Genomic DNA, 57,671 nt, shown 5'->3' with positions numbered 1-57,671 from the left:
CTATGAAATTAAGAAGCAGGAAAGTGAACGATGTGCACTTACGAATTTATATAATTTCCGTTATTTTGAAAACATTATCCTAGAAAGATATGAAAATGGGAAACAATCAGATGAATTTGCTATTATTTTATTAGATTTAGATCATTTTAAGAAAATAAATGACACGTATGGTCATCAAAGTGGGAATGAAGTTCTATGCCAAGTGGCAGATGTATTGCATGACACAGTTGGTGATACTGGAACGTTAGCACGATACGGTGGAGAAGAATTCGTAGTTTTATTAGAAGGTTCCAATGCAAGATTTGCAGAGGAAATGGCTGAAGCGTTCCGAAAAGAAATCGAAAGTCACCTCTTTAGTGTTTCCAATGACTTAGGAGGGAATGAACGGAAATCCGTCCGAATTACTGCTAGTATTGGGGTTGCAAGGAAAACAGAAGAGGAAGAAGGGGCAATGTCCGTTCTTCGAAATGCGGACAGAGCCATGTATACAGGCGCAAAGAAAAAAGGTAGGAATCGAGTGTCGCATTTTTAATATTACCTTTTGAATAATCCCATGTATAAAGTGAGCATTTCGAGTAGTTTCGCAATTTTCTTCAAAAATCAAATTACTATTTATAACAACACTATCCTTTAACACAGCCTTGAACTTAGTAAAAATAGCCCCCAACATCATTAAGTGATGTTGGGGGCTATTAGATTATTGTTCTTTGATAGGATCTCGATCTATACCATTAGAAGGTCCGATTCCTGGCAAAGGTGGAAAATCTTCTTTGTTTTCTGGAAAAGTTATTTCAACACCTCCATCTGCTTCAAATGTATTAGCAATGACTGCTCCAACAGTTTCGGCACCTCCAGTAAATTTAACATGGGCATCTGGTGCATATATGATGCCAGAATTGGTATATACACCACCACTGACGGTAACATTGCTACCACCTGTTACAATATGACCTTGAAAACCGCCGCCACCAGATAAACTAACATCAGCGACTTCAGCAATTAAGGATCCAAAAATCTTTTGATTGCTTCCAACTGAAATATTATTAACGTTTTCTTCTAAATAAATATTTAACTTATCAATTTGTCCATTATTATTAATGCTTCCAGATCCTAGGGTGATAGAATCTTTAACTATAATATTTAGTGTACCAGTTCCTTCAAGTTTTATATGACCATTGTATAAATTCAAATGGTTAACGATAAGGTCTTTTTCACTATCTCCTACATTAATGGTTAACGTATAATTGCTATCTATTATAATTTCATTAAAGGAAAGGGGCTTATTATATTCATGTAACTTTAACTCAAATTTTGGATGTGCATCACGAACAACGTAATTATTAATCCGTAAATTGTTGTTTAAAATTACATCGAATTTATTTCCACCCTCGGTTTGTATTTGTTTCTTTTGTAGTTCAATGGTTTCACGATCTTTGGATGTTTTTTGGAGTTCGATCATCTCGTATTTTTGTTGTGAATCACGTTTATCTAAACTTTCTTTAAAGTGATTTATATGTTGAAGCATCTGTTCACTATTATTGTTTGGAAATCTCACTACATCCTCTAGTTCAACATTTGTATCGAAAGTAAATTTTCCGTTTAACGTTGCTCCACCATCGGGGTATGAATCAAAAATAATATGATAAAACTTACCATCCACTTTTAACCCTGTCCCTAGTAAGTTGGATCCGACGGTGCCATTTATGGTAGCTCCACCAGTAAGAGAAATGTGCCCGTTAGTAAATACAGCCATATTATCAAGGATTTCTATGTTATTGTTTGCAGATGTACTTATACTAAAATTTGTTTGCACTGTTCTCGAACGGTTTCCAATAGTTCCTGTTGATATAATCGTATAGTTCCCATCTTCACCTAATGTCTTTACTTCAGCAGTAGGGATAGATCCTTGATTTGGAGAAAATTCATAATTCTCTGTGGAAATTATAATATCATCATAATTAGATACGTCTGTATTTTTTAATCTATTCTCTAGCTCTGCCAGTCGCTTTGTAATTCCACTTTCTGCAATATAATAAACAGCCTGATAATCACGTTCACCTGAGCTCATTTTGACGTTTGTTGCTGTAACACCTATAATACTTACACCCATTATGGATAATACCACTATCACTAATAAGACAATAACAAGGCTATACCCACTTTCGTTCTTCAATTGTTCGGTTACTATCTTTGGAGAATTCACACATAGTCACCTACTCTCTTAAAAAAATGGTTGTAGTATGGCTAACTGTTTCATCAGGCATACTTTTTATTGTAATATCAACTCTTCCATTTTGTGGATTAATAATTTGGAAGATGATTCCATCTATAAGTGGTTGTCCATTAACAGTAATTCTTTGATTCTCATGTTCTGATCTATATTCATCTTCATCAATTTTTAATGTAGTGTCATCTACCACTTCTACAACATCTGAATCCGCACTTCGAATAGCCTTTGTAATTATGTTCATTCCGAGCCGAACATTATCTTGTTGTTTTACATGTTCTGTCTGGGAAGTTAATTGATTTTGTCCAAATAGATAGATGGATGTTGCCAACAAAAGTACGATGGATGCTATGGCAACAGAAATTAATAATTCTACTAATGTTACCCCTTTTTGATTTTTAATCTTTTTCATTATTTTCATCATCCCATCGATATTGGAAAATCGACTCCATCTGCGCTTCAACTCTTCCGTTATTATTTTTAACTTGGACGACCACATTACGTAAGTTATCCATAACCACACCGTCATTATTTACTGTCTCATATAAGGTGATTAATACTCGATTCCCTTCTTCATCAAGATATTCAACAAAACAGTTTGAGCAAACTTTATCAGGGCTTTTAGCTAAATCAAAATACTCTTCCATTTTGGGTAATCCTTCTGTTTGACTTAGATGATATATTTCCTCCATATAAGTCTGTGCAACATATGTCGCATCTATAATATCTTCAGAAGTACTTACGCTTCGTGCAGATTGAATAAAAACGGAGGTCAGTGGGATAATCACAATGGCAAGAATTGTTATAGAAACTAAAATTTCCACTAACGTTCTGCCGTCATTTGATACCAACAATTTCAAATATTTTCCCAATATAATTTCACCGCCTATTTACAAATGTTATTAATCAAGATATAAAGGGAATAGTACATAAAGCTCACATTTTGTTCATTATATTGAACAAATAAAAGGTAAAAAGTCCTAATAATTATAAAAAAATGTATTCATTTAGTTCTATTATACATTATAATGTAATCATTAGTATACGACAGTATATGGTGTTTTTTTACACGTTTTTAACTTATTTTTCATTTCCAAATTACATAAGATAGTCCTAGTTTACTAAATAACTGGCATTTTGTTAACTATATAGAACAAACTCGGTAAATGGAGGTGGGATCATGGCAATTGAACGAAAACGATTAGGGGATCTTTTAGTTGAAACAGGTTTGATAACAGAAGATCAATTGCAAGAAGCCTTAAACCTAAAAACAGGAAATCAAAAATTAGGGGATGTGTTATTACAGCAAGGGTATATTACGGAGCAGCAGCTTATTGAGGTGCTAGAATATCAGCTTGGTGTCCCTCATGTGAGCTTGTATCGCTACCCTATAGATCCTAAAATGACGAATATAGTTCCTAAAGAGATGGCAACAAGAAACAATGTTATGCCACTAAAATTAGAAGGGGATAAGCTCTACGTTGCTATGGCAGACCCTATGGACTATTTCGCAATAGATGATGTTCGTTTGTATACAGGATTTCAGATTGAAGTAGCCATAGCTACAAAGGACGATATCATTAAAGCTATTCATAAATATTATGAGCTAGAGGATGCAGTAGAGGAATTGTTTGAAGAGCATCCGAAGCAAGAGGAACAGGAAATCGAATCTATTAGTGGAGTAGATTCACCTATGGTTAAGCTCGTAAACCAGCTTTTATTACGAGCAGTCCAGGAAAGGGCCAGTGATATCCACTTAGATCCACAGGAAAATAAAGTGATAGTCCGCTACCGAGTAGATGGGGTTTTAAGGACGGAACGAAATCTACCGAAGCATATGCAAAACATGCTTGTAGCTAGAGTAAAGATCATGGCTAATTTAGATATTACAGAATCAAGAATTCCACAGGATGGAAGAATAAAGGTAAATATTGATTTTCATCCTATTGATTTACGTATATCCACCTTGCCTACTGTTTATGGAGAAAAAGTGGTTATGCGTATTTTAGATATGGGGAACTCACTCAATAACTTAGATAAGCTAGGGTTTAGTCCAAAACATTACGATCAGCTTACATCTATGCTTAAGGAGCCAACAGGTATTATTTTAATAACAGGACCAACAGGATCTGGTAAATCATCAACCCTTTACGCATCATTAAACCGATTGAATTCGGAGGAAGTAAATATTATTACAGTAGAGGATCCAGTTGAATACCAGCTTGAAGGAATTAATCAAATTCAAGTAAACACAAAGGTTGGAATGACTTTTGCAAACGGTCTACGATCTATTTTAAGACAAGACCCTGATATTATTATGGTCGGAGAGATTCGAGACTCTGAAACGGCAGAAATTGCAGTGAGAGCATCCTTAACTGGTCACCTTGTCTTGAGCACTATTCATACAAATGATGCAATAAGTACAATAGATCGTTTAATTGATATGAAAATCGAACCTTTCTTACTAGCTGCCTCCCTATCAGGAATCATTTCACAAAGGTTAGTGAGAAAAATATGTCGTGATTGTAGAAAAGAGCAAGAGCTAACGGTAAGAGAACGGGAGATTTTTACCCGCAGAGGATTAGAAGTTGAAAAGGTTTATAAAGGGGATGGATGTCCAACGTGTAACATGACGGGCTATCGTGATCGTATTGCTATTCATGAAGTACTTGTATTAGATGAAACTGTAAAAAAGATGATTATGAATGATAAATCCATCCATGCCATTCGTGAATATATGACAAAACAAGGGATGACCTTTTTAGTGGACGATGGTCTATTGAAAGTGAAGCAAGGTTTAACCACAACGGAAGAAGTATTACGAGTAGCAATGGACAAGTAGGTAGGTGATGGTATGACATTAACGATTAATCAACTATTAACAGAGGCCATGCGTCTTGAAGCCTCTGACATACATTTAACGATAGGAAAAGCACCAGTTTTACGTATTCATGGCGAATTACGTAGCTTGAATAGTCCTCCACTTACTCCAGATGATACGAAACGTATGGTGGAGGAGGTTTTACCAGAAAGTTTAAAGGAGCATTTGGAAGAAATGGGCGAGGCTGACTTTTCCTATGGTATTCCAGGAGTATCTAGATTTCGATTAAATGCCTATTATCAACGATCGCATTTGAGCATGGCCGTTCGTGTCATACCGATGACAATTCCAACATTAGAGGATTTACATATGCCTGGAAAGCTACGGCAAATAGCGGAACTAAATCAAGGTTTAGTGTTAGTAACTGGACCAACAGGTAGCGGGAAATCTACTACATTAGCTGCCATGATTCAACATATGAACCATCATGTGAAAAAACATATTATTACGTTAGAGGATCCCATTGAATATTTGCATAGGCATCATCATTCCATCATTGATCAACGGGAGATTGGTTCAGACACAAATAGCTTTTCTTCTGGTTTACGGGCTGCTTTACGACAGGATCCAGATGTTATTTTAGTAGGGGAAATGAGAGATTTAGATACCATATCTACAGCCATCACTGCAGCAGAGACAGGACATCTAGTATTGGGAACACTCCATACATCTAGTGCCACTGCTACCATTGATCGTATTATTGACGTGTTTGAGCCCAGTCAACAGGGGCAAATTCGAATACAGCTTGCTTCCGTTTTAGCAGCAGTAGTTTCCCAACGGTTAGTTCCAACGGTTGACAGAAGAGGAAGAAAAGCTGCAACAGAAATTTTAGTAAATAATTATGCAGTAGCGAATCTCATTCGAAATGAGAAAATTCATCAGATTGAAAGTATAATGCAAACGAGTCGTTCGGAAGGGATGCATACCTTAGAGATGAATATTCGTGAATTATTAAGTCAAAAGGAAATTGATTTCGACGAAGCGAAGCCTTTTCTTCGAGAAAGGGGGATGTAATGCCACAATATCAATATAAAGGTAGATTGAAGAATGGAATGAGAAAGGAAGGAAACATTTCAGGGAAGTCAAAAAAGCATGCTATTCAAAAGCTTCGAGAGCAAGGGATTGCTTCCGCTTCCTTAGATGAGGTACAGCCTACCTTTTTTAATCAAGAAATATATATAGGAAACCCTGTAAAGCTTCAAGATTTCGTTTTATTTTTAAGACAATTTGCAACCCTATTGAAGTCTGGTGTATCTATCGTAGATTCAACGAACATTTTAGCAAAGCAAACAGAAAGTAAAGCTTTAAGCGGGGCACTAGAAAATATAGAAGAGGAATTACTATCAGGTAGACCCTTCTCTGAAGCAGCTTCAGAACAGAAGAAAATTTTCCCGCCTATTTTCGTCAATATGGTACGAGCTGGGGAAGCTAGTGGTGCCTTAGACGAATCATTGGACCAATTAGCATTACAGTTTGAAAAACAACACGAGACGAAGCAAAAGGTGAAATCAGCACTAGCTTATCCTATTATTGTTTCCATTGTTGCAGTTGCAGTAGTTATTTTCTTGTTAACCTCAGTCGTTCCGATGTTTGCATCGATGTTATCAGACTTAGGTGGACAACTACCATTCATAACGCTATTTGTATTACAGGCAAGTGAAATCATCTCTACATTATGGTGGCTTATTATTCTTTTAATCCTACTTATTGTTGCAGCTATATGGATTATTCGCCAAAAGCCAGATACAAAGTACTATCTAGATTATTTTTTATTAAAACTACCGATCTTTGGAACTTTACTACAAAAAGCAGCCATAGCAAGGATGAGTAGGACACTTAGCTCATTATTCAAAAGCTCTGTTCCTATTTTACAATCACTACAAATTGTGGAACGAGTTATAGACAATGAGGTGATCAGTAGAACATTACGAAAATCGAGAGATGCTCTTGAAGGTGGACAACGTCTAACAGAACCGATGAGAGACAATTGGGTATTCCCTCCTCTTGTTGTACAGATGATTAGTATTGGGGAAGAAACAGGTTCGTTAGATGAAATGCTGGGGAAAGTTGCAGATTTTTATGAAAAAGAAGTGGAATATGCGACAGATCGTTTAAAGTCACTAATTGAACCATTACTTATCGTCATTTTAGCTGCAGTTGTTGGAGTAATTGTTATTTCCATCATCGTTCCAATGTTTCAAATTTATTCAGAAATCTAAAATTGTGTTGCAGTGAAGGATGATCAATATTTGGGCACTTTGATCATGTGGAGCAAGTAGTGCAACCGGCCATAAAAAAATAGATATAAAGGGAGAGAGAAACATGCTAAAAAGAATGGTAAAAAATCAAAAAGGTTTAACGCTAATTGAATTACTAGTAGTTGTCGTAATTTTAGGAATCATTGCAGCAATTGCGATTCCGAGTATTGGTGGGTTGATTAATAATGCTAAGGTAGATGCTCACCTTGCGAATGCTCAGCAGATGATTAATTCTGCAAGATTATATGTAGCAAGTGAAGCTGATTTTGATATTTCAGAAAATATAGAGCTGCAACAATTAATTGACAGAGGTTATATGGAGGAAGTTGAGGATCCTTTTGGTAATGGTCCTTATGATGAAGATGATGACGCTTTTGTTACAGTTACCCAACAAGAAAACGGAACTTATACTTATACAGTAACTCTTGATTCAAGCAATGAAGAATATAGAATACCAGGACTTTCTCAAAATGAATTAAATCGTAGTTATTTCCAAAATGATAATGATTAATTTATAGAAGTATTACTTTTAAGCAATCCGTATTCCCCCTCCTTTTTTTGCAAACGATAGGTTTAGGTATTGATGTCATCAAGGAATAAAACCTAACAAAAAGCAAAAAAGGAGAGAAAACAAAATGCTACAGAAATTAAGAGATAACGAAAAAGGTTTAACTCTCATTGAGTTACTCGTGGTTGTCGTTATTTTAGGAATCATTGCAGCCATTGCCATACCAAGTATTGGTGGATTGATTAATAATGCAAGAGCAGATGCTCATTTAGCAAATGCCCAACAAATGATTAGCTCTACAAGGTTATATGTGGCAAGTGAAGCGGATTTTAATTTAGTTGACGATGATGAAATACCATTAGCTGAGTTAATTAGTAGAGGGTACATGGAGCCAGTAGAAGATCCATTTGGTGATGGTCCATACACTGGTGACGCATACGTTACAGTGAGTCAAGAACCAAATGGAACATATACGTACTTAGTAACCCTACATTCATCGAATGCTACTTATAACATTAACGGTGAATCACAATCAGATCTCAATAGAGATTTATTCTAAATTAATTAAAACTACCCTGAAAGGAGCCCTAATATGGATATCATTTTACATGCGTACTTATTTGTACTTGGTGCCGTTTTAGGCTCCTTCTATAATGTGGTTGGATTAAGGGTTGCAAAAGGAGAGTCCTTCGTACGTCCCCGTTCCCATTGTCCAAACTGCAAGCATGTGCTTTCATGGCTTGAGCTTATTCCTGTTTTATCATACATATTTCAAAAAGGAAAATGCAAAAAATGCAAAAAAAGAATTTCGCCTATTTATCCAATTTTTGAAGGCCTTACTGCAGTTCTTTTTACGATTTCACCGTTAATGGTGGGATGGTCAAAGGAATTGCTCATTGCATTAGCACTTATTTCTTTACTTATGATTATTACAGTATCCGACTTAAAAACGATGCTTATCCCTAATAAAATTGTTGCTTTTTTTTTCGTACTATTTATTGTGTTAAGATTCATTGAACCCCTTTCACCTTGGTGGGATAGTATCGTTGGATCAGTTGTAGGATTTACGATTCTTTTACTATTAGCCATTGTTAGTAAAGGTGGAATGGGTGGTGGAGATATTAAGTTATTTGCCGTATTAGGTATTGTCCTTGGCCTGCAAGGGACTCTCCTAACTCTTTTCTTTGCTAGTTTACTAGGGGCGATAATTGGAGGCATTGGATTAATTATAAAGAAAACAAAAAAAGGAGTGCCAATACCCTTTGGACCATTTATTGCTGCAGGTTGTTTAATCAGTTATTTTTATTCAGCAACTATCATGGATTGGTACATACATCTGCTATAACAAGGAGGGGAAGATTGTGTTTACATTAAAAAGAAAGCATATGAAAGGACTACAAATCAAAGATCACGTTATTCGTTACGTCGGGACGAAGGACCCTTCCTTATCAACGATAGAAAGCTTCGGAGAAAAATATCTTCCTAAAGGTGTTATTGAAAAGGGGAAGATTGTTGATGAACCGATGTTTGATAGTATTTTGGAGGAATGTGTTTTAAGATGGGGCTTAAAAAATAAAGAGGTATTATTTTTTGTTCCTGATTCCTCCGTCTTTTTTCGGAAAATATCTATTTCAAGTGACCTTCCGATAGAGGAAATTCGAGGCTATTTGAATTTTGAAATTGGTTCTACCATCCATCTTCCTTTTGACGATGCTTATTTTGATTTTTATGTGTTGAATGAAGAGGAGGAAAACAGTACTGGAAAAAGAGATATTCTTTTTTTTGCAGCACCAGAGCAGCTAGTTAAATTGTACTCCCAGAAGCTAGAGGAATTTAAATTGAAGCCTATTGTGGCAGATATTTCTCCACTCTCCTTTTACCGATTATTCACTCATGTAAGCGAAGCTGAAGAAAAGGAGCATTATTTGTTTATAGAATGGGACTTAACTTCCATAAACTTGAGTATTTTTCATGAAGACAAGCCTGTCTTTATGCGCCATTTACCTTATGGAATGGATGAAGAGGATTGGAATATTCGCATGGATGAAGGGATGGCAATGTTAGTTTGTCGAAATGATACAAAAGTTGAAGGGGAAATTAACGATCAGCTACTGGAAATAGAACGGGTAATGAACTTTTATAAATACACCATGAATCAAGGGGAACAAGAAATTACGAACATAATTCTAGCGGGGGATCATCCAAAAATAAAACTCATTCGAAATAAGATTAGTGAGAATTCCATTCCATTCAAGGCATTTAACGAAGTAAACCTAGGGGTACATTACCACTTTTACCTTCCACTTAGCCTTTGTTTAAAAGAGGTGTAAGCAATGAATGTAGAAATAAATTTATTACCAAAAAAACCGAAAAAAAATTATGCTTTAGTCGTTTCCTTAGCTTCTTTACTATTAGCTGTTGCTGTACTTCTTGTTTTAGGAACATTTTATTATCAGTCCATTCAACGTGATTTAGCTAGGGTGGAAAGTGAAATTGAAACTGTAAGACAATTACAAGAAATAAATAGTGGACAGGAAATTGTAACAAATGAAGCAGCTATACTTGATGAAACGATTCAGTGGTTAGAAATGGATTCCGTCTCCTCTTCCTTTGTCTTGGAAGCATTTACAAGTCAGCTACCAGAACGGGGATTTTTCTTAAATTATGATTACTCAACTGGTGGATCTGTAAGCTTGAGAATTCAATTTGATACTCAACGAGAGGCCGCATCCTATCTTCACCATCTAAATCAGATGAATATGGTGGAGAATGCAGTTTTACGTGATTTACGTTTAGAGGAAACTGTTATCCAAGTGGAAGATGAGGACGAGGAAGATGAAGAGGAAACAGTTAGACGATACACTGCTAATTACACAATACAGCTAGATTTTTCTCAGGTAGACAGAGATGAGGAGGAAGTATAGGCATGAATGAAAGCCAAAAGGGAATTCAACGTTTAATCATCATCTTGGCCATTGTCATTGTTATCCTTGTGGTTGCTGCTTACTTCATGCTCATAGCACCTATACAAAATGATGTTGCGGATGCGTATGACCAACTCCAGGTAGAAGAAGAAATATTAGCTGCAATTCAACGGCCAACATCAGATACGAAAGTTTACGATGAGGACAAAGTAATGGATATGCTAACAACATTACCAACAGAGTCTCACTTAGAGCATTGGCTAATAGATCTTGATGGAACGGAATATCGAACAAATACAACTATATATAATTATAGCTTTTCAAGTCCATCTATCGTTGTTACTTCTCCAGCAACTTCAGGAGATGGACAAACAAATGATAACAATCAGTCACATGAAGTGGACCAGATTAGTATAAATTTAACTGTAGAAGCGGAAAGATATCGTGATCTCTTTCAATTTTTAGAAGAAATTGAAAGCTTAGATAGGAAAACAACGATCCAATCCTTATCCTTTGCAGGGGAACGAGAGGCTCGTAATAATAGCCCCTTAACCTTTCACGTAACTGTTAGTACGTATTACTTTTCTCAATTAGCAGAGGGTTTACAAAGCTATACAGAATCACTAGCTTCAACTCATTTCAATTCACCTAGTGACAAGTCAACACCTATTAATGAATAAAATGTAGAAAAAACTCCTTTTTTCCTTTGAGAAAGAGGAGTTTTTTCTATTAAACAGGGAATAAATATATTGTCTTTCTTTCTTTTAATTTTTGGAATATATTACAGTTAGATTAAGGTAATAGAATAAAACTATTTTTTCTATTAGTTAAAAATTCGTTCTATCATTTTCATTTTATTAATAGAATAGAAGTAAGAATGGAAGAAAGAAAGGAGACATCACATAGTGGACAGAAAAAAGAACGTTTCAATTCGCTTAAATGGGAAAGAACAGTCGTACTATGAGAGAAAAAATAAAAATGAAATAAAAAATAAGACGAATAAAAAAGTTCCTTCCTCTGATGAAATAGCAGCTGCAGTGGAAGCTAATAATATTGAGGATACATTATCTTTTCATGAAATGAAAAAAAATGATGATGAACAAGCATCTAAAAATATATTGGATTTAGAAAAAATGAGACAAGAAAAAGAGGATCGTTCAGGTCCCTTTTGGGATGATGGAGTACGGGATAAAGGTCCTAAGCTTCCTCCCTTTCATCGAAAGAAGAAGCGACCTTCAAAGTTTTCATTTAAGGTTTTTTCACATTCCCTTTTCTTGTCCATTGTATCAGCAATCTTAGTCGGTGCAGCATTTGGTCTCTTTTTACTTCATATTTTTACAACAGGAGATACTGTATCGATCGTTAATGGAAATAATTCTTCCAATCAAGTAGGGGGAGTTGTGAATGAAGAGGAAGATAGTGATGAATATGTTATTCCATCTTTAAACCTACACGTTATTCAAGGTGGGGCATTTTCTACAACTGAAAAAGGAGATGAAATTGTTTCTTCCTTTCATAGTAATGGGTACCCAGCCTTATTAACAGAAAAAAATGAATCGAATGAATTAATGTATTTATTTATTGGCATAAGTAGCCACCGTGATAATGCCGAAAAAATTGCTTCATATTATGAAGAAGAAGATTACGGTACGTATGTTAAAGCTTACGATGTTTTTGGCTACGGAGAAACTATTCCTGAAGAGTGGTTTACCTTTCTAGACAATGGTGTTAAATGGATGGAGGAAGCAGCTTATCTGTCATCTAATGATGTGTTAGAAGTACAGTCAACAGAAGGAGATAGGGAATCGATAGTGGCTACCGCTATTGATTGGAGATCTTCGTTAGAACAGATGGAAACAAGTGAAAACGATGAGTTATATGCGATGGGACAGACATGGATAGAACAAGGGCTTGAGGTATTGAATCATTTTGAATCTTACTCTACAGAAGAGGCATGGAGCATCCAGGATCGTTTATTAAATATGATGATGATGTATGAAGGAATAGTGGAATTTCTTCTAGCAAACAGTTAAAAATAAAGAAAGGTATTTGATGCAAGGTTTCACAATTATTTTCAGGGGAGACTTTATGTTTTGTCTTGGTTTGTTAAAACTACTTTAAGATATAATCTATGATCAGAAAGGAAATCAAAAATGACAGATAAAAGGAAGTATATTCGCACAGAAAGAGACTTAATGGGAGAAAAGGAGATTGAAGGGGACGCATACTATGGCATTCATTCGATTAGAGCAAAAGAAAATTTTCCAATTACAGGATATCCTCCACACGAGGAACTAATACGAGCACTAGGATATGTAAAAAAGGCAGCTGCAAAAGCAAATAGGGATGTAGGTGTTTTAAATAAGAAGATTGCCGATGCCATTATGAAGGCGGCAGATGAAATGATTGAAGGAAAGTTTAACGATCATTTTATTGTGGACAGCATACAAGGTGGTGCTGGTACCTCTATAAATATGAACGCAAATGAGGTAATTGCTAATAGAGCCATTGAATTATTAGGTGGGAAAAAGGGAGAGTACATAATGGTTAGTCCTAATACCCATGTAAATATGGCTCAATCCACAAATGACGTGTTCCCAACTGCAATTAATATTGCTTGTCTTAATCTGTCTCAAGGTTTAATTAAATCATTAACTGCAATAATAGAATCCATGCGAAAAAAAGAAAAGGAATTTGATAATGTTTTAAAAATGGGACGAACTCACTTACAGGATGCAGTCCCTATTCGTTTAGGTCAAGAGTTCGGTTCCTATCGCCGTTTGCTCACGAGAGATTTAGGTCGTGTAAAGCAATCTGTTGATTTACTGTATGAAGTAAATATGGGAGCAACAGCTGTTGGGACAGGCCTAAATGCAATGCCAGAATATATTAAAAAGGTAACGGAACATTTAGCTGAGATGACTGGTATGCCATTTCATCGTGCAGAAGATTTGGTTGATGCTACTCAAAATACAGATGCTTATACACAACTATCTAGTGCATTAAAAATATTAGCAATCAATCTCTCTAAAATTGCGAATGATCTTAGGCTAATGAGTTCTGGACCTCGAACAGGATTAAATGAAATAAACTTACCTCCACGTCAAGCAGGATCATCCATTATGCCTGGAAAAGTAAATCCTGTTATGTGTGAAGTAATTAACCAGATATCCTTTCAAGTCATTGGTAATGATCATACTATTAGTCTTGCCTCTGAAGCGGGGCAATTAGAGCTAAATGTAATGGAACCAGTACTAGTATTTAATTTATTACAGTCCTTTACGATTCTTCAAAATGGTATCAGAGTTTTCCGGGAGTTTACGGTGGAAGGAATTACAGCTAATGTAGAACGTTGTAAAGAGCTCGTGGAACAGAGTGTTGGGATTATAACAGCAATTAATCCTCACGTAGGCTATGAAACTGCAGCTAGAATTGCAAAAGAAGCAATTACGACAAATAGACCAGTAAGAGAGATTTGTCTTGAACAAGGTCTTTTAAGTGAAGAGGAGCTAGATCGAATACTAGATCCTATAGAAATGACGAATCCTGGTATTGCTGCACCTGAGCTTATATTTGGGGAAGATCCTGAAAAATAATGATATAAAAAATAGGAAAGCATTATACTAGCAGGTATATTACAAATTTGTGATAAATAAGAAGAACTATTGTTCCCTTTGCTGAGATTTTGTATAATAATTACAACCTTGGCAAAATGGAACAAATTTTGTTAAGGGAGTGTCCGCATGAAACCTTTCATTTTAGCCTCTCAATCTCCGAGAAGAAAACAATTATTAGAACAAGTTCATATTCCATTTTTCGTAGAAGAAAGTCGTGTTGTTGAACAATTTAATATGGAAGAATCACCAGAGGAGGTAGTCGTTTCTTTAGCCAGCCAAAAGGCAGAGGAGGTTTTTTCTCGTTTTCCTGATCATGTTGTCCTTGGTGCAGATACGATCGTTGTTGTGGATCAAGATGTATTAGGAAAGCCTCATGATGAAAAAGAAGCGAAGGAAATGCTACGACGTTTATCTGGACGAACACATCACGTTATGACCGGAGTCTCCATTATTAGTAATGAAAAGAAACTAAGCTTTTGTGAAATAGCCCAAGTAACTTTTTTTGAGTTAACAGAAGAGGAGATTTCAGCATATGTTCATACGGGAGACCCTTTCGACAAAGCAGGAGGGTACGGTATACAAACAAACGGGGCCACATTAGTACATTCCATTCGAGGTGATTATTTTACGATTGTGGGGTTACCAATTGCAAGGGTTGTTCGTGCATTAAAAAAAGAATTCCAAATAATAAGTGACCTCAACTAGTGAGACAGTCTTTTTCTTCCTTGCTTATGTATCTGTTCCGTTAGGTAGGTCAAAAAGGAAGGGGAAATGATTTACATTGGCAATGATGATTAGAGACGTACCTAAAAGTGAACGTCCACGGGAAAGGATGGTAAGAGAAGGCTCACAAGCTTTATCTAATCAAGAACTGATCGCACTTCTTTTAGGCTCTGGAACGAAATCTGAATCAGTCATTCAGCTTTCTGCACGTGTTATTCAGCATTTCGATGGCTTGAAGTTATTAAAAGAAGCTTCAATCAAAGAACTACAGGATATTAAGGGGATTGGTGAGGCAAAAGCTGTTCAGTTGAAGGCAGCAATGGAATTAGGAAAACGAATTCAACAGTTTTCCATAGAAGATCGCTACACGATTCGTTCCCCTGAGGATGCAGCTAATTATATGATGGAAGAAATGCGTCATCTTACACAAGAGCATTTTGTATGTCTATATTTAAATACAAAAAATCACGTAATGCATAAACAAACGGTCTTTATTGGAAGCTTAAATGCCTCCATCGTTCATCCCAGGGAGGTTTTCAAAGAAGCATTTCGTTATTCTGCTGCTTCGATTGTTTGTCTACATAATCACCCTTCCGGAGATGTTTCGCCAAGTCAGGAGGACATTGAAGTGACGAAAAGGCTTGTGCAATCAGGAAGGATGCTAGGGATCGATATCTTGGATCATATTATTATAGGTGAGCAGCGTTACTGCTCTTTAAAGGAAAAAGGATATATATAAAACAAACGACATCCTAATAGGGAATCTTTGTGTCTATACTATATAAAATGAAATGCATAAAATAATGAAAAAAGTGCTTCTTATTCAAGAAGTACTTTCTTTTTTGGGAGATAGAAAGGCTGATATGACACCTAATTTCGCCACAATCTCTGAAATATATTTTATTAATAAACAAGTTTTTTCTAACGTATACATGCTCCTATCATTGTGGTAGGATAAAGTAAGGATTTTTAGTATAATGTTATAGAAGTTTAAGAATCCAATTAAAGGGGCTTCAGAACCCTTTAAGAAGGCAGTATAATTTGAAAGGTTTTTTAGACTTTGAACGGCGATGATATATGCCTTTGTCCCACAGGACGTGGGCAGTTTTTAGGTTTTATTTGTGACCATTGCCTTTTTCTACTATAAGTTTTTTAAGAGTTAGTATGAAAATGCTACTCTTTCGAAAAAATATTGAGTATAATTAACGATATGAGTTTTGTTCATAATGAAGGGAGATTACATAGATGTTTGGTGGTTTTTCAAGAGATTTAGGGATTGATTTAGGTACAGCTAATACACTTGTTTATGTGAAAGGAAAAGGTGTTATTTTACGTGAACCATCAGTTGTAGCTATCCGTTCTGATTTAGGTTCTATTGAAGCTGTAGGTAACGATGCGAAAAACATGATCGGTCGTACTCCAGGAAATATTGTTGCTATTCGTCCTATGAAGGACGGGGTAATTGCTGATTTTGATACAACTGCTACAATGATGAAATATTTTATAAAACAAGCACTACGAAATAGAGGTATTTTTACACGAAAGCCCAACGTGATGGTTTGTGTTCCATCTGGAATTACTGCTGTTGAAAAACGGGCAGTTGAGGATGCAACAAAACAAGCTGGTGCACGTGAAGCATATACAATCGAGGAACCATTTGCAGCTGCAATTGGTGCAGACCTTCCAGTATGGGAACCTACAGGTAGTATGATCGTTGATATTGGTGGAGGAACGACTGAAGTTGCTATTATTTCTCTTGGTGGGATCGTTACTAGTGAGTCTGTCCGTGTTGCTGGTGATGAAATGGATGAAGCGATCGCCCAATATGTAAAGAAGAAATATAATCTAATGATCGGAGAACGTACAGCCGAAGCAATAAAGTTTGAGATCGGTTCTGCAGGAAAACCAGATACATCAGATGAAATGGATATTCGAGGACGAGATCTTGTAAGTGGGTTACCGAAAACCATAACAATTTCTGCCGATGAAATTGCTGATGCCCTTGAAGATACAGTTTCTATGATTATTCAATCTGTGAAGGATACGCTAGAGCAATCACCGCCAGAGCTTGCAGCAGATATTATGGATCGAGGGATTGTCCTTACGGGTGGTGGAGCACTTCTTCGCAATTTAGATAAAGTGTTATCTGATGAGACGAACATGCCGGTTTTAGTTTCAGAAAACCCTTTAGATTGTGTAGCAATTGGTACAGGGAAAGCATTAGAGAATTTACACCTTTTTAGATCAAAGGCTGGTATTACTGTACGTTCCAATAGAAAAGGATAAGTAGGTGTCGCATATGCAGTCATTTTTTTCTAATAAGCGACTCATCATTTTACTTGTATGTATAATCATACTAGTTGCACTTATTGGCTATTCCATGAATGAACGTCGTACTTTGTCGTGGCCGGAGCAATTTATTACTGATAGCGTCGGCTGGGTTCAGTCTGCCTTTTCAAGACCCGCTCATTTAGTAGCGGGTTTCTTTGAGAATATTAATGATTTACAAAACCTTTATGAAGAAAATCAAATCCTCAAGTCTCATCTCGACGAGTATGCTACTCTTCAAGTTGAGTTAAATGAACTGAGAAGACATAATGAAGAACTAACGAATTCCCTTGATATCAAGGAAAGTCTAAATCGTTATTCTATTCGTTCTGCTCTAGTGATTCACCGTTCACCAGATAGGTGGAATGAGTTTATCGGTATCAACAAAGGTGCGCAGCATGGGATTGAGGTCAATATGGCCGTCATGACTTCGAAAGGGCTCATTGGAAAAATTCAAAATGTTTCTCAATTTACATCGACTGTTCAGCTATTAAGTGACCAAGATCGTTCTAATCGTATATCTGCTTTCGTAGATAGTGATGATTCGATTTATGGGTTTATTGAAGGAATAGATGACGAAACAGGCAACCTGCAATTTACTATGATTAATATTGATGCGGAGATTGAGGTTGGACAAAGTGTTGTTACTTCTGGTTTAGGAGGGATTTTTCCAAGTGAATTACTTATAGGAGAGATTGTCTCCTTTGAAGCAGATGAATTTGGATTATCACAAACGGCATTAGTAAAACCTACTGCTGATTTTAATCAACTAGATTATGTACTGGTAATTGAAAGAGGTGCAACCTCACTAGAACCACAAATTGACCCAGATATCGAGGGCGTTGAGATTGAAGAAGATGAGTTAGATGAAGAAGAAGCAACAAATGATGAGGGTGAGGAGTCATGATACGATACGTACTATTCCTTATCCTTTTTCTCCTTTTTATATTGGAAGGATCAGTATTTCAAATTTTTGCCCCAGATCAGTTTGGAGTACCATATTTGTTTACTCCAAGATGGGTATTTTTAATCATTATTTTTGCAGGTATTTTTCGTGGTCGAATGGTAGGAACTGTTTATGGTATTATATTTGGTGTTATGTATGATGTCATTTATATGTCAGTTCTTGGAGTGTATGCTTTTGGGATGGGGTTTATTGCTTATTTATTATCTATTTCCATTCCTATTTTTCAACGAAACTTAATTATTGCGATTATTACTGCAGTACTTGCGGTTATTACACTTGATTATTATGTATATGGGATGATGCTTTTACTAGGAATAACTACTGTGGAACACGCTGAATTTTTCAATGTACGTTTTTTACCTAGTTTATTATTAAACGTTGCTTTTATCTCAGTATTCGCATATCCGTTAAGAAAAGGTTTTTATTATTTAAGACAAAAACAAGAAGAAGAAAAGAAACTTTAAAAACTGATGTAATTATCGAACTATCTTGTATTATCCTCTCTTAAATGAGTGAAAAAAATGACATTACCCTAATTTAAGAATTGAGGTGAGGGGAATTGATGACACCAAAACAACTAAAAAAACAAAATATACTAATAAAAGGGACAAAAGATGGGTTAACATTTTTTCTTAATGACCAATGTTCATTTGATTCCCTAATTACAGAATTACAATTAAAGCTTTCAGAACGACCACAATCCATAGAAAGTGAAGATGCCTTTGTTCGTGTGAAATTAGTTACAGGAATGAGGTATTTAAGTACCCAACAAATTGAATTGTTGAGTAAAACACTATCTGATTATATTCAAGGTGTTATAGAGACCATTGATTCGGATGTTATTACGAAAGCTGAGGCAGAAGATCTGCGAAAAAACCAAGATGTTAATCGTTTAAACAAAATTATCCGTTCAGGTCAGGTTGTTGAAATGAAAGGGGATTTATTATTAATTGGTGATGTAAATCCTGGGGGAACAGTTAAGGCAACGGGTAATATTTTTGTTATGGGTAAATTATTAGGGATTGCACATGCAGGATATGAGGGTAATCGTGATGCTGTCATATGTGCTTCTGCAATGCTTCCTTCTCAATTAAGAATTGCAGATACCTTTAGAAGGAATCCTGATTCAACTACTACGGAAATACCTAAAATGATGGAATGTGCTTTTATTGATGAATCAGGTGAAATCGTTGTGGATCGTGTACAACGGCTGAATGGGGAACGGCCTGATCTGTCAACGTCTTTCTAAATAATAAAATTTACTTTAATGTTCTAATTCATGGTAGAATATTTAAATAGGAAACTAATAATATATACATTTACAATTGATACATTTTCGTAATAAATGAAAAAGTAGTTTTTTAGAAAGGGGAGAGGATTGTGGGAGAAGCAATCGTTATAACATCAGGGAAGGGCGGCGTAGGTAAAACAACTACTACTGCAAATGTTGGTACATCTCTTGCTTTATCTGGAAAAAAGGTATGTTTAATTGATACAGATATAGGTCTTCGAAATCTAGATGTAGTAATGGGTTTGGAAAACAGAATTATTTATGATCTTGTTGATGTTGTTGAGGAACGTTGCCGCTTACATCAAGCATTAGTTACGGATAAACGATTTGAGTGCTTGACTCTCCTACCTGCAGCACAAACGAAGGATAAAAGTGCAGTTCAGCCAAGTCAAATGAAAAAATTAGTTAGTGAGCTTAAAAAGGATTATGACTATGTTTTGATTGATTGTCCTGCCGGAATTGAACAAGGCTTTAAAAATGCAGTTGCTGGTGCAGATAAGGCTATTGTTGTTACAACTCCTGAAGTATCTTCTGTTCGAGATGCAGACCGTATTATTGGACTATTAGAAAAAGAGGAAGCCATTGATCCACCGAGGCTAGTTATTAATCGCATACGACCTCATATGAGTAAAAGCGGAGATTCATTAGACATAGAGGAAGTAGTAACAATACTTTCTATTGAACTTTTAGGTATTGTTGTAGATGAGGATGATGTAATTAGGGCTTCAAATAGTGGAGAACCAATTGCAATGAACCCAAAATTTAAGGCATCTATAGCATATCGTAATATTGCTCGTCGAATATGTGGTGAGAATGTCCCGTTAATGTCATTGGAAAACCAAAAAGGTATGATGACACGAATGAAGAAATTTTTAGGGATTCGAGTATAAATACGTGCCCTAAACAGAATAAAATAAGCTTATTATAAACCGTTAGATTACATTGTATCTAATGGTTTTATTTTTTGTTCTACCCTAAAAATAGACTGGTTGAGTAGTGAAGGGTGATGACTCCAGTGGGATCAGCACTAGCCGAAAATCACCTAAAAGCTTACTGTGTAAGTTTTAGGTAGTTGAGGCCGTGCCCCACAGAAAGCTGTCACCTGTAACGGATGAACCAACTTGATGAGTATTTTCATCCCCCATGGTGGAAGTTTTCTTGCATGGGTGGTCTACCCTGAAAATAAGTATCGGTTCAGTAATGAAAGGCGACGACTCCTGCGACGAGCATATGCTTCACGAATAAACTTCGGGTTGTCTCGACGCATATAACAACAGATCAACACTTACAGAGGCAGAGACAGGACCATGTACTTTAGCAGTATACAAAATGTCTAGTGTGGAGGCTGAGGATGCCTGTGGTGAACGCTATCACCAGTAACGGACGAACACCTCTTAGAAAGGAGCCGAAACGAGGTGAAAATTCAAATAGAAATTTAATAAAAGCACCGAATAATATTTTTCTACAAATGTTTTCATAATTGATTTTTAGAAGGGGAAAGCTACATAAGGACTAAATATATACTGTGTGTGGTCAGTAAAATGATCTCTCTAGGAGGTATTATTCTTGTTTTTAGATTTTATAAGAAATAATGTAGTGACATCGTGGATTTTAACAATTATAAGAATTTACATTGGCTGGTTATGGTTAAGTGCAGGCTTCGGTAAAGTAACGGAAGGATTTAATGCAGCTGGTTATTTAACTGGTGTAGTAAATAATGAAATGGTGATGGAGCAATATCCAACATACCACGCATTTATTGAAAATTTTGCCCTTCCTAATGCCGGTGTCTTTAGTTTCTTAGTAGCATGGGGAGAAGTATTAGTCGGTTTGGGCCTAATTTTAGGTGTATTGACAACAGCAGCAGCCTTTTTTGGAATTGTAATGAATTTTGCATTTATGTTTGCTGGTACCATTTCAACAAACCCTTGGATGATTCTCTTTACAATATTCATATTAGTGGCAGGGTATAATGCTGGAAGAATTGGTGGCGATCGCTGGATAATCCCTTATATACGAGAGAGGCTTTTTAATAATCGGTTTACTCCTGAAAATTCTTTATAGCTATTTTGCGGAAACGTTCTCGTAATTAGGGAACGTTTTTTTCTTATTTATTTACGACATTCTCATCCATTTTGTAACTAAATTTATAAATGTGGACAACTTCCTAGCATATATAGAAGGGACAAGTCATACATATGTTACTAAGAATCTTAGGGGACAAGGGATGGGAACGTTTATGAAAAACAGAGTAAACAAATTAAAAAGAAAAATTGATGCCAAAAGGAAAAGAAGAAAACATTCCCCACATTACCAAGTACTTCGAGAACGGGACCGTAGGGGAGAAATGATTCCTTTCTCTGTAAAGCACGATGAAGAACGAGAGGATACATTATACTCCTATGATAATAGAAATGCTTATTCTAGTACAAAAGGGGAATCTTTTTTTCGGAAAGATCGTTTTATGATGCAAGTTTTGGCCAGCGTTTGTTTGTTTTTTATTATCGGTATTATCGTCCAGTCTCAAACTCCAGTTTTAGAAGGGGCAAGAGGCTATGTAGAAAAATCCTTCCAAGAGGAATTTCAGTTTAGTACTGTAGCTAATTGGTACGAAAATGCCTTTGGGCATCCACTTGCACTTGTACCGCCTAACTTGGACACTGTTGCCCCTGGAGATATTGAAAACGATATTAATGAAAATAATTATGCTTTACCAGCAACAGGAACTGTTAGGGAGTCATTTCAACAGAATGGTAGAGGGATTTATGTGGAGACAGTATCTAATGAAAGAGTAGAGGCTGTCCGTAGCGGTGTTGTGCGATATGTGGGGGAAGATGAAGCGAATGAATGGGGAAAAGTGATTATTGTCCGCCACTATGATGATACTGAAGCTTGGTATGGAATGCTTGATGATATTTCTGTAAAAGTACACGACCATGTTGATAGTGGTGACTTGCTTGGAAGAGTGACTTCTCATGAGGAAAATGAAGAGGTTGGCATCTATTACTTTGCTCTAAGGGAAGGAAATAGATTTGTGGACCCGTCCGAAGTGATCTCATTTGATTAGCTTATTTCGAAAAATAAAAATACACCCTATTTTTTGGGCGATTCTAGGAGTAGGTGGATTAACTGGACTTTTCAAAGAAGTGGTCATGTTATTCTTTATTGTATTCGTCCATGAACTAGGGCATAGTATTATGGCTTACCATTATCGTTGGAGAATTAAAAAAATTCTCCTCCTTCCTTTTGGTGGGATGGCAGAAACAGAGGAATATGGTAATCGACCAGTAAAAGAGGAAGTTTTGGTAATAATATGTGGTCCTTTACAACACATCTGGTTAATCATTGTAAGTTATTTTTTAATTAATACACCTTTGTGGAGTGAAGCGGATCATCAACAGTTCGTTTTTTATAATTTAACAATACTTATATTTAATTTACTCCCCATTTTACCGCTAGATGGAGGAAAGCTTCTCTTCTCATTATTTTCGTATTTTAGCCCCTTTCATAAGGCATATCGAATAAGCTTTCATTCATCAATATTATTATTGGTTGTATTAACAGCTTTTTCATTGATATATATCCCATTTCACTTAAATTTAATTGTAATTGTAATATTTTTATGGGTTCATCATTATCTAGAATATAAGCAACGTCACTTTATGTTTATTCGATTTTTATTGGAAAGAAGAAAAGTACCACCACCTCCATTAGAGAAGAGGCTAAAGGTACTCCCCACTTTAACCGTGGCAGATGCCATGAAGGAAGTGAATAGACAGAAATATCATTTATTTATAATTGGAAATAATGGAGTAATTTTAGAAGAAAAAGAAGTTTTAGAAGCATTTTTTAATGAAAAAAAACGATTTTTACCTCTACTAAAATTATTATAGATAGATGATTGGAATGGTGCCTGGTACCTTGCCAATCATCTCTTTTTCTTTATATAATAGTCCATAATGATATAAGAAGATTGGGGCTTTTAGTATTGCGAAAAGTAATTTTAAATATGGTAGCAGACGAAAAAAGAGGCGCTGTTTTAGATAATAACGAAATAGTTGAATGGCTTTTTGAACAAGAGGATGATCGAACAAGAATTGGTAATATATTTTTAGGGAAAGTGATGGATATTGTTCCAGGTATGGAAGCTGCTTTTGTCGATATTGGAGTGGGGAAAAATGGTTTTTTATTTCGAAATGATCTATTAGCTTTCCAGCCATATAAAGAAAAAAAATTAGAATCACCTCCTTCAATAAGAAAACTAATAACAAAAGGCCAATCAATTATTGTACAGATAACGAAAGAGGCTGTTGGAACAAAAGGAGTACGTCTTACGGAGGTATGTTCATTACCTGGGAAATACTTAGTGTACTTACCATTTGGAAGTTATGTGGCCGTTTCTAAAAAGATGAGTTCGGAGGAAGTGAGAGAGGAGTGGCGACGTCGAAGTGGTGACTGGTTATCAGAAAAAGAGGGTATTATTATCCGGACAATAGGAGAGCAACAGAATGAAACAGAAGTTTATGGGGAACTTGAACGCCTTCGTGAGGAATACAATAAAATTAGTGAAGATGCAAAGATGATACAGCCTCCTAAACTCCTTTATAATCAGTCCTCTTTGGTTCATAGGGTTGTTAGAGATTATGTGACATCTGGCCATACGGAGGTATATGTGGATGAGAGGGAGAGTTATAGACAATTAATTAAATGGGTTGAGGATGATAGTAAAAAAAACGTTAAGCTCTATCAAGAAAAGGAAGATATCTTTCATGCATTTGATTTAGAAAAGAACCTCGAAAAGACTCTTCGGAGACATGTTTGGTTAAAAAATGGCGGATTTTTAGTAATAGAACGGACAGAGGCATTGACAGTAATTGATGTAAATACAGGGAAGTTCGTTGGTAAAACGAATCTTAGAGAAACAGTATTAAAAACAAATATAGAGGCAGCTCATATTGTTGCAGAACAATTACGACTTCGGGATATTGGGGGTATCATTCTTATTGATTTTATTGATATGAAGGTGGAAGAGGATCGAGAACAGGTACTAACTACATTAAAAAAATCTTTCAAGAAGGATCGTTCCTTAACAAACATAGCTGGTTTCACACAATTTGGTTTAGTTGAAATGACACGAAAGAAGGCAAGAAGCTCCATAGATAGTATATTACTTGATGATTGTCCGAATTGCTTAGGAACAGGGAAAATACAAAGCGTTTCATCTTCCATCTCATCTATTTCTCGAGATTTATATACTTTAAGGCATAGTGAATGTGAAGCAATTCTTCTAGATGTAGAAGAATCCATACTTGATGAATTGTTATTAAATAATAAGGAAAAAATAAGATCTATGGAAGATTCAATTAATAAGAAGCTTTTTCTTCTTCCATTAACAATGGAGGATGCGAAGTCTACCTCTTCAAAGCATGTTATTCGTTTAATGGGTGGGAAATTAGAGATTAAAGAAATTTGGAAATCTAGATATAATAACAAATAGGTGAAAACAGTTGTTTTTACCTATAAAGCTCATTGACATTATCCTTTCAATTATGATATGATTTCCTTTGTTAGTTGTTTGGGATATCTCCAAAGAGCTACAACCGCACAGATCAGGTATTAAGCATTTTTATTGTTAAATGCACCTGTAATGGCGAGTCTGAGTATTAAAGGAGGTGCCGTTCGTGTACGCAATTATTGAAACTGGTGGAAAACAAGTAAAAGTAACTGAAGGACAAGAAGTTTACATTGAAAAGCTTGATGTAGCAGAAGGTGACGCAGTTACATTTGATCGTGTAATCTTTGTCGGTGGAGAAGAAACAAAAGTTGGAGCTCCATACGTAGAAGGTGCGACTGTTTCTGGTAAAGTAGATAAACAAGGTCGAGCTAAAAAGCTTACTGTTTTTAAATACAAAGCTAAGAAAAACTACCGTCGTAAGCAAGGTCATCGTCAGCCATACACAAAAGTGACGATTGAAAAAATTAATGCATAAGGTGTTCCTATGATAAATGTGGTTTTTGAACGGAATAATGACAACACCATTCATACTTTTACGATGGAAGGACATGCTGAATTTGGACCTCACGGAAAGGATTTAGTTTGTGCAGGAGCATCAGCTGTAGCCTTTGGTGCAGTTAATGGGATTGCAGAAATTTGCCATGTCCGATTAAACGTTGAGATGAAAGGTGAAGGAGGCTTTCTCCGCTGTCGTGTTCCTGAAAAAATTGAACCGAACACTTATGAGAAAGTACAACTATTACTCGAAGGATTGTTCTATTCATTGAAAACAATGGAGGAGCAATACGGACAGTTTATTCGAATTAAATCGTAAAATCAGGAGGTGAAGACCATGTTTTTAAAATTGGACCTTCAATTTTTCGCCCAAAAGAAGGGTGTAGGTAGTACAAAGAACGGTCGTGACTCTATTGCTAAGCGTCTTGGTACGAAGCGCGGAGATGGCCAAGAAGTAACAGGTGGATCAATCTTAGTTCGTCAACGTGGAACTAAAATCTATCCAGGTGTTAACGTAGGTAAAGGTGGAGACGATACATTGTTTGCAAAGATCGATGGCGTTGTTAAATTCGAACGCGTTGGACGTGACCGTAAGCAAGTTAGCGTGTATCCAGTAGCACAAGAAGCTTAATTTAATGCTTATTAAAAACTCTAATGAATGTATTTCATTAGAGTTTTTTCACATTTTATTCTAGTCTAAGGAAAGTTATCTACCTAAAAGGACCGTTCACAAAAAAGTACCAGACATGGTCTAGTACTTTTTTGTGAACAAAGCATTTCCCTTATTTACTATTCTTCTAATACTTTGACACTAGTAGCTGTTGCCTGCCCTGGATAACTTTCATTCATTGCTCGAAAGGAGACGCGCACAAGCTGTCCTACTTCATATTGATCACTATCTGTAACAGAAAACCAAGTAGCACTTCCAACACTTGTCTCTGGATGTAAAATATCTTCTTCCGTCATCTCGACAGCTTCTTCCTGAGAAATTCCACTGACAACCAAGATTCTTTCATTAATTTCTACAATATATCCTTCTTGCTGATCACCAATAATCCCCATGCAACCACCGAGTATAAATATTAGAAAGATAGAAAATAGTGATATGATAAATTTCATGACAATCATCTCCTTATAGTTTACGTTTATGGATCTATTGGTTATGTTTTATTTAAGTATTTATAGTGAAAAATAAAAAGAAATGAAGGTCCATTTTTCATATTATTGCTTTTGTGATATTTTATATTAGACTTCCCATGCTAAGCATTTTTGTCTATACTTCGTTGAACTTTTATACCGCGTATTTTCAGGGTAGAGATGTAGTAGTATGAATCAGCAATCGTTGACCATCTATTTATTTAAGGATAACATAATTCGAGTTGATGGAGTAAGGTTGATAATTACATAAATTCAAAAGGGGGATGAAAATGAAGCTTACTATTATAGGTTATTGGGGTGCATATCCTGGTAAAAATGAAGGAACCTCAGCCTATTTACTTGAAGGTGAAAATACAAAAATTCTTCTAGACTGCGGAAGTGGTGCAGTAGCAAGACTTCAAAACCATATTAATCTGGCAACACTTGATGCTGTAGTACTTTCTCATTACCATCATGATCATGTTGCGGATATAGGTGTACTACAATATAGTCGTGTTGTGGATATGAATTTAAAGGGGACAACAGAACCACTACATATTTATGCTCATAAAGATGACTTGATGGAGTTTAATCGACTGGGGAAAAAACCATATGCTGAAGTATTTTCTTATAATAGTAATGGTCCACTTTCCATAGGTCCATTCACATTTAGCTTTCAAAAAACCAATCATCCTGTACCGTGTTATGCTATGAAAATAACAGATGGAAGTAAGTCTTTCGTGTATACAGCAGACACCACGTATGATGAAGCATTAATACCTTTCATCCAAGGTAGCGACCTCTTAATAACCGAAACGAGCTTCTATGAGGATCAAGAAGCAAAGACCTACGGACATATGAATAGTAAAGAAGCAGGGACCTTAGCTGAAAAAAGTGATGTACAGCATTTAATTCTCTCTCACTTACCTCATTTTGGATCTCATAATCAGCTAGTAGAAGAAGCAAAGAAGTATTTTTCAGGAAACATTCAATTAGCAGCATCTGATTTAGTATGGCCTAAGGAAAACTAAAACAACTATAGCATATCATTATCATATCCTCTAAGTTCACAAAAAAGTACGGGACCTGGTTCCGTACTTTTTTGTGAACTTTTTCTTAGCTTCGTATTTGTTGCATCTGTTATATAGAAAAAATCTCAATTGATAGAAATTTACATACTATTTACAAACCTTTACATTCAGTTTATTTCTAGTTTACAAACTTCTACTATACTAGCAATTGTAGTCGAGATACATAGACACAAAGATTTTAAAAGAAACCGAGGAGGAAATATTAGTGAAAAAATTTAGTTTATCAATTATCTTAGCAGGTCTTATGGCATTAACAGTAGCATGTGGTGTAGGAGAAGAAGCAAGCGGGGATAACGGGTCAAACAATAATAACAACAATAACAACAATTCAGAGGAAAATAACAATAATAATGATGACAACAATGATGTAGTAGACGAATTCCCTGAAGGTTATTTAGAAATTCGTGGGTCTGATACAATGGTGAACTTAGGTCAAGCATTTGCTGAAGAATACATGGATTACAACTTAAACGGAGATTTATCTGTTACTGGTGGTGGATCTGGTACTGGAATTGCTGCAATGATTAATAATGAAGTAGATATTGCACAATCTTCTCGAGCAATGGCAGATCAAGAAATTGAAGATGCACAAGCAAATGGAGCAGAACCAATTGAATTCGTTGTAGGTCAAGACGGTCTTGCGGTTGCCATTAATAATGACAATTCAATTGAAGAGTTAACGATCCAACAAATTAAAGATATATTCACAGGTGTTATCACTGATTGGTCTGAAGTAGGTTGGGATGAAGGTGGAGAAATAACTGTTTACTCCCGTCAATCTAACTCTGGGACTTATGTTTACTTCAATACATTCGTAATGGATGGAGAAGACTTTGCAGACGGAGCTATGTTTATGCCTGGGTCTTCTGCAATTCGTGAAGCTGTGGAACAGGAAGTAAATGCAATAGGTTACATTGGAATTGGGTACATTGATGGCATTGACGCTGTAAATGTAGCGTTAGACGAGAACAGCGAGTATGTTACATCATTTGAAGAATCAAATGTTGATGAGGGGATTTATCCAATTGCTCGTCCACTATACTTCTACGTGAATGGTACACCAGAAGGGATTATGCTTGATTACTTGAAGTGGGTACTTCAATCAGAAACTGCTGATGCAGTAAGATATGACACAGGTTTTTATCAAATTGGTTCAGACTATCAAGCAGCGAACAAAGCTGCATTTGAAGAGTTAGGACTTGATTGGTAATCAAGATAGGTGAAGGGAATTATCCAGATGGATAATTCCCACTTCTTTAAAAGAAATTATGACTATTTGTTCATATCTTTAAAAATATCTCAAAAAGTAGATTTGTCAGGAGGTAACAACATGGAGCTTGATGCTCAAAATCGGTCTGAATCAGAAAAAATATCAGGCTTAAAGCAAGTAACAAAAGAGAAATTAACACAAAAATCTTTCAAAGCTAACCTACTTGATTTTTTAATAGAAAAAGCATTTTTCGTTTTCGGTTCTATTGCAGTCTTTGTATTATTATTAATTTTATATTTCCTGATTAGAGAAGGGTCTGATGCTTTAAGAGAAGTTGGAATAGTAGAATTCTTAACCGGAACACGCTGGTATCCTTCTTCACCACAGGGTGCAGGGTATGGAGCACTTCCGTTTATCATAAGCTCCTTTATGGTGACAACAGGAGCACTAATCATAGCAATTCCATGGGGCATTTTTACTGCCATTTTCATTGCTGAGATTGCTCCCAAGCGTGTGAGAGAAATTTTAAAACCAGTTGTTGAAGTACTTGCAATCTTCCCATCAGTTATTCTTGGGTTTATTGCTCTCGTTATTTTATCACCAATAGTCGCGAACCTTTTTGGACTATCAAATGGACTAAATGCTTTTACTGCGTCAGTAATCTTATCGGTGATGGCATTACCTACAATTATTAGCATCGCAGAGGATTCTATTAAAAGTGTACCGAAGGACTATCGTGAAGCTGCTTACGCCCTAGGAGCTACCCGTTGGGAAACGATCAAGACAATTACAGTACCTGCTGCAAAATCAGGGATAATGGCAGGTATTATGCTGGGATTTGGACGTGCTGTTGGTGAAACAATGACCGTGTTAATGGCAGCTGGAAATGCATTAAATATGCCTGTAAGAGAGTTTTTCGGAGTAACATTACCTAATTACTTTTCCTCAGTTCGAACTTTAACGGCAAATATTGCAATCGAAGGTTCAGATGTACCATGGGGAAGTCTTCATTATAGTGCACTGTTTGTTATTGCATTAATTTTGTTTGTCATAACATTTGTTGTTAATTTAACCGCCGATATACTTATTTCAAGGCAAAGGAGGAAACTAAATAATGAGTAAACATACGACAGAAAAAATTTGGTTTACCATTTCTGGTGCCTTTGCATTTATGACGATTGCAGCACTATTATTCCTCTTGTTCTCCATTGTGAGAGAAGGAGCTCACATGCTTAGCTGGTCCTTTATCACAGAACCTCCAAGACGTAATATGACAGAAGGTGGTATTTGGCCAGCTTTAGTAGGGACTTTTTACGTAGCATCGTTAACAATACTTATTTCTGTTCCAGTTGGTATAGGTGCAGCTATTTATTTAAATGAATATGCAAAGCAAGGTCCTATTGTAAGAATTATACGAATGAGTATCCGTAATTTAGCTGGGGTACCGTCCATTGTTTATGGGTTATTCGGATTAGCGATTTTTGCATCAACTTTACGAATTGGTGTTGGGTTAATTACTGCAGCTATTACACTAGCAATAATGGTTTTGCCTTGGGTGATTACTGCATCTGAAGAAGCGTTAAAAGCTGTTCCTAGATCTTTCCGAGAAGGTGGTTTAGCTCTTGGTGCAACAAAATGGCAAACGATTCGTCAGCTTGTATTGCCAACAGCCATTCCTGGGATGGCAACTGGATCTATTTTAGGACTAGCACGTGCAGCTGGAGAAACGGCACCAATTATTTTAACTGGTGCTGCATATTTTTCAAGAAACTTACCATCTAGCTTAACAGATAGCTTTATGGCTTTACCTTATCATTTATATATTTTAGCAACACAACATGCACAAGCTAGTGTCGTTCGTCCGATTGCCTATGGAACAGCCTTAGTTTTAATACTAATGGTTATTTTACTAAATATGTTTGCGATTTTACTTAGAAACTACTATCGTCGAAAAAATGAAGTTTTATAGTTTTTCAAAATGATTATATGGAGGGAATTAACATGGCATTAATGAAAACCGTTGTGCGAGAAAAAAATGTAGAGGAAAAGTTACAACAACATTCGGAAGAAAATGTTAATGTTTTTAAAGCAAAAGGCTTGAACCTATGGTATGGGAACGATCAAGCGTTAAAGAATATAAATTTAGACATTAAGAAAAACGGTGTTACAGCGATTATTGGCCCATCTGGATGCGGGAAATCTACATTCTTAAAAACATTAAATCGAATGGTAGAATTAGTTCCGATTGTCAGAACGACTGGGTCTATCAATTATCATGGTGTCAATATTTTCGATACGTCTGTTAATTTAGTTGAACTACGTTCTTCCGTTGGTATGGTATTTCAAAAACCAAACCCATTCCCAAAATCAATTTATGATAATGTTGCCTTTGGACCTAGAGTACATGGAATTAAAAAGAAGGCGATTTTAAACGACATTGTTGAAAAAAGCTTAAGAAGTTCAGGACTTTGGGAAGAGGTTAAAAATCGATTAAATGAATCTGCACTAGGATTATCTGGAGGTCAACAACAACGTTTATGTATTGCTAGAACTCTCGCTGTGGAACCAGAAGTCATTTTAATGGATGAACCTACTTCTGCATTAGACCCTAAATCAACTCTAAAGATAGAAGAGCTCATACAAGAATTAAAAGAAAACTATTCTATCATTATAGTAACCCATAACATGCAGCAAGCGGCACGTATTTCAGATAAAACAGCCTTCTTTTTAAACGGTGAAGTCGTTGAGTATGATGATACAGATATTATCTTTTCTACACCTAATGACAAGCGTACAGAAGACTATATTACTGGAAGATTTGGATAAAGAAAAGGAGAATGAATTATGATCATTCGAGGACAATTTGATATTGATTTATCTCAACTGAAGGAAGAAATTATGCTTTTAGGTTCAATGGTTGAAAAGGCATTTGAAGATACAATGATGGCGATTAAAGAGAAGGAATATGCTAAGCTAGATGACATCATTTTGAATGATCAATATATAAACCAGCTCGAGTTAGAAATAAATGAAAAGGCAACATTAATGATTGCAAAGCAACAGCCTGTAGCTTCCGATTTAAGAAAAATAATAGTGAGCTTGAAAGTATCAAGCGATTTAGAACGAATGGGAGATCTAACAGTTGATATTGCAAAGGCAGCAAAGCGATTCAAAAATGTAGAACAATTGAATGGCTTTGAAGATGAATTACAAACAATGGCTGAGAAAGCGAAAGTGATGATGACCTCGGTTTTTCATGCCTATCGAGGTGCCAATGTAATGGAAGCGCAAAAAATTGCAGCAATGGATGACGAAATTGATACAGCTTATAGTAATTTTGTTAAGTCTATTTTCGAGGTAGTAGCAGTTGAAACTGGTGTTACAGAGCATGTAACACAGTTAGCTTATACTTCTAGATTTATTGAACGAATTGCTGATTATTGTACGAATGTGGCAGAATGGATTATTTATGAAGTGAATGGCAAACGTTTTGATCTCAATTAGTAATGCCTTCAATAATTAGAAAATTTAATTCTAAATGAGGTGAGCATACGTTGGGACAATCTATACTAATCGTAGATAATAATGATGAAAACCGGAATAAATTACAAGCCATTTTTAAAGCAAATGGATATAAATGCTGGGGAGTATCTTCAAGTGAAGAAGCATTTAAAGGAATCGAGACGTTATCACCAGATATTCTTATTGTTGACATGGATTTACCTATAATGAATGGATTAGATTTTTGTAGAAAATTAAGAAATGTTTATGATAATTGGACACCAATCATTCTAATTTCTTCTATTATGGATGAGTTAGAGGCAGTTTTAGGGCTAGAGTTAGGTGCCGATGATTACATGTTAAAACCTATTAGAGAAAAAGAGCTTATGGCAAGAGTTAAGTCAATTTATCGACGTGGAACTTTATGTTGTCTAGAAAAAAATGATAAAGGTAATGAGGAAGTTTCATCAGACAATCGGTTAAAAAATGGTAATTTAATTCTTGATCCTGATCATTTCGTTTTATACAAAAAGGATGAACCTGTTGATTTAACTAGGAAAGAGTATGAGCTTTTATATTATTTATTTGTCAATAGGGGGAAAGCATTATCAAGGGGACAATTAATGAAAGAGTTAACTGGAGAAGAAGGGGAATTAGATGAACGAATTATTGATGTGTTCATTAGTCGCATAAGACATAAAATAGAACCATCACGTAGGAACCCAGTTTATGTTAAAACGGTGAGGAATATTGGATATATGATGAAACATATTCCCCCTACTGCTTGGAATAAGGAATTGTCTAACAAGGAAGACTCGATGCTAAGCTGAGAGTCTTTTTTAATTCACTTTATTTTACGTTGACTTCAATGATAGGTATACTACATGAGGAGGCATTATTAAATTACGAGGAGGAGAAAAATGGCACAATTTCACATGGCTTTTTTGCATTCCCATGCGTTATTCTGGTTAATCACAATCATTCTGTTTTTGTTAACCGTATTGTTTATTAAAAACGGTAAAGGAAAAATCAGTAAAATTTTTCAAATGACACTTAGATTGTTTTATGTATTAGTTACGGTGACTGGATTGTTTCTCATTTACATAAATGATTTTTCCTTACGACAGGGACAATTTCATTGGGAGTTTTATGTAAAAGGATTACTTGCTTTCTGGCTTATTTTTGTCATGGAATTAATTACAACTAGAATGGCTAAGGGTACACTGAAAGGTAAGGGACATTTATTATTTTGGGGACAATTTATCGTAGCGTTGCTTCTTGTTTTATATTTTGGTTACGGTGTAACAGGATAAATAATAAATGTGTTAAGCTTATTTAGGAAAATTTTGAAAAAAGTCTTTACTTTTTTTTGAAGTAGTAGTAGAATTGACATTGGAAAAAGTGATAAATATTGGAAAGAAAGGAGGCTATAAAAATGATTAACGGAATTAAAACTCAGCATGTTAGATTTCATTTGAATAAATCTTTAGCCTCCGCGATGGTACTTTAATAGGGTATACATGTACCTTTTATGAAGATTATTTGCGCAGGTTAGATAATGACCTGTGCTTTTTTATGGAAAAGTCAGATTCTTTAGTATGCATGAAGTGGCTTTTTTATGCTAAATGATGCAAACACAGGTCAAAGTGATAACCTGTGTTTTTTTTGTGTTTAACAAAAAATAGCAAATTTAAATTGTCTTCACTTTTTCCTACTGCAGCTAAGGGAGGTGGTAGTATGATTTTTAACTTATTTTTTATAACGATTACTATATCGAAGCGTGAGTTCACCAATAAAGATATGCAACGTGAACAGCAACGTCAGTATAGCAGAGTAGAAAGAGCTAAAATGCAATCGAAGCAAGCTCAATATACTCGCTTAATGTAAATCAATTATAAATAATAAAAAAGGAGATGATGATGATGATGAAAGTAATGAATTTATTTTATATTGTAAGGTTACCAGAGGGGATAGGTTTTGTTTAGCTAAGCTCTATTTAGAATTTAACAAATCACAATGATTTTTGGTAAAGGCGATTACTTTCTTTATAAGGTAATCGCCTTTTAAATTTTTAAAAGATATTACAATAACTAAACGAATGTCTAGTCAAAAACGTCTAGTCATACATAGACTGTTTATGTCAAGCAAGACGAAAACCTATGTTTTCTAAAAAGAAACATGAAATATTTTTAGTAAGGAGAGAGGATAATGGTAAATCGAAGAACAAATGAACCGTTTGGATTATTCAATTTTCCTTTTTTCACTAGTCCGAAGCCAGCAGTTCAATTTGATGTTCGTGAAACAGATTCAGAAATAATTATTGAAGGTACTTTTTCTGAATTTACAAAAGATGAACTACAAATTGAGTTTGTACGAAATGGCTTATTAATTATTGCTGAAAAGAAGGTTGAGGCAAAAAGTGAAGAAAAAGGAGACCAACAAGTACAACCACAGCCAATAAGAGTAGAACGTTTTGTACCTATTTATTTCCCATTCGCAGCGGATGATGTATCAGCATCTTTTACAGAAGAAAATGTATTGAAAATTGTAGTAGCGAAAAATGATTCTAATCGATCGTTTATAACAATTGAATAACAACTTTCCTAATTTTATAAGGGACTAAAGTATAGGAGATTAGGAAAATGAGAGTTGACCGATTGTAAACAATGTCAGCTCTCTTTTTGTTTTACATTGACGTATGTATTAGTTCACGGTTAATAGCAAGGAAAGGAACAGCTCTATAGAGAAAGCAAGATATACGTGGAAATTCGATTTTATTGTTAAATTGCCCTTTCGCTTTATCATATTGGATCATAAATATAATAAAGTGGTATTTTACCTATTTTTATTGTTAGAGGGAGGGAAGAGAAAATGAGATATGATGCTCAAAGTCAGCAAAGCCGTCAAACTGATCCCTTCACACAGATGATTTTTGGACCCCCAAGACCACAACAAAATCATCAGGCTGAACAGTATCAACCACCACATCCTTATCAACAACATTACCAAAATCAGTATGGGCAACCGTTTCACCAAGGAAATCCTTATCAACAACATGGAGGACAATACCCTTATCCCCAACAAAAAATGAAAGGACCTAAAGGTTCAAAGGTATATTCGTACTTTTTAAAAGAAGACGGATCATTGGATTATGAAAAGATCGGTAATGGTGTACAACAGGTTAGTGGGATAGCTGGTAAGGTAGGGCCAATGGTGAAACAACTTTCTCCACTGTGGTCTATGTTGAAAAAGTAAATACTGCATTACGTTATTATAACTGTCTTTTTAAGGCAGTTTTTTTCTTATTCTTTAGCAATTATTTATATCATGAAGACTTCCACATACAAATAACGCTAACACAGTTCAAAAAGGAATTTAGTAGACTGGAAAACCGATAAATCATGAAATGCATTAGTTTGAAGGGTTCAAACAAGGTAAAATGTACTAGGTACAGCTAGACCAGATCCAAAAATCCCCTAAAAGCTTACTGTGTAAGTTTTAGGAAGTTGAGGCCGTGCCACACGGAAAGCGTTCACCTGAAACGGATGAACTCACTATGAATTATTTTTCATACCCCATGGTGCAAATTCTACTTGCATGTATGTTTATCTTAAAAATAAAAAAATCGTTCTTTGAATAAAGGCGATTCTTTACTCTAAAGAACGATCGAAGTAAGTGTGCTATAGGTTATTAAAGCACAATCTGTATAGAAATTATTTTTCTCTAACTTTTTTTATTATAACAATACATTACCAGAAGAATGCGGATCCGAGAGCAAAGCCCCCAATTCCAGCTAGTGCTACAGGAACAAAGTAAGGATTATTTGTAAATCCCCCTCCTCCATATCCAGGTCCTCCAGCACCGTATCCAGCAGGAGCACCGTAACCACCTGCACCATAGCCAGGTCCCCAGTAACCTGGGTAACCGTACCCAAATCCATGGCCTCGATGAGTAGGTTCTATCCAAACGTATGATGAATCTACTTTAGCGATTTTACCTACATGAATTTTTCCACATTTCTCTGTTATTTGAACGACTTGACCTTGGTGTTGACAACAAAGATCATAGTAACTCATAAATTTCCCTCCCTTCATGGGAATCTGATACCATCTTATTAATAATGTCGTTTGTTGATTGTACAAATGCTCAATTATTTCTTAATTTTTTTTCTACCCTGAAAATAGAAACGGTTCAGTAGTGAAGGGTGACGACTCCAGTAGGATCAGCATGAGTTCGAAAATCCCCTAGCACTTACCGAGTAAGTGCTAGGAAGTTAAGGCTGTGCCCAACGGAAAGCGTTCGCCAGTAACGAATGAACCTCCTTGATGATTTAAATTTTCATCCTCCATGGTGCAAGTATTTTCTTGTATCGGCGGTTTATCCTAAAAAATAGCCATACCTAAAAGAGATATACTATTCATTCGTTATACCTCACTTTCCTTTCACCACAAGGATACAAGTGCGACACATGTTCTTGCTTCACTCTATTCGCAATCACAATATCTTCTTAGAGGAACTCACCAAATTACATCTAAAAAAGTTTATAATATTTTGATTCATGGAACTCAGCAGGAGTCTATACAAAATCATTCAACCTACATATGTTATTAATGCGAGAGGGATTTCTCACAATATCAATGGCAAGGAGGGAAGCTTACATGGGTGCACCTGCAGGAGGATACGCTAGAGGATTCGCGTTTATTATTGTTGTTTTTATCTTGCTAGTGATAATTGGTGCGGCAGTAGTTAGACCAGGGGGATATTATTACTAATCTAATGCTATCTCCTGATATCTAGCTACAAAAGTTAAAGTCTGAAGATAATTGTTGGTTATTTTTGTAATTTTAACTTTAAAAGGAGGAATTCGAAATGGGTTACGTAGATCCAGCATATGCTGCGTATGGTTGCTGCCCTACACCAGCACCAGCTCCAGCACACGGAGGTTTTGCTACAGGATTTGCACTAGTATTAGTGCTATTTATCCTATTAGTAATTATTGGTGCAGCAGCTTGGGCTGCATACTAAAATCTAAAAAGCTGTTGGATTATCCAACGGCTTTTTAAAATTATTTGTATATAATTAATTTTATATTTATTTTTATTAGTATTACGAGGGAAAATTTTATTTTATCTAAAATAATTTAGCCTAAAATATTACACTTTGGTACTATCGTCTATACAACTCACTATGTTGGTCATATGTTATTAATGCGAATAGGAAATTCGCAAGACTTTTTCTGAAGGAGTGAAAGAGCATGAGTCATACAACTGGAGGTTACGCAGGAGGATTTGCGTTTATCCTTGTAGTGTTTATCTTATTAGTAATCATTGGAGCAGCAGTAGTTAGACCAGGAGGTTATGGTGGATACGGCTACTAATAAGCCGTTAAAATAGCATCCTGAAGATCATTTGAAAGTATACAATTCTAAGGAGGAATTTAGCATGAGTCATCATCACGGATATGGAGATCCAGCATACGGATACGGTGCAGCACCTGCAGGTTATGGATATGGAGAGCCAGGTTATTATGGATGCTGCGCACCAGCAGCACCAGTTGCAGCACCAGCACCAGCACATGGTGGAGGATTTGCAGGAGGATTTGCGTTAATCCTTGTATTGTTTATCCTATTAGTAATTATTGGAGCAGCTTGGGCTGCGTAACAGGTACTAAAAAAAGACCGTTGGAATCTTTCCAACGGTCTTTCCTTTTGCTTAAAAGTTATTGATAAGTAATTATTTATACTATACGTTTTCTAATGCGAGCACTAGTGTAATCAATAATGGTTACGACTACAATAATTACTAATAGGATCATCCCTACTTCATCCCATTTTCGATTAGCTATTGAAATTGTAATTAATGTTCCTATACCACCAGCACCGATAATACCAAGAATAGTGGATGCTCGAACATCAATTTCAAAACGGTAAATAGCATAGGATAGGAATTCAGGAATGATTTGTGGTATAACGCCATAAAAAAGTACTTGTAACTTATTTGCACCATTTGCTTGAAGGGCCTCGACGACATTCATATCAATGGATTCAATTACTTCTGAATAAAGTTTCCCTAGCATTCCAATAGATCCTATTGCAATAGCTAATACCCCAGCAAATGGACGTGGTCCAACAGCAGCAACAAACATTAAAGCTAGTACTAATTCTGGAAAAGCACGTATACCATTTAAAACCCCTTTGGATAATCCATTAAGTAACTTGCTTCTTACCATATTACTTGCAGCAAAAAATCCAAAGGGAATGGCTAAAATAGCTGCCATAAGTGTTCCTGTATACGCCATTAGTAAAGTTTCCCACATTAGACCCATCACTTTTTGAAAAGCTCCCCAATCTGGTGAAAAAAGCTGGGGAATGACGCGAGAAATACTATTAATGGTATGTTCACTGAACACACGATCCCAGCGAATATCTATAGTGACAAATGTCCAAATGTAAATAGCAATGATCACAAGGGCAATGATGATATTACGTATGAGTTTATAAACAGAACGCTTTTTTTTAGGTGGCATGACTAATTCCATTATACAATTCTCTCCCTTATCTTATTACTTATGAAATCAATAACGACTACGGCAATAAAAATAACAATAATAATCGTCATGACTCGTGGATAGGCAAAGCGGTTTATTTGTTGTTGAAGTAATAAACCAATTCCTCCTGCCCCTACAAATCCTAGAACAGTAGAAGCTCGAACATTTACTTCAAATACATATAAACTAAAGGAGACGAACTGTGGTAATACCTGAGGCATAACAGCGAACCATATGACTTGAAAAGTATTACCTCCTGATGCACGAATAGCATCTAATGGATTCATATCAATTGCTTCAATCGTTTCATACATTAATTTGGCTAAAAGGCCTAAAGAAAAAATGAACAGGGCTATAATCCCTGGAAAAACACCAACACCAAAAATTCCTACAAAAATAATAGCTAGTAAAATATCAGGAATAGTACGCAAAACATTCATAATGAAGCGTACAGGTTGGTATATCCATGAACTAGGAAATAAATTGGAAGCTGATAATAAAAAGATTGGTATACTAACGATGGCAGCAAAAGTTGTAGCTATAATGGCCATTTGTATTGTTTCCAATAATTTTTCCCAAACTTGTGGTATGTAATTCCAGTTTGGAGGGAAAAGATCGGTCAAAATCCTTTGAAATCCACCCCACCCACGAATAATATCTATTGGTGTTGAATCTGTAGCCCATGAAGTGTATATATAAACTCCAACAATAATTGCAAAAATTACTGTCAATTTTAGTTTTACATTTGAGGAAACAACACCGGAAACATTAGGTTTAGTCATTTTCCTGACCTCCCACAAGGTCATCCTCTCGAATTTTTCGGCCGTAGATTTCTTCAAAAGTTTTTTCTGTTACCTCTGATGCGGGGCCATCAAACACCATTTCCCCAGCTCTCATACCGATGATTCGATCTGCATATTCCATAGCCATATCAATGAAATGAAGGTTAACAATGGTAGTAATGCCATCTTCCGTATTAATTTTCTTTAAATACTTCATTACTTGATGAGAAGTTGGCGGGTCTAAGCTTGCTACAGGTTCGTCGGCTAATATAATTTTAGGCTCTTGTGTTAAAACACGTGCAATAGCAACACGTTGTTGTTGACCACCACTTAATTGATCTGCTCGCATATAAACTTTTTCCGCAATGTTAACACGTTCAAGACTACGGTATGCTAGTGATACCACCTCTTTAGGAAACAAATTAAAAATACTAGCAATTGTTCCAGTATGACCTAAACGGCCAGATATAACGTTTTTCATAACAGAAGAACGCTTAACAAGATTATAATTTTGGAAAATCATACCAACTTCAGTGCGGAGCTTACGTAACTTTCTTTGATTATATGTTAAGATATCATCATCTTCGATAAGTAGCTGTCCCTCAGTAGGTGTAACGAGACGATTCATACTTCGAATCAATGTTGACTTTCCAGCTCCCGACAAACCTACGATAACAACAAATTCTCCTTTATTTATTTTTACATTAACGTTTTTTAAACCTTGGGTTCCGTTAGGATAAACAAGTGAGACGTCTTTGAATTCAATCATTTTATTCCCTCATTTCATTTACTTTAATTGAAGGTATTCCCCTCTTTTGTTTTCTTTACCACTGTGAAAAAAACAAAAGAGGAGGGGAGAATTAGAATTCTCCCCTTCAATTATTAGTCTTGCGGTAAAGCTTCATACGTGCTACGAATAATATCATAATCACTGTCTGTTGCAGTATCAATACCTGTCCAGTTATAAACATTATCCATGATTTCTAGCATTTCCTCATCATCGTTAAATGAAAGGAACACTTCAATAATACGATCAAATAAACTTTGAGGAAGGTTCGTTGTTAATGAAATTGTGTCATTTGGAATTTCATCTGTATAACCAAGAACACGAAGTTCTTCCATAGCTTCTGGATAATCATCTGTAATAGAAGTACGTGCATCATCGAACGTAGTTGCAACGTCAGCATCACCTTCTAATACTGTGATTAAAGCATTATCATGTCCACCAACTGTCATGATATTTCCAAAGAAACTATGAAGATCTTGTTCTGATTCAAATCCAAACTCGTTCATCATTTGTGCGGCTGGGAATAAGTACCCACTAGTAGACGTTAAGTCAGCTAATGCCCAAATTTTCCCTTCTAAATCTTCTAGTGATTCAATGTCAGAATCAGCTCGTACTGTATATTGTGCTTTGTAAGTAGAGCTTCCGTGACGAATAGATTTTAATACTGCTTCAATATGGTCGTAACGTTCTGTTGCTAAAACATACCCTAATGGAGGTAGGAAGCCAATTTGTACTTGGTTATTTCCCATTGCTTCAACAGTTGCTGTATAGTTTGTCATAACTCTTCCTGTTACAGGAATACCTAGTTCAGCTTCAAGGCGTTCAGCAAGTGGTGCAATTGTATCAGCAATATTAGCTGAATCTTGAGATGGAACGAAGCCCATAACTAATTCATCAGGATAGTCTTCTTCTACAGCATCATTATTGTTGTTAACGTCGTTTGTATTGCCATCTCCACTTGCAGTCTCATCATTGTTGTTTCCGTCTGCAGTTCCACAAGCAACTAATGATAATGCAAGTACAGATGAAAATAATGTTGTCATAATTTTTTTCATGTTTATTTACCCCTCACTTTTTGTAGAATCTTGTCTTACCAAAAAAGATTATACAATAGAACTTTTGGAAATGCTATAACATTTACACTATATTAATAATACTTTTACAATTATAATGATAGAAAAGCTAACATTAAACGATAAATCGGTTAGAACATTCGACTTTTGATATTAATTAAACTTGATAAATAGTGGCATCCTATAATACGCTGTACAGTGAGTTATAACGATTATAGTATTTTAAAAAAATATATTTTTATACATAAAGGAGTGAGCAAAATGAAAGAAAAGCTGTTCATTTTTGATTTAGACGGAACATTATACGAAGGAACAGATCACTTTGATTATTATGCAAAACGTTTAATGTTGGATGTAGATGAGAAATACCATGAAGCTTTTTGGAAGGATTATGAGCAAATGAAGGCTGGAAATCACCCAGTATCTGTAGGAAAGGCTTTCGATACTAAAAATGATGCTATATTAACAGTGGATCCAATGACGTTAACAGTTGTAGAGGCACTGGATTGGAATGGAAATCGTAAGCGAGACATTGAACTACTATATGGTGAGAAGCAACTGCAGTTTGATTTTAAAAATATAATAGCTATTGGAGATGGATGGTGGCTTCCATTCGTATGCGCAGTCCACTACGGAGTTAAGGATTGTTATCCTCGTTACGTGGAAACAAAGGAATTTATGGTTACGGATGCATTTAAATTAGAAAAAATTAAGGGACTTCAATCGTTTTTATTAAACTTAAGAGAAAAGGCAACAATCGTATTACTAACAAATAGTGATAAAGAAGATGTTGGTAGATTATTAAATGAACTTAATTTAACGGATATTTTTCATGAGGTGGTTACTTCTGCGCAAAAGCCTACAAAGACAACGATGTTTTTTGAACAATTAATACAAAAATATGATATGAATGCTGATGAAGTGGTCTCTATTGGCGATAATTTTATTAATGAAATAGCACCAGCATTATTACTTGGAATGAAAGCTATTTATATTTCAGAGCATTCACATCAAGCTGAGCATGAAAACTTAATTCAAGTTAAGAGAATAACAGATTGGATTGAAATGGTTGACTTAACTTGATAATTCAATACAAAATAAAATGAATTTTTTTAAGGTACCGTTAAAGGATAATGTTCTTTTTAATAACGAAAACCGAGCAGAATGAGAAATAATGCTCGGTTTTCGTTATTTAAATATAAAAATTATTGTTCCATTAATCTTTTGTTCAAAGATAAGAAAGTATAAAATTTTCACTCTACGTAAGGTGTCTAGCTCCATGCGCTTTTCTTATATTGTGTATGAATTATCAAAATTTCAATTTTCTTCTATAGAGATAATGTATCTTGTACTGATTTATATTCGTATCCTAAATCTCGAGCAATTGCATCATACGTAATATAACCAGCAGCGGTGTTCACACCTTTGACGAGAGCTGGATTGGAACGGAGTGCTTCTACAATTCCTTTATTTGCTATTTGTAAAGCGTAAGGGACTGTGACGTTTGTTAGAGCTATGGTAGAGGTCCTAGGGACAGCACCAGGCATATTTGCAACTGCATAATGAACTACTTCGTGTTTCGTATATGTGGGATCATCATGAGTTGTAATACGATCAATTGTTTCAAAAATGCCACCTTGATCAATAGCAACATCAACAATCACAGAACCTGGCATCATTTCTTTAATCATTTCTTCCGATACCAGTTTTGGTGCTTTTGCCCCTGGTATTAATACAGCACCAATCACTAAATCTGATCCTTTCACTGCATTGGCAATGTTTAAGGGATTACTCATAATTGTGTTTATTTCTGTTCCAAAAATATCATCTAATTGCCTAAGTCTCTCAGGGTTTAAATCAATTATCGTTACATCTGCTCCTAAACCCATAGCAATTTTTGCTGCATTTGTTCCTACAACCCCACCACCAATAATCGTCACTTTCCCCCGTTTTACACCGGGAACTCCAGATAAAAGTATACCACTTCCACCTCTTGGTTTTTCTAAGAATTGTGCCCCAACTTGTGATGCCATTCGACCAGCTACTTCACTCATGGGGGTAAGTAAAGGTAAAGTTCGGTTAACTTCTACTGTTTCATAAGCCACAGACGTTACCTTCTTTTCTGTTAAAGCAACTGCAAGTTCAGGTACAGCAGCAAGATGAAGGTATGTAAATAAAATTAATCCTTCTCTAAAAAAGTCATATTCAGAAGGAAGGGGTTCTTTTACTTTCATAATCATTTCAGAGTTTTTCCAAACGTCTCTTTGGTTCATGATTCTTGCACCTGAACTCTTATAATCCTCATCCTGAAAGCCACTTCCAATTCCTGCATTTTGTTCTACAAAAACTTCATGTCCTTCTTGTGTAAGAGTTAAAACCCCTGCTGGAGTAAGAGAAACACGATTTTCATTGTTTTTTATCTCTCGTGGGACTCCTATTTTCATGGATATTCCTCCTCAGTTTTTGTCTTTCTATCGTGGACTTTCCTTCGTATACACTATTTTAACGAATAATATTCCTATATACCACTATTAATTAGAGTGCAAAAAAATTTTTTTACACTAAAATTGAAATATAAAATTGGATAAAAAAAGCAGATTGACATTTTGTCAATTCTGCTTTTTCACTATTTTAACTAGATGTAATGGTTTTTGATGGAAATCGAGGTTCAATCTTTTCTGAAAAATAGTCAGTGTAGTTTTCACATGAAAGTAATCCTACATAATCAAGCTTATAAACTTCATAATAAATTTTGTATTCACCATTTTTATAGTGAACGTGCATCTGCCTTGTTGTTTCATCATAGGAAACCGTGTCTAAATTTCCAGAATTAATCTCAACTTTTTCCATAAAAATCTCTCTCTCCTTCCATGAGATTTTAGGACTCTAAAGTTAGAGTACCCTTTAATCACAAAAAGAAACAGGTTACATGAAAAATTGACACATTTCATCTTTCGATAAAACTTTACCACTAGAGACAATTTGATTATTTACGATGAGAGTTGGAGTATAAAATACCCCGTCAATAATATGGGTATCTTTATAAAGAATTTCTAATTCTACTTGCATTCCAATATCATTTAAAACTTCCATTAACCTCTTTTCAACAATTTTTCCATTAATATTGGCGCTAACTAACAGTTTTACTTCCATTTCTCTCACCTCACTATATATAAAAAAAGTATTCTATTTTCATTATAAATCCAACATAAAGAAATTAATGATGAGGTTTTGTCAGCCTTGTGAAAATATTGTTACTAATTAACTAACAATGCTTAACATATTACTGACAAAGTGGAATTCCAAGCTAATAGAATAGAGTGAATAATAAAAATTTGATTATATTGGTAAATAATTCTTGATATTTTATATTAAAAAAGAATAAAATTAAATAAGAAAATATTAGAATTGGGAAGCGAAGAATATATGTCAGTATTTGGGCACTTTGACATGTAGGAGCTGGTAGTGCAACCGACCTTTTGTTTAGGTCGGTTTTTATTTGTTTTTTAGGAAAGAAATTTTAACTTTTTTTCAAGGATTAAAATAGTAAGGGGGAGGAGAATGAAGATAGAAAAGGATAAAAACTCATATTCAAATCAAAATAAACAGCAACCTTCTCACTATTCCAAAAGGTTAAAAGTTCAATGGGACGAATCGAATGAAATTTGTGATGAATCTATTCTGTTGTTGAATAAAGTATTTGAAGAAGCTTTACCCATGCTAGTAACAAACGAGTCTGGAGAAATGCTCTATGTAAGTGATACATATTGTGATTTATTTGAGGTTAAAGAAAATGAGATTCTAGGTAAACACTACTTATCTATTCATCATTCATTATCAAATGAGGATAGAGATACCTTTTTCGAAGCCATATTAAAAGATAATAAATCTACTTTTGAATTGAAACATCAAACAAATAGTGGAGAAATGATCATTACAAAAACATCTGTTATACCAATAAAATTAAGAAACGAAAAAAAGGTTTATCTTCTCCTATATCAAAATATAACAGATTTAAAAGAGGTTAAGAGGTTACTTCAAGAAATGATAGTGTTGGATACATTAACAGGACTTCCTAACAGAGATAAATTTGAACAAGATATAGCTAAAGAAATGAATAAAATACAGACTGACAGTGTAACCAATAGGTTTGCAATTTATTTTATAGATTTAGATCGATTTAAATATTATAACGATACATTAGGCCATCTAACGGGAGATTGTTTACTTCAGGAAATTGCTAGAGCACTAAGATCGCTACAAGATGATCGAATAAAAGTATATCGTTACGGTGGAGATGAATTTTCCATCATTTTTAGGCAAATTAGCTCGGAAGACGAAATTCAAGCTGTAGCAACAGAAATTTTAAATATTTTTCAATCTCCTTTTTTTGTTAAAGGGAATGAATTATTTTTGACTACTAGTATTGGTGTATCCCATTTCCCTTCATTAGGAAAAACATACGATGAAATCATACATCAAGGTGAGATGGCGAAGCAGTATGCAAAGGAACAAGGGAAGGGTTCATTTGCACTATATACTCCATGTATTAGGACAAAACATGATAAAAACTTACTTGTGGAAAAGCGTCTGCGTCTAGCGGTTGAAAATCAAGGTTTTCAGCTGCATTACCAACCACAAATTGATTTAAGAAAAAAAGAAGTAATTGGAGTAGAAGCTCTTATTCGATGGACTGATGAAAAGTTAGGACAGATTACACCTGGTTTTTTTATACCTCTAGCAGAGAAAACCGGCTTAATTAATCCAATAGGAGATTGGGTATTAGAAGAAGCCATGCGCCAAGGAAAAGAATGGTATGACAAAGGAATTTATTTGCGAATTGGAATAAATATATCACCTATACAATTTGTCCGGCATGATTTTGTGTGGAAAGTAAAAGAGATATTAAGAAAAACAAAGTTACCTCCTTATTTATTGGACTTAGAAATTACAGAAAATGATTTACTTTATAATCGTGATGAATGCTTCAAAACACTTGAGAAATTAAGAAATACTGGTATTAGTATTTCTATTGATGACTTTGGAACTGGGTACTCTTCATTAAGCTATTTAAGAAAATTTCCAATTAACTCCTTAAAAATAGATCAATCGTTTATTCGTGAAGTAATAGATAATTCAAATGATCAAGCAATAGTATCATCTATTATTCAACTAGCTCATAATATGAATTTACGTGTCATTGCAGAAGGAGTAGAAACGACGGATATGGTGGAATTTCTAGATAAATTAGATTGCGATGAGATGCAAGGTTATCTTTATAGTAAGCCTCTCCCAGCTAGTGAAGTAATTGATATTATCGAAGGGACTAATGTATCAAATGTTCTCCATACATAGATGGATGGGGGAAATAAGAATTCATGGCATCTTATTGTCTCATTTTTTTGCTAGTATTGCTCTGTTATTAGATGCGTCGAGACAACTCGTAGAGGATTCGTGAAGTGAATGCTTGTGGCTGGAGTCGTCGCATTCACTTCTAAACCCTTTTTATTTATTGGTAGACTCGCAATGGAATTGAACTTTTCACCATGGAGGATGAAATTAATTTTCATCCAATTTGAATGAGTGGAATCCCACAAGATTCCTCGAAAATGCTATCACATTTTCTTCGTGCGTGGGATTACACTTGGATGCAAATTCAAAGTCCTGCGGAAGAACGAGCTAAACCAGACACCGCAGGCACGAGCAACACACCTTGCTCTACTTTATAGTACTGAGGAGCTTGGCAGGTCGTCCGCGATAAAGAAGACACTGTGACTGCGGGAATGGAGTGAAGCCAGAACAGATGTTGCGCTTAAACCCTTATGGTGAAAGGGACGTGGGATGGAACAAATGATTAATCTGACCTTTATTTGCTAGCTTCTTTCTCTACCTCTGCAAGTGTTTCTCTTAAGATTTATCTGTCGAGACAACTCGTAGAGGATTAGTGAAGTGAATGCTCGTCGTTGGAAACACCGAATTTCACTCCTGAACCCATACTTATGTCCAATTTCACTTAAGACAGTTTTAAAGACTCCTTCTATTTTGCTTACAATAAAGTCTCTTGAATACAAGGTAAATTTATTTTGAACTCTGTTCCTTCTCCTAAAACACTGTTCACTGAAACAGTTCCCCCTAATGAGTGGATGATATTAAAAGAAATCATCAATCCTAAACCTGTTCCTTTTTCTTTTGTGGAATAATATGCCGTACCAACCTTGGCTAATTGATCTTTTGAAATGCCGATCCCTGTATCTTTTACTACTAATTGAACTTTTTTATCTTTTTTGTTAGCTGATAACGTCAGTGTTCCTCCATGCTCCATTGCTTCAATCCCATTCTTAGCTAAATTTAACATGACTTGTGTAAGTTCTTTTTCATTCCCGTATATAGCTACTAATTTTGGTATGTTCATCTCAACTGAAACATTATTCATTAATGCATATGCTTGAATTGTATGACGTACTTTGTCCATAATATGATAGACTTGGATTGGTTTAATTTCTTTTTTCTCCGGCTTAGCTAAAGATAGGTAATCGCTTATTATAGACTGGGCTCGATCTAACTCAGAAATAGTTAATTGAAGGTAGTCCTTTTCATTAGCAGAAAGCTTTGAATTTGTATGAATTAATTGAATAAAGCCTCGTGCAACAGTCATTGGATTTCGAACCTCATGTGCAACAGAGGCAGCAAGCTCACTTACAATTCTTAGTTGTTCACTTTTGATAAGGTCTTGTTTTAACCTGGAATTAATTTGTATACGATCGATTAAAAAAACAACAATAAGTACAATACATGTTGTAAATGCTAAAAAAAGAATCATAGTAATGAAAGCTTCTAAACGTGGAATGGACAAATAATTATTTGGGTAGACTATTAGTAACTGGGAAGGTAGAAAAAATATTATGATTGTTATTCCATACTTCTTTTTGTTTGACCAGTCATTAAAATATTTAGAAGCCCATGATGCACTAATGACTAAAAAAATACTAATTAAGAAACCAATAAGTAGATAGGCATAACCAAATAAGATTATTCTACCTATTAGATGAACAACAATTAATCCAATACCTATTGGGACTCCACCATATAAAGTACCGATAAAAATGGGGATATATCGAAGATCAAAAGTAATTCCACTATGAAGTGGTATGGGAAATAGCATGACTATAATCATTGTTACTGCACAAAGTGTAAAGAATAAAAGTTGTGGTATTTTCTTCTGACAATAGGTTTGTTCATCTTTCCAAAAAATAATATAAAGAAATATAGGTGTTAAAATAATAAATATGTTTAAAAGATAATGTAAAAAAAGATCCAACAAAGACCCCTCCGATTTTCCCTGATACTACATTTTACGTATTATGACAAAAAAATACAATAAGCAAATGTGACGATAATGTATAAATATAAGGAGTTGATAAAATGAAACACGTATTAAAGTATTCAGGTTTGATAATTTTTATTGGCTGGACAATAGCCATACTCGTAAATTTCTCCATATATCAACATACGACAACACAATTAACATTATTCCACCCAATTATCGACGGAATATTATTTATGTTAGTTATGTTGTTAATGTATTATGGAATAATTAAGCTTTACCATCATAAACCTCAGTTTGCTTCTGTTGGACTAACAGTTTTCGGTGCTTTAGCAATAGTCTTAGCGGTATATTATTATACATACAGCTTTTAACCTCTGAATGAAACAGAGGTTTTTTCTTTGTTTTAGGAAATATTTTGAAATTAACTCATGTGGATAACTTTTTCAAAAATCGGCTAGGACGCCTTGCGCTTTTCTTATTTTGTAAGGCTGTTTTCGTAATCTTTGTTCTTCCCTTTCTAGAAAGTTGTTGTGATATAGTTACATTAATAAGACAAGGGGGGAAAGCATGTTAAAGCTAATAAAAAATGGAGAGGTTTATAGTCCAGATTATATTGGAAAAAAAGATATCCTTATTTGTGATGGGAAAATAGGAGTAGTTAGTGACCATATCTCTATAGACATTCAAGAAGATTACATAGAAGTAGTAGATGCCTCTGAAAAAATAATAATACCAGGTCTAATTGATGGTCATGTTCACATCACTGGAGGTGGAGGAGAAGGTAGTTTTCGTACAAGAACTCCAGAACTAATGCTTTCTGATTGTGTATTGGGAGGAGTTACAACGGTTGTAGGGCTTCTTGGAACAGATGGTACAGCAAGAACAATGGAAAATCTCGTGGCAAAGGCTAAGGGCCTAACTGAAGAAGGAATTTCTTGTTATTGCGTTAGTGGGAATTATCATTTCCCAGTAAAAACATTAACTGGATCTGTTGAAAAGGATGTCATGTTTATACAAGAGATAATCGGAGCAGGTGAAATTGCAATTTCTGATCATCGATCATCCCAGCCTACAGAAGAGGAGTTAGCTAAACTAGCAAGTGAATCTCGAATTGGTGCACTTTTATCTGGTAAGGGTGGTATTGTCATTGTTCATGTGGGGAATGGACCAGGAAAATTAGATTTATTAGAACAGGTAGTTCAGAAGACAGACGTTCCCATCAAACAATTTTTACCTACCCACATTAATCGAACAGAAGAATTACTTGAGGCTGGAGTATACTATGCAAAAAAAGGAGGCTATATTGATTTAACAACTAGTTCAGTTCAGAAAAATGCTAAATTAAGTAGTAGTAAATGTTTAAAGTATTTGTTAGAGGAAGGAGTTTCCATTGAACAAATAACCTTTACATCAGATGGTCAAGGTAGCTTACCGAAATTTGATGATAATGGAGATTTTATTGGTTTAGGTGTAGGTAGGTTAACGAGTTTATTCCAAGAAATTCGAAATGCAATTGTAGTTGAAGGAATACCTATCGAAAAGGCTCTAAAAGTTGCTACTTCCAATCCAGCATCCATATTGAAGCTTCTATCTAAAGGTAGAATAAAGGAAGGATTGGACGGTGACATTGTCATGCTATCTAAGGACAATTTTTCAATAGAAGCTGTTATGGCGAAAGGAAACTGGATGATGAAGGAGAAGGAAGTACTTATGAAAGGGACGTTCGAATAAGGAAAAAAGTGAAAATAGGAGTAACGAAGGAGGAGAATCCATTGTTACTCCTTTGTTTAATAAGATAAGAACTCATAAAATCTTTACTTTGAAAGATGTCTAGGAGACAGGACGTGGGCGTTCTTAGGTTAATTGAGGCGTCATCACCTCGTGTCAAATAACCTGTCCGTATAAAAAGTAAATAGCGCTTTTTAACGGCCAGAACATTTGCTAGTCGCCGGGAGACAGGATGTCGATATTACGCCGTTGCCTACAGGACGTAGGCTGTACTTAGGCGTAATTGGGCGCCATGCGCTTTTCTTAATTATCTTGACGTTTGGATACGAAATAGGCGAAATCAAAGTATGCAAAATAGTTTTCTGTTAACTCATTATGTTTTTCTAGAATTTCAATATGCTTTTTATTTAGATTATTATCAATGACTAGCTCTGGAAATACATTATCAGTTCCATCAATCTCCGGAATATCATAGCTCCTTACTATGTCTATGGTAGAAAAGTTCTTACTAGAGCAAACTTCTTTCCATTCATTCTCCGTATAAAGATGTTGAAATCCATAAAAGTCTTTATATTCTTGGATTTCCTTATCTAATAGTCCCCCTAAATAAATAGGTTCTAAAAAATACAGCTTTCCATCATTATTTAAACGTTGATTTAATAATTTTAGTGATTCTGGGACGTTTGTAAAGGATAATACAGATTCAGCAACAATTCCGTCATAGTTTTTTTGAGGAAATTCATAGGAAGTAAAGTCCCCTACAATCCAATTTATATTTTTTTCCCTTTTATGCCTAACTTTTGCTTTTTGAAGCATTTTTTTATTTATATCCATCGCATCTATATTTACGTTCCATTTGTCCACTAAAAATTTAGCTGTATCACCTAATCCGCAACCTAATTCGAGAACAGCACTATTTTTTTTTAATGGATGTTTTTCAAATATTGTATTTGTCATCAGTTTGCCACCTGGTCGTGCAGAAGTGACTCCGTATGCTGCTAACATATCCATATACTCATTCATGTTTTATCTCTCCTTTCTATAGGGGTATTCACTTTCATATGAAATGTCAGGGACACTTATCCAATCCAATTTTCTAATTTTAAATATAATAGGTATGTAAAGCGTACAAAGGAGGTGCTTCTATGACAAATCCAGCATATTATTTTGATCTTTGTTGTAAGCATAAAGGGAAGGTTGTCAAAATTTACGATAGATCAGGAAAGGAATATATGGGGAAAATTGCTCATATTGATCGTACTCATGTATGGTTAGAGCCTGTTGATGCTTCTTGTGAGAGAGGTTATGGTTATGGCTATTATGGGGGAGGTTATTACTATGGTGGTGGATATGGTTATCCAGGATATGGAGCATACCCTGGATATGGTTATGGCTGGTTCCCAGTAGCATTAGCGGCTATTGGTGGTTTTGCGTTAGGAGCAGCGTTTTTTTGGTAGAAGGTGATGGGAAGATTGCTTGCGATAATTTCCAATTCCAATCTTGGAGTTGGTTTTTTTTTTACCCTTATAAATCTATTGGAGCAACCAAAATGCTAAAGGTTCAAACAAATGAGAAATAAATTGTGTAGGGCCATATATCTCTGGGAAAAAAATAATCATTATCGCCAATCCATATGCGAATGCAGTTAAAGAGAAAAAGACTACTTTTTCTTTTTTTTTCATTTCCTTCTTCTGATGTAATTCAAAATAAACAATGAAAACAATAACGGCACCTACGGCTAAAACATAAATAAATTTCAACTGTTTTCCTCCTTTGAATTACCTTTTCCCAGTAGAAAGGCCTAATCTGCGGACATAAACCTTTACATCATAATCCACTTCTATATTTGTAAAGAAATCATTCCAATTTTCTTTATGCATATCCCATTCATTTGGATATTTCCGATGAAAGGCTTCATTAAATCCAAGTACATCACTCTTTATTTCTTTTTGCACACGATCTACTGTTTTTACTAGTCGTTCTAATATGATCTCCTCGAACTGCTTTTCTACGGATTGCAAAACATCCATTTTTGTTAAATCTAGATTAGTTGTGTTTTGAATAATATCATCTTCAGAAACCGCTTTAATTGTAATTCTCCATTCTCCGTCTCTTATTTCAGGTATTAATTTTGAGTTTGCTGATACCATTAGTGCGGAAATATAACCGTCTGCTTCTTCAGGTTCTATTGTAACAGTAGCTAGATCTATTTCATTTCTGAACCACAGTAACCCCCTAGTTAACTCCATCGTTAATACATCATGCATCATATTACCTCTGAATGCTGCAGTGCCTAATAGTTCCACCTCATTTTTCCCTTCAACAGATCCTTCCGTATCTTGTGATATAGTAATCATTGGAACAACTACTTCATTTTCATCATTTTTTAAGCCTAAAAGAACGTCTCTAACAGATATATCAATTCCAATGTTCGTATCACTTAATTCTCTTAGCGTTTCTGCAGTCATTGTTTCTAGATGCTGATTAGTAGATAATAATTTTTTTGCTTTTACATTCGTAACAAAAACCCTATCACGTACACGAGCTTGGGGAGATCTGGAGAAAAATTCAAGTTCTTGACTTATTCCTTCTTTTCTTGCATATTCCTCATTTATTACAATCACGCGATTATGTCCCCAAAAGAGTCTACGTGGAAATCTCATTTGCAAATGGGAAAGGGCTTCGGCCATAGTTTTCCCTGTTGCTGAATGGACAAAGGTTTGCTGTTCACCTCCACCTCCATCACCAGTACCTGAAGCTTCTCCACCAGGAAGCTTTACTTCGATAGACAGTTCAATTTCATCATCATTAAAGTAATCGATTCCAGTTCCCATCACTAAAGCAATATCATTTACTTCAATGCGATCCCAGCAGCCGGATAGTAAAATAACTGCCAGAATGTACAGAAAGAACGAAATAAATTTTTTAAATTGAGAGTTTTTCAAAATGTATGCCCCCTTTATGTAGGAGTTACTTCCTTTATGCTTGCTTCTGTTGCTGAGGAGATTTCTTCACTTTCTTTTTAACTACAGCAACGAGGAACAGTAGAAAAGGGATAATTGTACCAAATAAAGGTAAATAGAATGGAACTGCTTTTCCAAGTGCGTCCTTTACTTCCGTGAAGCTTTGAGCTGCCCAAATACTAGATACAATAAGCATTATTCCTAACGGAAAGACGATTGGGCGATAACTTGAAAGCTTAAATAATTGAGCAGTTCCTAGTACAAATGCATAATAAAATGCCGTAATTTTTATAAAAGCACCTGCTACCCATAATGCCATTACGATTGATTCAATATTTTCAAAGAAGTCAGCAATACTTACATATCGTGTTGCACTTATAAGAGGGTAAGATAGCTCTTCTGTTAACATTCCATATAGCATGAAAGTAGCTAGGTTCGTAAGGACTAACGTAATTGCAATCATAACAAGGGACAATAAGCTCCACTTCATTGCCTTTTCTCGATCAGAAAGAAATGGGAGAAAGAAAGCAATAATAAAAAATTCACTATACCATGCTTGGATAGATGCTGCTCCCTTTATTGAAGGTGTAATACCATCTTCAAAAATAGGTAACATCTTCAAAAAATCTAACTCAGGAACGAGAAGAACAATAATAAAAAAAAGGATAAAAACAACAATAGGTACGAAAAATTCACTTGATCGTGCGATTACTTCAAGTCCACCGCGGACAGCGAAAGCTGAAACTAGTACCATTCCTGTAATCACTACTAGAACAGGTGTTTGAAGCATAAAAATTCCAACAATAAAATCCGCATACTCTCTTACAATCACGCCACTGACATGAAACAAAAAAAATAGGTAGCCAAACCCTAATAGTTTTGCTGGGATTGATCCAATAATATCTGTGCTATACTCTATTATCGTTTTTTTTGGATAGTAATCGTTTAATTTAATACAAATAAAGATCGTTACTACTCCCGTCACTAATCCCCATAAGGGAGAAAGCCACATATCTCTTCCGGCTGGTGCAGCCGTTATTGCGGGAACAATTAAAATAGCAGTTGCAATGATAGTAGGGTACATGACAAGTCCCATTTGAAAAGATGAAATTTGTCCTTTCTCTATCATGTTAACTTCCTCCTTGACTAGGACTTGGTTTTTGATTGTTGAGTTGTCTTTCTTCATTCGTATTTCCAGAAAGATTTGGTCTTGTGTCCATTTTCCAACGAGGTGGACGTATTAGAACATCTTTTATATCTTTAAATTGCATTGGTGCAAGTGGACCTAGATATGGCATACCAAAGGATCGTAAGGAACAGAGATGAATGACGATAGCGATAACACCTAACATTATTCCTAAAAGACCAATACTCCCTGCTAAAATAATAATTGGGAATCGTAGCATACGGATAGAAATCCCTGCGTTGTAGCGTGGAATAGCAAAAGAGGCAATACCTGTCACAGCAACAACTATTACCATGGGAGCCGATACAATACCTGCTTGTACGGCAGCTTCACCAATTACTAATGCACCAACGATACCAACAGCTGGACCTACTTGTTTTGGTAATCGGATCCCTGCTTCTCGAAGAATCTCAAACATGATTTCCATGAGTAATGCTTCAATGAGAGCTGGAAATGGTACTCTTTCTCTAGACTCAGCTATACTTATAATAAGTGTAGTAGGTAGCATTTCTTGATGATAAGTAAGAATGGCTACATACATAGAAGGAAATAAAAGAGCCATTACAACAAATAAATACCGTAACCACCTTAGTGCGGTGCCAATAATGTATCGTTCATAATAATCTTCAGCTGCTTGAAGCAATGCATACATTGTAGTTGGAGCAATCATCACAAATGGAGAGCCATCAACAATGATTGCAACGTGCCCTTCCAATAAATACGATGTAACCACATCTGGTCGTTCCGTATTCAATATTTGTGGAAAAGGTGAATAAGGGTTATCTTCAATTAATTCTTCAATATACGAACTATCCAAAATACCATCGATCTTAATTCTGTTTAGACGATTATTGACTTCCTCTAGTAATGTTTTATCAACAATTCCATTGATGTAAGCAACAGCAACTTCTGTCTGTGTCACCTCTCCAAATTTTTTAGACTGAAATGTTAGCTTTGGACTTCGTATTCTTCTTCTAAGTAAGGAAATATTGTCATCTATCGTTTCCGTAAATCCTTCTCGAGGACCGCGGACAACTTGTTCTGCTGTAGGTTCTTCAATTGACCTTTTTTCCCATTTTGGTAGGCCTAAGGCAATTGCTTCTTTCGACTGGTCAATTAGTAAAATTTGATATCCAATGGCTAAATCATTGATTAGTCCATTTAGAGTATTTAATTGTTTAATTTCACTTACAGTTATTTTATTTTCAATGAGTTGTTTTACGGAAATTGTTTCATTTGTCTCTTTCATTAAAGGATTTAAGACATTTTCATAAATTCTATCTTCGTTAGCTAATCCGGATACGTAGACGATTGCTGCTTGTTTATCACCTAAAGAAAAAGAACGATATAAAATATCAGAACTATTATTAAAGCTGGATTTAATGTAACGTATATTTTCGTTAATATCGACAGAGATAAGTTTGCTACCATCTTCTTCATGTAGTAGTTGTTGAATCAACTCTTCGTCTAGATTCTCGTCTTTTTTATCCATTTTATTCTTGTTTTTTTTAAACAGCATGTTTAACAAACTCAACAGATCAACCCACCTCTATTATTTATAATGTTAGTTTGTATCTCATGTAGAAAATTTATGTAAATAGTGAAATATAAGGGGCAAACCCGTTGAAAGTTTAATTCATTTCAACTAAGATGAGTTTCCCATACTATTTTTTTGACAGAATGAATATGTTTAATAGAAAGATTACTTTTGTAAGGAGAAAAGCCTTTTAGGGGTTGGAAAAAAATGATAAAATAAACTATCTACTCTTTTAATTAAATGATTCGTTCAACGCATGAAGGAATGTTTTTCATAACAATATGGTGTAACAAGTCAAAAAATAAAGATTTGTAAAAGGAGTCTACCTATGAAAAAAGTGTTATTCACAGTTTTAACTACTGGACTAATACTGTTAACAGCATGTACTAACGGAGATGCAAGTAGTGAGGGAGAAAATATCGATGAGAACGTAATTAATGAAGAAACAGATGATTTACAGACGTTAATCGAAACAAATGAATATCTTGTACAAGAACAAACAAGATTGAGAGAAGAAAATGATGAATATAAAGTACAAATAGCTGATCTAGAAGCAGAAAATGCTACTTTAAAAAATGATATTCTTACATTTAAGCAGCAAATAAATGCAGTAGAGGACTTTCGTAAAGAAGAACTAGCTTTAAGAAGGGAATTGGATGAGCTTGCTATGGATATTTTTAAAGCTATGGACGAAAGAAACCATATCTTTTTAGAACGATCTGTACATTCTAATATTGTTATAAATGAAGAAAGTGATGCTCTTGAAATTAGTGACACTGAAAATATGAGCTATACATTTCAATATATTACATTAAGTCCATATAATTATATTCGTCAGGTGGACTTTGAATATGATAAGGATGAAAAGGTTTTTACTTCTAGATACAGTTTCCATACAACAGATCAAAAAGATATACAAAATCAAGGTGATATAATAATGACGTTCGCCTTAGATAGTCGTTGGAAGCTTCGTTCGATTATTTATAATTAATGCTTTATAGATTTAACATACGGGAAAACAAAACAAATAGAGACTAAACGCATGGGATTTGATTTCAAATTCTATGTG

The 57,671-nt window shown here is 35.2% G+C and carries 66 protein-coding genes, 2 riboswitches and 1 other annotated feature (1 of these 69 running past the window's edge); of the genes, 48 read left to right on the top strand and 18 right to left on the bottom strand.

Annotated features, from left to right (window positions below; genetic code table 11):
- Positions 1 to 532 carry the final stretch of a sensor domain-containing diguanylate cyclase gene (locus QA612_RS05140; RefSeq protein WP_278282699.1) on the top strand. 1,163 nt of this gene lie to the left of the window's left edge, so the window shows 532 of its 1,695 coding nt (coding positions 1,164-1,695); the start codon falls outside the window, past its left edge; the stop codon is at positions 530 to 532.
- Between the two features lie 165 nt (positions 533 to 697).
- On the opposite strand, the gene QA612_RS05135 is transcribed toward QA612_RS05140, so the two are convergent.
- Genes QA612_RS05135 through QA612_RS05125 form a run of 3 tightly spaced genes read right to left on the bottom strand, consistent with a single transcriptional unit; the run spans position 698 to position 3,081 of the window.
- Positions 698 to 2,203 (bottom strand): PilX N-terminal domain-containing pilus assembly protein, encoded by a 1,506-nt coding sequence (locus QA612_RS05135; protein ID WP_278282698.1) that lies wholly within the window; start codon positions 2,201 to 2,203, stop codon positions 698 to 700.
- 10 nt (positions 2,204 to 2,213) lie between these two features.
- On the bottom strand, positions 2,214 to 2,639 hold the full coding sequence (locus tag QA612_RS05130) for a PilW family protein (protein WP_278282697.1): 426 nt from the start codon (positions 2,637 to 2,639) through the stop codon (positions 2,214 to 2,216).
- Positions 2,626 to 3,081, bottom strand: a complete 456-nt coding sequence (locus QA612_RS05125; RefSeq protein ID WP_278282696.1) for a type IV pilus modification PilV family protein — start codon at positions 3,079 to 3,081, stop codon at positions 2,626 to 2,628. The genes QA612_RS05130 and QA612_RS05125 overlap by 14 nt, the downstream gene beginning before the upstream one ends.
- Positions 3,082 to 3,407: 326 nt before the next feature.
- Between QA612_RS05125 and QA612_RS05120 the strand changes: the two genes are divergently transcribed.
- The 26 genes from QA612_RS05120 (at position 3,408) to rpmA (ending at position 26,365) form a co-directional block, all read left to right on the top strand.
- Positions 3,408 to 5,069, top strand: a complete 1,662-nt coding sequence (locus tag QA612_RS05120) for a GspE/PulE family protein (RefSeq protein WP_278282695.1) — start codon at positions 3,408 to 3,410, stop codon at positions 5,067 to 5,069.
- 12 nt (positions 5,070 to 5,081) lie between these two features.
- Positions 5,082 to 6,122, top strand: coding sequence for a type IV pilus twitching motility protein PilT (locus QA612_RS05115; RefSeq protein WP_278282694.1), 1,041 nt, complete (start codon positions 5,082 to 5,084; stop codon positions 6,120 to 6,122).
- Positions 6,122 to 7,327: a type II secretion system F family protein gene (locus tag QA612_RS05110; RefSeq protein WP_278282693.1), complete on the top strand. Its 1,206-nt coding sequence runs from the start codon at positions 6,122 to 6,124 to the stop codon at positions 7,325 to 7,327. The genes QA612_RS05115 and QA612_RS05110 overlap by 1 nt, the downstream gene beginning before the upstream one ends.
- Positions 7,325 to 7,407: riboswitch (cyclic di-GMP riboswitch) on the top strand. Its footprint overlaps the gene before it by 3 nt.
- Before the next feature lie 23 nt (positions 7,408 to 7,430).
- A complete protein-coding gene (locus QA612_RS05105; protein WP_278282692.1) occupies positions 7,431 to 7,877 on the top strand; it encodes a type II secretion system protein in 447 nt (148 codons plus the stop codon).
- 124 nt (positions 7,878 to 8,001) lie between these two features.
- Positions 8,002 to 8,433, top strand: a complete 432-nt coding sequence (locus QA612_RS05100; protein ID WP_278282691.1) for a prepilin-type N-terminal cleavage/methylation domain-containing protein — start codon at positions 8,002 to 8,004, stop codon at positions 8,431 to 8,433.
- A gap of 33 nt (positions 8,434 to 8,466) precedes the next feature.
- Positions 8,467 to 9,219: a prepilin peptidase gene (locus QA612_RS05095; RefSeq protein WP_278282690.1), complete on the top strand. Its 753-nt coding sequence runs from the start codon at positions 8,467 to 8,469 to the stop codon at positions 9,217 to 9,219.
- 16 nt (positions 9,220 to 9,235) lie between these two features.
- A complete protein-coding gene (gene pilM / locus QA612_RS05090; protein ID WP_278282689.1) occupies positions 9,236 to 10,204 on the top strand; it encodes a type IV pilus biogenesis protein PilM in 969 nt (322 codons plus the stop codon).
- Between the two features lie 3 nt (positions 10,205 to 10,207).
- Positions 10,208 to 10,798, top strand: coding sequence for a hypothetical protein (locus QA612_RS05085; protein WP_278282688.1), 591 nt, complete (start codon positions 10,208 to 10,210; stop codon positions 10,796 to 10,798).
- A 2-nt stretch (positions 10,799 to 10,800) separates the two neighbouring features.
- Complete coding sequence (pilO, locus tag QA612_RS05080) at positions 10,801 to 11,478, top strand: type 4a pilus biogenesis protein PilO (protein WP_278282687.1); 678 nt, start codon at positions 10,801 to 10,803, stop codon at positions 11,476 to 11,478.
- Between the two features lie 225 nt (positions 11,479 to 11,703).
- The gene (locus tag QA612_RS05075; protein WP_278282686.1) at positions 11,704 to 12,831 is read left to right on the top strand and encodes a hypothetical protein; all 1,128 of its coding nucleotides are present in this window, start codon (positions 11,704 to 11,706) and stop codon (positions 12,829 to 12,831) included.
- Positions 12,832 to 12,951: 120 nt separating this feature from the next.
- A complete protein-coding gene (gene aspA / locus QA612_RS05070) occupies positions 12,952 to 14,394 on the top strand; it encodes an aspartate ammonia-lyase (RefSeq protein ID WP_278282685.1) in 1,443 nt (480 codons plus the stop codon).
- A gap of 147 nt (positions 14,395 to 14,541) precedes the next feature.
- On the top strand, positions 14,542 to 15,120 hold the full coding sequence (locus QA612_RS05065; RefSeq protein ID WP_278282684.1) for a Maf family protein: 579 nt from the start codon (positions 14,542 to 14,544) through the stop codon (positions 15,118 to 15,120).
- Positions 15,121 to 15,202: 82 nt separating this feature from the next.
- On the top strand, positions 15,203 to 15,877 hold the full coding sequence (gene radC / locus QA612_RS05060; RefSeq protein WP_278282872.1) for a RadC family protein: 675 nt from the start codon (positions 15,203 to 15,205) through the stop codon (positions 15,875 to 15,877).
- 506 nt (positions 15,878 to 16,383) lie between these two features.
- Positions 16,384 to 17,424, top strand: coding sequence for a rod shape-determining protein (locus QA612_RS05055; protein ID WP_278282683.1), 1,041 nt, complete (start codon positions 16,384 to 16,386; stop codon positions 17,422 to 17,424).
- A gap of 13 nt (positions 17,425 to 17,437) precedes the next feature.
- Positions 17,438 to 18,373, top strand: coding sequence for a rod shape-determining protein MreC (gene mreC / locus QA612_RS05050; RefSeq protein WP_278282682.1), 936 nt, complete (start codon positions 17,438 to 17,440; stop codon positions 18,371 to 18,373).
- Complete coding sequence (mreD, locus tag QA612_RS05045) at positions 18,370 to 18,897, top strand: rod shape-determining protein MreD (RefSeq protein ID WP_278282681.1); 528 nt, start codon at positions 18,370 to 18,372, stop codon at positions 18,895 to 18,897. The genes mreC and mreD overlap by 4 nt, the downstream gene beginning before the upstream one ends.
- Before the next feature lie 98 nt (positions 18,898 to 18,995).
- On the top strand, positions 18,996 to 19,682 hold the full coding sequence (gene minC, locus QA612_RS05040; RefSeq protein ID WP_278282680.1) for a septum site-determining protein MinC: 687 nt from the start codon (positions 18,996 to 18,998) through the stop codon (positions 19,680 to 19,682).
- 131 nt (positions 19,683 to 19,813) lie between these two features.
- A complete protein-coding gene (minD, locus tag QA612_RS05035) occupies positions 19,814 to 20,614 on the top strand; it encodes a septum site-determining protein MinD (protein ID WP_278282679.1) in 801 nt (266 codons plus the stop codon).
- Positions 20,615 to 21,075: 461 nt separating this feature from the next.
- A complete protein-coding gene (locus QA612_RS05030; protein WP_278282678.1) occupies positions 21,076 to 21,204 on the top strand; it encodes a hypothetical protein in 129 nt (42 codons plus the stop codon).
- An 86-nt stretch (positions 21,205 to 21,290) separates the two neighbouring features.
- A complete protein-coding gene (locus tag QA612_RS05025; RefSeq protein WP_278282677.1) occupies positions 21,291 to 21,788 on the top strand; it encodes a DoxX family protein in 498 nt (165 codons plus the stop codon).
- A gap of 175 nt (positions 21,789 to 21,963) precedes the next feature.
- Positions 21,964 to 22,791 (top strand): M23 family metallopeptidase, encoded by an 828-nt coding sequence (locus QA612_RS05020; RefSeq protein ID WP_278282676.1) that lies wholly within the window; start codon positions 21,964 to 21,966, stop codon positions 22,789 to 22,791.
- The gene (locus tag QA612_RS05015) at positions 22,784 to 23,617 is read left to right on the top strand and encodes a M50 family metallopeptidase (RefSeq protein WP_278282675.1); all 834 of its coding nucleotides are present in this window, start codon (positions 22,784 to 22,786) and stop codon (positions 23,615 to 23,617) included. The genes QA612_RS05020 and QA612_RS05015 overlap by 8 nt, the downstream gene beginning before the upstream one ends.
- 95 nt (positions 23,618 to 23,712) lie before the next feature.
- Positions 23,713 to 25,221: an Rne/Rng family ribonuclease gene (locus QA612_RS05010; protein WP_278282674.1), complete on the top strand. Its 1,509-nt coding sequence runs from the start codon at positions 23,713 to 23,715 to the stop codon at positions 25,219 to 25,221.
- 91 nt (positions 25,222 to 25,312) lie between these two features.
- Positions 25,313 to 25,392, top strand: a sequence feature (ribosomal protein L21 leader region).
- Positions 25,393 to 25,405: 13 nt separating this feature from the next.
- Positions 25,406 to 25,714, top strand: a complete 309-nt coding sequence (rplU, locus tag QA612_RS05005; protein WP_278282673.1) for a 50S ribosomal protein L21 — start codon at positions 25,406 to 25,408, stop codon at positions 25,712 to 25,714.
- Between the two features lie 9 nt (positions 25,715 to 25,723).
- On the top strand, positions 25,724 to 26,053 hold the full coding sequence (locus tag QA612_RS05000) for a ribosomal-processing cysteine protease Prp (protein WP_278282672.1): 330 nt from the start codon (positions 25,724 to 25,726) through the stop codon (positions 26,051 to 26,053).
- Positions 26,054 to 26,071: 18 nt separating this feature from the next.
- Complete coding sequence (gene rpmA / locus QA612_RS04995) at positions 26,072 to 26,365, top strand: 50S ribosomal protein L27 (RefSeq protein ID WP_278282671.1); 294 nt, start codon at positions 26,072 to 26,074, stop codon at positions 26,363 to 26,365.
- Between the two features lie 158 nt (positions 26,366 to 26,523).
- Here rpmA and QA612_RS04990 read toward each other — a convergent pair whose 3' ends face one another.
- Positions 26,524 to 26,853: a YobA family protein gene (locus QA612_RS04990; protein ID WP_278282670.1), complete on the bottom strand. Its 330-nt coding sequence runs from the start codon at positions 26,851 to 26,853 to the stop codon at positions 26,524 to 26,526.
- A gap of 308 nt (positions 26,854 to 27,161) precedes the next feature.
- On the opposite strand from QA612_RS04990, the gene QA612_RS04985 reads away from it, so the two are divergent.
- From QA612_RS04985 to QA612_RS04935, 11 genes are all read left to right on the top strand, one after another.
- Positions 27,162 to 27,902, top strand: coding sequence for an MBL fold metallo-hydrolase (locus QA612_RS04985; RefSeq protein WP_278282669.1), 741 nt, complete (start codon positions 27,162 to 27,164; stop codon positions 27,900 to 27,902).
- Positions 27,903 to 28,167: 265 nt separating this feature from the next.
- Complete coding sequence (locus QA612_RS04980; protein WP_278282668.1) at positions 28,168 to 29,172, top strand: PstS family phosphate ABC transporter substrate-binding protein; 1,005 nt, start codon at positions 28,168 to 28,170, stop codon at positions 29,170 to 29,172.
- A 120-nt stretch (positions 29,173 to 29,292) separates the two neighbouring features.
- Entirely contained in the window at positions 29,293 to 30,294 is a 1,002-nt protein-coding gene (pstC, locus tag QA612_RS04975; protein WP_278282667.1) for a phosphate ABC transporter permease subunit PstC, read from the top strand.
- On the top strand, positions 30,287 to 31,141 hold the full coding sequence (gene pstA, locus QA612_RS04970) for a phosphate ABC transporter permease PstA (protein WP_278282666.1): 855 nt from the start codon (positions 30,287 to 30,289) through the stop codon (positions 31,139 to 31,141). The genes pstC and pstA overlap by 8 nt, the downstream gene beginning before the upstream one ends.
- Before the next feature lie 32 nt (positions 31,142 to 31,173).
- A complete protein-coding gene (pstB, locus tag QA612_RS04965; RefSeq protein ID WP_481804411.1) occupies positions 31,174 to 31,998 on the top strand; it encodes a phosphate ABC transporter ATP-binding protein PstB in 825 nt (274 codons plus the stop codon).
- 18 nt (positions 31,999 to 32,016) lie between these two features.
- The gene (gene phoU / locus QA612_RS04960) at positions 32,017 to 32,676 is read left to right on the top strand and encodes a phosphate signaling complex protein PhoU (RefSeq protein ID WP_278282665.1); all 660 of its coding nucleotides are present in this window, start codon (positions 32,017 to 32,019) and stop codon (positions 32,674 to 32,676) included.
- A 50-nt stretch (positions 32,677 to 32,726) separates the two neighbouring features.
- A complete protein-coding gene (locus tag QA612_RS04955; RefSeq protein ID WP_278282664.1) occupies positions 32,727 to 33,503 on the top strand; it encodes a response regulator transcription factor in 777 nt (258 codons plus the stop codon).
- Between the two features lie 90 nt (positions 33,504 to 33,593).
- Positions 33,594 to 33,986, top strand: coding sequence for a YisL family protein (locus QA612_RS04950; protein WP_278282663.1), 393 nt, complete (start codon positions 33,594 to 33,596; stop codon positions 33,984 to 33,986).
- A gap of 424 nt (positions 33,987 to 34,410) precedes the next feature.
- Positions 34,411 to 34,560: a YrzI family small protein gene (locus QA612_RS04945; protein ID WP_278282662.1), complete on the top strand. Its 150-nt coding sequence runs from the start codon at positions 34,411 to 34,413 to the stop codon at positions 34,558 to 34,560.
- A 321-nt stretch (positions 34,561 to 34,881) separates the two neighbouring features.
- The gene (locus QA612_RS04940; RefSeq protein ID WP_278282661.1) at positions 34,882 to 35,268 is read left to right on the top strand and encodes an Hsp20/alpha crystallin family protein; all 387 of its coding nucleotides are present in this window, start codon (positions 34,882 to 34,884) and stop codon (positions 35,266 to 35,268) included.
- A 276-nt stretch (positions 35,269 to 35,544) separates the two neighbouring features.
- Positions 35,545 to 35,928 (top strand): YppG family protein, encoded by a 384-nt coding sequence (locus tag QA612_RS04935; protein ID WP_278282660.1) that lies wholly within the window; start codon positions 35,545 to 35,547, stop codon positions 35,926 to 35,928.
- Between the two features lie 494 nt (positions 35,929 to 36,422).
- On the opposite strand, the gene QA612_RS04930 is transcribed toward QA612_RS04935, so the two are convergent.
- Positions 36,423 to 36,749: a hypothetical protein gene (locus QA612_RS04930; protein ID WP_278282659.1), complete on the bottom strand. Its 327-nt coding sequence runs from the start codon at positions 36,747 to 36,749 to the stop codon at positions 36,423 to 36,425.
- Between the two features lie 582 nt (positions 36,750 to 37,331).
- Between QA612_RS04930 and QA612_RS04925 the strand changes: the two genes are divergently transcribed.
- The 4 genes from QA612_RS04925 to QA612_RS04910 all read left to right on the top strand — a co-directional run bounded on the left by QA612_RS04925 (position 37,332) and on the right by QA612_RS04910 (position 38,333).
- Complete coding sequence (locus QA612_RS04925) at positions 37,332 to 37,445, top strand: YjcZ family sporulation protein (protein ID WP_278282658.1); 114 nt, start codon at positions 37,332 to 37,334, stop codon at positions 37,443 to 37,445.
- Positions 37,446 to 37,542: 97 nt separating this feature from the next.
- On the top strand, positions 37,543 to 37,698 hold the full coding sequence (locus QA612_RS04920; RefSeq protein ID WP_278282657.1) for a YjcZ family sporulation protein: 156 nt from the start codon (positions 37,543 to 37,545) through the stop codon (positions 37,696 to 37,698).
- Positions 37,699 to 37,927: 229 nt separating this feature from the next.
- On the top strand, positions 37,928 to 38,050 hold the full coding sequence (locus tag QA612_RS04915; RefSeq protein WP_278282656.1) for a YjcZ family sporulation protein: 123 nt from the start codon (positions 37,928 to 37,930) through the stop codon (positions 38,048 to 38,050).
- 64 nt (positions 38,051 to 38,114) lie between these two features.
- Positions 38,115 to 38,333, top strand: a complete 219-nt coding sequence (locus QA612_RS04910; protein ID WP_278282655.1) for a YjcZ family sporulation protein — start codon at positions 38,115 to 38,117, stop codon at positions 38,331 to 38,333.
- Between the two features lie 76 nt (positions 38,334 to 38,409).
- Here the strand turns inward: QA612_RS04910 and phnE (QA612_RS04905) are convergent, their stop codons facing one another.
- The 4 genes from phnE (QA612_RS04905) to QA612_RS04890 all read right to left on the bottom strand — a co-directional run bounded on the left by phnE (QA612_RS04905) (position 38,410) and on the right by QA612_RS04890 (position 41,843).
- Positions 38,410 to 39,210, bottom strand: a complete 801-nt coding sequence (phnE, locus tag QA612_RS04905) for a phosphonate ABC transporter, permease protein PhnE (RefSeq protein WP_278282654.1) — start codon at positions 39,208 to 39,210, stop codon at positions 38,410 to 38,412.
- Positions 39,210 to 40,001 carry a phosphonate ABC transporter, permease protein PhnE gene (gene phnE, locus QA612_RS04900; RefSeq protein WP_278282653.1) on the bottom strand — a complete coding sequence of 264 codons (792 nt, stop codon included), beginning with the start codon at positions 39,999 to 40,001 and terminating at the stop codon, positions 39,210 to 39,212. Before phnE (QA612_RS04900) ends, phnE (QA612_RS04905) begins: the two co-directional genes overlap by 1 nt.
- The gene (gene phnC, locus QA612_RS04895; protein WP_278282652.1) at positions 39,994 to 40,770 is read right to left on the bottom strand and encodes a phosphonate ABC transporter ATP-binding protein; all 777 of its coding nucleotides are present in this window, start codon (positions 40,768 to 40,770) and stop codon (positions 39,994 to 39,996) included. The genes phnE (QA612_RS04900) and phnC overlap by 8 nt, the downstream gene beginning before the upstream one ends.
- A gap of 113 nt (positions 40,771 to 40,883) precedes the next feature.
- Entirely contained in the window at positions 40,884 to 41,843 is a 960-nt protein-coding gene (locus tag QA612_RS04890; protein WP_278282651.1) for a phosphate/phosphite/phosphonate ABC transporter substrate-binding protein, read from the bottom strand.
- Between the two features lie 279 nt (positions 41,844 to 42,122).
- Here QA612_RS04890 and QA612_RS04885 point away from each other — a divergent pair, with 279 nt between their 5' ends.
- Entirely contained in the window at positions 42,123 to 42,944 is an 822-nt protein-coding gene (locus QA612_RS04885; RefSeq protein WP_278282650.1) for an HAD family hydrolase, read from the top strand.
- A gap of 245 nt (positions 42,945 to 43,189) precedes the next feature.
- On the opposite strand, the gene ald is transcribed toward QA612_RS04885, so the two are convergent.
- From ald to QA612_RS04870, 3 genes are all read right to left on the bottom strand, one after another.
- The gene (ald, locus tag QA612_RS04880) at positions 43,190 to 44,305 is read right to left on the bottom strand and encodes an alanine dehydrogenase (protein ID WP_278282649.1); all 1,116 of its coding nucleotides are present in this window, start codon (positions 44,303 to 44,305) and stop codon (positions 43,190 to 43,192) included.
- Positions 44,306 to 44,492: 187 nt separating this feature from the next.
- Complete coding sequence (locus QA612_RS04875; protein ID WP_278282648.1) at positions 44,493 to 44,711, bottom strand: KTSC domain-containing protein; 219 nt, start codon at positions 44,709 to 44,711, stop codon at positions 44,493 to 44,495.
- 75 nt (positions 44,712 to 44,786) lie between these two features.
- Positions 44,787 to 45,014 (bottom strand): thioredoxin family protein, encoded by a 228-nt coding sequence (locus QA612_RS04870; protein ID WP_278282647.1) that lies wholly within the window; start codon positions 45,012 to 45,014, stop codon positions 44,787 to 44,789.
- Between the two features lie 249 nt (positions 45,015 to 45,263).
- Positions 45,264 to 45,347, top strand: a riboswitch (cyclic di-GMP riboswitch).
- 75 nt (positions 45,348 to 45,422) lie between these two features.
- Between QA612_RS04870 and QA612_RS04865 the strand changes: the two genes are divergently transcribed.
- Positions 45,423 to 47,216 carry a GGDEF and EAL domain-containing protein gene (locus tag QA612_RS04865; protein WP_278282646.1) on the top strand — a complete coding sequence of 598 codons (1,794 nt, stop codon included), beginning with the start codon at positions 45,423 to 45,425 and terminating at the stop codon, positions 47,214 to 47,216.
- 691 nt (positions 47,217 to 47,907) lie between these two features.
- Here QA612_RS04865 and QA612_RS04860 read toward each other — a convergent pair.
- Positions 47,908 to 49,179, bottom strand: coding sequence for an ATP-binding protein (locus tag QA612_RS04860; protein WP_278282645.1), 1,272 nt, complete (start codon positions 49,177 to 49,179; stop codon positions 47,908 to 47,910).
- Between the two features lie 104 nt (positions 49,180 to 49,283).
- Between QA612_RS04860 and QA612_RS04855 the strand changes: the two genes are divergently transcribed.
- Together QA612_RS04855 and iadA are read left to right on the top strand one after the other, a co-directional pair.
- Positions 49,284 to 49,559, top strand: coding sequence for a hypothetical protein (locus QA612_RS04855; RefSeq protein WP_278282644.1), 276 nt, complete (start codon positions 49,284 to 49,286; stop codon positions 49,557 to 49,559).
- Between the two features lie 196 nt (positions 49,560 to 49,755).
- On the top strand, positions 49,756 to 50,919 hold the full coding sequence (gene iadA / locus QA612_RS04850; RefSeq protein WP_278282643.1) for a beta-aspartyl-peptidase: 1,164 nt from the start codon (positions 49,756 to 49,758) through the stop codon (positions 50,917 to 50,919).
- Positions 50,920 to 51,219: 300 nt separating this feature from the next.
- Here the strand turns inward: iadA and QA612_RS04845 are convergent, their stop codons facing one another.
- Entirely contained in the window at positions 51,220 to 51,939 is a 720-nt protein-coding gene (locus tag QA612_RS04845) for a class I SAM-dependent methyltransferase (RefSeq protein WP_278282642.1), read from the bottom strand.
- Between the two features lie 122 nt (positions 51,940 to 52,061).
- Between QA612_RS04845 and QA612_RS04840 the strand changes: the two genes are divergently transcribed.
- On the top strand, positions 52,062 to 52,373 hold the full coding sequence (locus QA612_RS04840; RefSeq protein WP_278282641.1) for a hypothetical protein: 312 nt from the start codon (positions 52,062 to 52,064) through the stop codon (positions 52,371 to 52,373).
- A 75-nt stretch (positions 52,374 to 52,448) separates the two neighbouring features.
- Here the strand turns inward: QA612_RS04840 and QA612_RS04835 are convergent, their stop codons facing one another.
- From QA612_RS04835 to QA612_RS04820, 4 genes are read right to left on the bottom strand one after another with little or no spacing between them, the layout of a single operon-like run.
- Positions 52,449 to 52,676, bottom strand: coding sequence for a hypothetical protein (locus QA612_RS04835; protein WP_278282640.1), 228 nt, complete (start codon positions 52,674 to 52,676; stop codon positions 52,449 to 52,451).
- A gap of 18 nt (positions 52,677 to 52,694) precedes the next feature.
- Positions 52,695 to 53,861 (bottom strand): Ger(x)C family spore germination protein, encoded by a 1,167-nt coding sequence (locus QA612_RS04830; protein ID WP_278282639.1) that lies wholly within the window; start codon positions 53,859 to 53,861, stop codon positions 52,695 to 52,697.
- 34 nt (positions 53,862 to 53,895) lie between these two features.
- The gene (locus QA612_RS04825; RefSeq protein ID WP_278282638.1) at positions 53,896 to 55,008 is read right to left on the bottom strand and encodes a GerAB/ArcD/ProY family transporter; all 1,113 of its coding nucleotides are present in this window, start codon (positions 55,006 to 55,008) and stop codon (positions 53,896 to 53,898) included.
- A 1-nt stretch (position 55,009) separates the two neighbouring features.
- Positions 55,010 to 56,584, bottom strand: a complete 1,575-nt coding sequence (locus tag QA612_RS04820) for a spore germination protein (RefSeq protein ID WP_481804413.1) — start codon at positions 56,582 to 56,584, stop codon at positions 55,010 to 55,012.
- Between the two features lie 346 nt (positions 56,585 to 56,930).
- Between QA612_RS04820 and QA612_RS04815 the strand changes: the two genes are divergently transcribed.
- Positions 56,931 to 57,593, top strand: a complete 663-nt coding sequence (locus QA612_RS04815; RefSeq protein ID WP_278282636.1) for a hypothetical protein — start codon at positions 56,931 to 56,933, stop codon at positions 57,591 to 57,593.
- The last annotated feature ends 78 nt before the right edge of the window (positions 57,594 to 57,671 follow it).

The sequence above is a fragment of the Evansella sp. AB-P1 genome (assembly GCF_029688925.1).
Lineage (GTDB): Bacteria > Bacillota > Bacilli > Bacillales > Salisediminibacteriaceae > Evansella.
Note: the sequence above shows the minus strand (reverse complement) of the source record. Positions and strands in the feature narration are given on the sequence as shown.

Coding starts and splice junctions, on each gene's coding strand:
- QA612_RS05130 (WP_278282697.1), bottom strand. CDS start 2,639: ATGAAAAAGATTAAAAATCAAAAAGGGGTAACATTAGTAGAATTATTA.
- QA612_RS05120 (WP_278282695.1), top strand. CDS start 3,408: ATGGCAATTGAACGAAAACGATTAGGGGATCTTTTAGTTGAAACAGGT.
- QA612_RS05115 (WP_278282694.1), top strand. CDS start 5,082: ATGACATTAACGATTAATCAACTATTAACAGAGGCCATGCGTCTTGAA.
- QA612_RS05110 (WP_278282693.1), top strand. CDS start 6,122: ATGCCACAATATCAATATAAAGGTAGATTGAAGAATGGAATGAGAAAG.
- QA612_RS05105 (WP_278282692.1), top strand. CDS start 7,431: ATGCTAAAAAGAATGGTAAAAAATCAAAAAGGTTTAACGCTAATTGAA.
- QA612_RS05100 (WP_278282691.1), top strand. CDS start 8,002: ATGCTACAGAAATTAAGAGATAACGAAAAAGGTTTAACTCTCATTGAG.
- QA612_RS05095 (WP_278282690.1), top strand. CDS start 8,467: ATGGATATCATTTTACATGCGTACTTATTTGTACTTGGTGCCGTTTTA.
- QA612_RS05085 (WP_278282688.1), top strand. CDS start 10,208: ATGAATGTAGAAATAAATTTATTACCAAAAAAACCGAAAAAAAATTAT.
- pilO (WP_278282687.1), top strand. CDS start 10,801: ATGAATGAAAGCCAAAAGGGAATTCAACGTTTAATCATCATCTTGGCC.
- aspA (WP_278282685.1), top strand. CDS start 12,952: ATGACAGATAAAAGGAAGTATATTCGCACAGAAAGAGACTTAATGGGA.
- QA612_RS05065 (WP_278282684.1), top strand. CDS start 14,542: ATGAAACCTTTCATTTTAGCCTCTCAATCTCCGAGAAGAAAACAATTA.
- radC (WP_278282872.1), top strand. CDS start 15,203: ATGATGATTAGAGACGTACCTAAAAGTGAACGTCCACGGGAAAGGATG.
- QA612_RS05055 (WP_278282683.1), top strand. CDS start 16,384: ATGTTTGGTGGTTTTTCAAGAGATTTAGGGATTGATTTAGGTACAGCT.
- mreC (WP_278282682.1), top strand. CDS start 17,438: ATGCAGTCATTTTTTTCTAATAAGCGACTCATCATTTTACTTGTATGT.
- mreD (WP_278282681.1), top strand. CDS start 18,370: ATGATACGATACGTACTATTCCTTATCCTTTTTCTCCTTTTTATATTG.
- minC (WP_278282680.1), top strand. CDS start 18,996: ATGACACCAAAACAACTAAAAAAACAAAATATACTAATAAAAGGGACA.
- QA612_RS05030 (WP_278282678.1), top strand. CDS start 21,076: ATGCCTGTGGTGAACGCTATCACCAGTAACGGACGAACACCTCTTAGA.
- QA612_RS05020 (WP_278282676.1), top strand. CDS start 21,964: ATGAAAAACAGAGTAAACAAATTAAAAAGAAAAATTGATGCCAAAAGG.
- QA612_RS05000 (WP_278282672.1), top strand. CDS start 25,724: ATGATAAATGTGGTTTTTGAACGGAATAATGACAACACCATTCATACT.
- rpmA (WP_278282671.1), top strand. CDS start 26,072: ATGTTTTTAAAATTGGACCTTCAATTTTTCGCCCAAAAGAAGGGTGTA.
- QA612_RS04990 (WP_278282670.1), bottom strand. CDS start 26,853: ATGAAATTTATCATATCACTATTTTCTATCTTTCTAATATTTATACTC.
- QA612_RS04985 (WP_278282669.1), top strand. CDS start 27,162: ATGAAGCTTACTATTATAGGTTATTGGGGTGCATATCCTGGTAAAAAT.
- pstC (WP_278282667.1), top strand. CDS start 29,293: ATGGAGCTTGATGCTCAAAATCGGTCTGAATCAGAAAAAATATCAGGC.
- pstA (WP_278282666.1), top strand. CDS start 30,287: ATGAGTAAACATACGACAGAAAAAATTTGGTTTACCATTTCTGGTGCC.
- pstB (WP_481804411.1), top strand. CDS start 31,174: ATGGCATTAATGAAAACCGTTGTGCGAGAAAAAAATGTAGAGGAAAAG.
- phoU (WP_278282665.1), top strand. CDS start 32,017: ATGATCATTCGAGGACAATTTGATATTGATTTATCTCAACTGAAGGAA.
- QA612_RS04950 (WP_278282663.1), top strand. CDS start 33,594: ATGGCACAATTTCACATGGCTTTTTTGCATTCCCATGCGTTATTCTGG.
- QA612_RS04945 (WP_278282662.1), top strand. CDS start 34,411: ATGATTTTTAACTTATTTTTTATAACGATTACTATATCGAAGCGTGAG.
- QA612_RS04940 (WP_278282661.1), top strand. CDS start 34,882: ATGGTAAATCGAAGAACAAATGAACCGTTTGGATTATTCAATTTTCCT.
- QA612_RS04935 (WP_278282660.1), top strand. CDS start 35,545: ATGAGATATGATGCTCAAAGTCAGCAAAGCCGTCAAACTGATCCCTTC.
- QA612_RS04930 (WP_278282659.1), bottom strand. CDS start 36,749: ATGAGTTACTATGATCTTTGTTGTCAACACCAAGGTCAAGTCGTTCAA.
- QA612_RS04925 (WP_278282658.1), top strand. CDS start 37,332: ATGGGTGCACCTGCAGGAGGATACGCTAGAGGATTCGCGTTTATTATT.
- QA612_RS04920 (WP_278282657.1), top strand. CDS start 37,543: ATGGGTTACGTAGATCCAGCATATGCTGCGTATGGTTGCTGCCCTACA.
- QA612_RS04915 (WP_278282656.1), top strand. CDS start 37,928: ATGAGTCATACAACTGGAGGTTACGCAGGAGGATTTGCGTTTATCCTT.
- QA612_RS04910 (WP_278282655.1), top strand. CDS start 38,115: ATGAGTCATCATCACGGATATGGAGATCCAGCATACGGATACGGTGCA.
- phnE (WP_278282654.1), bottom strand. CDS start 39,210: ATGGAATTAGTCATGCCACCTAAAAAAAAGCGTTCTGTTTATAAACTC.
- phnE (WP_278282653.1), bottom strand. CDS start 40,001: ATGACTAAACCTAATGTTTCCGGTGTTGTTTCCTCAAATGTAAAACTA.
- phnC (WP_278282652.1), bottom strand. CDS start 40,770: ATGATTGAATTCAAAGACGTCTCACTTGTTTATCCTAACGGAACCCAA.
- QA612_RS04890 (WP_278282651.1), bottom strand. CDS start 41,843: ATGAAAAAAATTATGACAACATTATTTTCATCTGTACTTGCATTATCA.
- QA612_RS04885 (WP_278282650.1), top strand. CDS start 42,123: ATGAAAGAAAAGCTGTTCATTTTTGATTTAGACGGAACATTATACGAA.
- ald (WP_278282649.1), bottom strand. CDS start 44,305: ATGAAAATAGGAGTCCCACGAGAGATAAAAAACAATGAAAATCGTGTT.
- QA612_RS04875 (WP_278282648.1), bottom strand. CDS start 44,711: ATGGAAAAAGTTGAGATTAATTCTGGAAATTTAGACACGGTTTCCTAT.
- QA612_RS04870 (WP_278282647.1), bottom strand. CDS start 45,014: ATGGAAGTAAAACTGTTAGTTAGCGCCAATATTAATGGAAAAATTGTT.
- QA612_RS04865 (WP_278282646.1), top strand. CDS start 45,423: ATGAAGATAGAAAAGGATAAAAACTCATATTCAAATCAAAATAAACAG.
- QA612_RS04855 (WP_278282644.1), top strand. CDS start 49,284: ATGAAACACGTATTAAAGTATTCAGGTTTGATAATTTTTATTGGCTGG.
- iadA (WP_278282643.1), top strand. CDS start 49,756: ATGTTAAAGCTAATAAAAAATGGAGAGGTTTATAGTCCAGATTATATT.
- QA612_RS04845 (WP_278282642.1), bottom strand. CDS start 51,939: ATGAATGAGTATATGGATATGTTAGCAGCATACGGAGTCACTTCTGCA.
- QA612_RS04840 (WP_278282641.1), top strand. CDS start 52,062: ATGACAAATCCAGCATATTATTTTGATCTTTGTTGTAAGCATAAAGGG.
- QA612_RS04825 (WP_278282638.1), bottom strand. CDS start 55,008: ATGATAGAGAAAGGACAAATTTCATCTTTTCAAATGGGACTTGTCATG.
- QA612_RS04820 (WP_481804413.1), bottom strand. CDS start 56,584: ATGCTGTTTAAAAAAAACAAGAATAAAATGGATAAAAAAGACGAGAAT.
- QA612_RS04815 (WP_278282636.1), top strand. CDS start 56,931: ATGAAAAAAGTGTTATTCACAGTTTTAACTACTGGACTAATACTGTTA.